Origin of the sequence: Streptomyces litmocidini, from assembly GCF_014649755.1 — a bacterium.
Classification (GTDB): domain Bacteria; phylum Actinomycetota; class Actinomycetes; order Streptomycetales; family Streptomycetaceae; genus Streptomyces; species Streptomyces litmocidini.
On sequence record NZ_BMTQ01000018.1, the window covers coordinates 109,783 to 166,540 of the forward strand.

A 56,758-nucleotide genomic window follows, 5' to 3' on the forward strand; every position below is an offset into this window, starting at 1 on the left:
TGACGCAGCAGAAGAACCTGAAGTTCCTCAACGAGTACCGGCGTCTGGACGTCGGCTTCGCCTTCAGGAAGGGCACGCCGCTCGCGCCGGCCTTCCAGGCCGCGGTGAACGGCCTGAAGGCCGACGGGACGTACGACCGGATCCTGAGGAAGTGGGGAGTGACGGGCTCGGGCATCGAGAAGTCGCAGATCTCCCCGCCGGAGATCCCCGCGCCGAAGAAGTAGCGGCGGCGCGCGGGACCCGACGGGAGTCCGGCTGGGGGCTGCGGAATTCCGACGGTACGTCAGCAGTCGCAGCCGCAGTCGCAGTCCCCGCAGCAGCAGTCCCCTTCGCAGCAGGAGGAGCAGTTGCTGCAGCAGTCACAGCAGTCGCAGCAGTCTCCACCATCGCACTGCTGGCAGAGCCCCTCGCGCCGCTGGCGGCTCCAGGGGTCCTCGAAGGTCCCGCAGCACATCTGACAGGTGCAGGCCATGCCGATCCAGAGGGCGCAGCCGGCTATCAGACCGCGCCGGTTCGGCGGCTCGGGCGGGAGCGGCCCGCCGGGGCCGCCCGGGCCGCCCGGGCCGGGGGCGTAGGGCCCGCCCGGGCCGCCGGGTCCGCCGGGGGCGTACGGATTGCCGGGCACCGGCCCGTTCGGGGTGGCGTACGGGTTCCCCGGTACCGGGCCGTGCGCCGCCCCCGGCGCTCCGTGCGAGCAACTGATCGTGCCGAAGGCGCGGTCGACCGAGGTGCGCAGCTCGTGGGCGAGCAGGACGTGGACGAGCTTGCCGTCGGCGAACTCGGCGTCCTTCAGGGCGAGGCGGATGCCGTGGAGGGCGTCGTCGGCGAGCCGACGGGCCTCCGCGCGGGAGGTGCCGGTGGCGGTGAGCGGGTTCCACGCGCCGGTCTCGGCGTCGGCCGCCTGGTCCTCGACGGCGTCGAGGAGGTGGGCGAGGCGGCCGAAGAGGCGGCCCGCCTCGGCGAGCGGCGCCGCGTTCCCCGGCCGTCCCGCGAGGACGGCGGTGTGCGCGAAGGCGGCGGCGGTCGCCGTCTCGGTCGGCTCCGTGACGGCGAGCAGGGGGGTGCCGGGCCCGGCCAGGGCCTCGATGCCGGTCTGGCGGTCGACGGCGTCGACGAGGACGGCGGTGTCGAAGCCGAGGTCCCGGCCGGTCCTGGCCCCGGCCCTGTCCCAGGAGCGGGCGACGCGACGGGCCGCGGCGGCGACGGGACGGCGGGCCAACAGGCCGTCCCCGTCGGCGACGTGGTCCCGGACCTTCGCCGAGGCGAGGACGAGCGAGACGGCGGCGGCGAGCCTGGCTCCCTCGCCGCGGGCGACGGGGGCGGTGCGCATGGCGCGCAGCGCGCAGGGCCCGGCCGTGCGGCGGCCCGCCTCGGTCACTCCGGTCTGAGCCTCCGTCAGGACGGAGACGATGAGCCCGTCGTAGTTGGTGACGATCCGGGCGAACTGCCCGTGGTCGGCGCGGAGTGCCAGGCAGAGGCCGCAGAGGTGGGCCATCCACTCGGTCTTGAGACCGTCGGTGAGGCGGTGGGTGCAGGGTCTGACGATTCCGAACAAGGACTCCCCCGTGAGTCGTGGGCTGGGGCGGGTGAAGGTCCGCCGTGCGGCCTCGCGGCATCGTAGCGAGTGGGTTCGTTCACCCGTACGCGCCCACCGTCACCCTTGTGACCCGACTTTCATATTTTCAGCTACATGGCCCTCCGTCAGACGCCTCATACCGCAATTTTCCTGACGAATCGCCAGGAAACGGCCCTCACGTTCTGCACCAGTACCGTCACGAATCCCCTGCGCGGCGCCTATCCACTTGGCGCGCGATCCGCATGATGGACGACGATAGGGAATGCGGAACCACAAGTGACCGCGCTGAAAGGAGGCGTCCATGGGATCGGTGCGCAAGGCGAGTGCCTGGCTGGGACTCGTCGAGGACAACGACGAGCGTTACTACGACGACGAGTACGCCGACGGTGCCGAGGGCGGCGACGCCTGGGTGACGGACCCCCGGGTCCGGGTGGCCACGGACACCGCCGAGGAGCGGGGCCGCCGGATCGCCACCGTCTCCCCGGACGGCTTCCGGGACGCCCGGGGCATCGGCGAGCTCTTCCGGGACGGGGTTCCCGTGATCGTGAACCTGACCGCGATGGAACCGAACGACGCCAAGCGCGTCGTCGACTTCGCCGCCGGTCTCGCCTTCGGCCTGCGCGGCTCCATCGAGCGCGTGGCGACGCGGGTCTTCCTGCTGACCCCCGCCGACACCCAGATCGTCACCGGCGAGACGGGCCGGCGCCGACAGGACGGTTTCTTCAACCAGAGCTGAGCGGGCCCGCCGGCGGGTCCCGGCACCTCCCGACGGGGTCGGGTCAGTGCGCGGGGCGCCCCGAGCCGGCGGGCTCGATCGCTTCCCGGGCCGCGGGCACCCGGGGCTCGCCCCCCTCCGGGGAACCGGCCGGCTCCGCATGGCCGGCCCGCCCCGACGCGGCGGGAACCCCCGACGACGCCACCCGCTCCGACGCGGCGGGCACTCCTGACGCCCCCGACCGCTCCGGACAGACGGTCCGCTCCGACGCGACGGGCACCCCCGGCGCACCGGTCCGCTCCGACGGGCCGGCGGACGCCGCTCCCGGTCCCCCCGCCGCCGCCCCGGCCGAGGCCCGGTCCGCATCCTCCTGGGCCGAGGGCACCCCCCGGGCCTCCCGGGCGTCGAAGGCCTCCTCCGGATCCACCGGACACTCCATGATCCGCGGCAGCCGCCGGGCCATCAGCGCCCCCACGAGCAGCAGCCCGGCGCTCACGAGGAGCGTGACGTGCAGGCCGTGCACGAAGGAGTGGCGGGCGGCCTGGTGCAGGGCCTCCCCCGCCGTGCCGCCGAGCTGGTCGGCGACCTTGTAGGCCTCCCCGAGCGAGTTTGCGGCGCTCCGGCCCGCCTCCGCGGGCACTCCGGGGACCGAGGCGAGCGCGGGGGCGTACGCGGCGTTCATCACGCTGCCGAGCAGGGCGATGCCCATGCCCGCGCCGAGCTGGTACGAGGTCTCGCCGATCGCGGCCGCACCGCCCGCGCTCCGCTGCGGCGCCTCGCTGAGCATCGACTCGTACGCCGAGAAGAGCGTGGTCTGCAGGCCGAAGCCGAGCAGCACGAACCCGACCGTGAGCAGCAGCGGCCGGTCGTGCTGTCCCATGAGCGTGAGGAGCAGCACCGCGGCGGCGGTGAGCACGAAGCCCCAGCCGACCATCCGGCGCGGCCCGACCCGGCGCAGGGTGTACGAGCCGGTGGCCCCGGCGGCCATGGCGGCGAAGGTCAGCGGGAGGAGCCGGAGCCCGGTCTCCAGGGGGCTGAGTCCGAGGACCAGCTGGAGGTACTGGACGGCGATGAGCTCCAGGCCGACCAGGGCCAGCATGCCGATGACGATGCAGCCGACCGAGGTGGTGAAGGCGGCCCGGGAGAAGAGCCGCAGGTCGATCAGCGGGTGCGGGCGCCGCTTCTGCCGCCGTACGAAGAGGACGAGGAGCGCGGCGCCGAGCAGCAGCGGCCCGGCGGTCGGCAGGGCGAGCAGCGGGTCGCCGGCCCCGGCGCGCTTGACGCCGAGGACGCAGCCGAGCACACCGGCCGCGGCCATGAGCGCGCCGAGCACGTCCCAGGGGCCGTCGGCGGCGCCCCGGGACTCGGGGAGGAGGCGGCGGCCGAGCGGGAGGACCAGCGCCATCAGCGGGATGTTGATGAGGAAGACGGAGCCCCACCAGTAGTTCTCGACGAGGAAGCCGCCGAGCACCGGTCCGGTGGCGGCCCCGATCGCGGCGGTGGCGGTCCAGACGCCGATCGCGGTGGCCCGCTCACGCCGGTCGGGGAAGACCGTCCGGAGGATGGAGAGCGTGGCGGGCATGATCATGGCGCCGCCGACGCCGAGCAGCGCGCGGGCCCCGATGAGGACCGCGGGCGCGGTGGCGAGCGCGGCGACCGCCGAGGCGACGCCGAAGAGCGCGTAGCCGAGGAGGAGCACCTTCCGTCTGCCGACCCGGTCGCCGAGGGTGCCGAAGAGGATCAGCAGCGACGCGCAGACCAGGGGGTAGGCGTCGACGATCCAGAGCAGCGCGGTGGAGCTGGGGCGCAGGTCCTCGGTGAGCGAGGGGACGGCGACGTGGAGGATGGTCGCGTCGAGGGCGACCAGGAGGAGGCTGACGCAGAGGACGACGAGGACGACCCAGCGGTTGACGCCGGAGTCGACGGCGGAACGCGATCGCCCATGGGCCGTGTTCGTCCGCGACATGTACGTACCTCCCAGTGCAGCTCTCGCGCTCGGTGGGCTGTGACCAGGGCGTATGCCCCTGGGGCGGCCCGGCATCGACGGGCGAGTGAGCCGTCAGCGTACGCGAGTCCGAGGCCCGAGCGCGTGGTGCAGCTCTCACCTCGCCGGGGCCCGGGGTGTGGCGTACACCACTCGGCGCGGCCCGCGCGTCGCATGGAATTCCGCACGGACGTCTGTTTGAGGGAATTCCCGAACGTTCAAACAGACTTCCGGAATGACCTCCGGCGGGAATAGGGCGGAAGGTCATCGGATTTCCCGACGGACGGCCGGAATGGACTGGTCGCTGAGACCTACTCCACATCACATGGTCATCACGAAGGGAGCGGAACGACCGGGTCTGCTTCTCACTCCCTGTAACGTCCATTGGGTGCGTACCGACATCTTTGCCCGGCTGGACCGGGAGCCGGAACCGCCGAAGATAGAGGTCCCGCGGATGACCCGCACGCGTCTCGCCCTCTTCGGCGGGACGTCGGCGTTCTATCTCGCCATCGTCGTGGCCGTCCTGCTGTCGACGTGGCTGGTGACCCTCGACTGGAAGATCATGCTCTTCCGGCCGTACCAGCAGTGGCCCGAGGTCCACGGCTTCCTCGACTACTACGTCGTCCTCGGCCAGCGCGGCCCCACGGCCGTCATGGTGGCCGCCTGGCTGGGCTGGCGCTCCTGGCGCCAGCACACCCTGCGTCCGCTGCTGTGCCTCGGCGCCGCCCTCCTGCTGCTCAACGTCTCGGTGGGCGCGGTCAAGCTCGGACTCGGCCGCCTCGGACCTCACTACGCGACCCAGATCGGCTCCGCCGAGCTCTTCGCCGGAGGCGACATATTCCCCTCGGGGCACACCGCCAACGCGGTCGTGACCTGGGGCATCCTCGCCTACCTGGCGACTACTCCGAGGGCCCGGCGCTACCTGTCGGCCCTCTCCGCGGTGGTCGCGCTCGGCGTCGGCCTCACCACCGTCTACCTCGGCACGCACTGGCTGAGCGACGTGCTGCTCGGCTGGGCCGCCGGGCTCCTCGTCCTGCTCGCGCTGCCCTGGTGCGAGCCGGTCCTGGCCGTGGCGGAGGCGTGGGTCCTCGCCGCGCGCGACCGGGTGCGGGAGCGGCTGCGGGAGCGTCGCCGGCTCGTGCCCTCGCTGCCCGTGGCCTCCGGCGGTCCGCGCCCCGGGTTCTTCCCGCCGCGTCCGCCCGCGCCCGAGGAGCCGGTGCGGGAGCCCGTCCGGGAGCCCGTGGGGCTGGCCGGAGGCCGGCGCGCCCCGGTGACCCGCGGTTGACCACCGGTTGATCCGCTCCCCCTCCTCCGCGTACGCGGAAGGGCCCCGGCCGCATCGGCCGGGGCCCTTCCGCGTGCGGTCCCGCCGGCTCCTCAGCCGAGCCAGCAGCGGGTGACGGTGCCGTCCTCGACCTCGAAGTTGATGCGCCCGGACAGGTACTCCATGGTGATGATCGAGCCGGGCGGCAGGGACCGGACGACGCTCCAGCCGCGGGTCCTGGCGAGCCGCTCGGCCCCTTCGGCGTCGAGGCCCACATAGGACCCGGGAGCGTCGTGGGGCGGTTCGGGAGTGCGCGAAGTGGGTGACATGAACCTCACGTTAGTACCTCGGCGGTCACGCTTGTGTCACAAGTTCTCGACATATGTTTGGCCTGTTCGCCCGTCGGGCGCGGGAGGCTTTCCGGTCGTTTCTCCAGCAATTCCGAGCGCTGCCCATCAGTTCGCACGAAGGGCGCGGAAGCACGGGCCGGGGCGGGCAATTACCCTCTTCCCGCGCGCCGCCCCGAATTGCGCCGGCGTCGCGCACGCGCAGCGCACACTCTTCCTTTACACCGTGCTTACGTCGCGGGGACGACGGCGAGGCGGAGCCGCTACGGGACGAAGGGCGAGGCCGACGCCCCCGGCGATCAGCCCTCCGACCGGTCGAGGGCCCGGGACAGCCGGTCCCTGAGCGCCCGGATCGACTCCGTCAGCTCCGGCGGCTCCACCACCTCGAACTCGAAGCCCGTGAACGCCACGTGGAACACCATCATGTCGAGGGTGTTCGCCCCCGCCCGCAGCAGACAGGCGTCCTCTCCGTCCGCCGTCAGGACCCCGTCCAACGCGCCGACGACCGCGGCCGCCTCGGCGAGCGGCACCAGCAGCCGGACCGTCGCCTCCGTCGCGTACGCGGTGCCGGACACGCCCCTCGCCACATACGCCGCCAGGTCCTCGGCGGGCGGCTCGCGGGGCGGGAAACGAGGGCCGTGCGGCGGGGTCGGCTCGATCCGGTCGGCCCGGAACGTCCGCCAGTCGCCCCGGTCCAGATCCCAGGCGACCAGGTACCAGCGCCGCTCCGTGCACACCAGGCGGTGCGGCTCGACGGTCCTGCGGGTGGCCGCGCCGCCGTGGTCGCGGTAGGCGAAGCGGAGCCGCTCGCCGTCCCGGCAGGCGTTGGCCAGTTCGGTGAGGACCGCCGGGTCGACCCGCTCCCTCGGGGTGCGCAGCAGGGGCACCGTGAAGGCGTTGAGCGCCCCGATCCGGCGCCGGAGCCGGCCCGGCAGGACCTGCTCCAGCTTCGCCAGGGCGCGTACGGAGCTCTCACCGATGCCCTCGACGCCCTGGCCGGCCGCGGACCGCAGCCCGACCGCGACGGCGACGGCCTCCTCGTCGTCGAGGAGCAGCGGCGGCAGCTCGGCACCGGCCCCCAGCCGGTACCCGCCGCCCGTGCCGGGGCTCGCGTGCACGGGGTAGCCCAGCTCCCGCAGCCGATCGACGTCCCGCCGCACGGTGCGCGAGGTCACCCCGAGCCGCTCCGCGAGATCGGCACCGGACCACTCCCGGTGGGCCTGGAGCAACGAAAGCAGACGCAGCAGCCGTGCGGAGGTCTCCCACATGCCCCGAGTCTTCCACTCCTCGCGGACAGCCACGGTCCGCAACCCCGCCCGTCCCAGCCCCGCCACGGGCGCGCGGCGTCCGCCGGGCGGTGCCCCGCGCGGGGCACCGTGCCGGGGCGCGGCCCGCACCGGGGCCGGCCGGTGCGGGGGTCGCCGGAGGGCCGGCGGGACGGGGCCCGTGAGGGGGTCAGCGGAGGCGACGGAGGAGGCGGCCCGCCCTCGCCTTCTGGGTGTAGACCGCGTCCACGACCCGCCCCACCGCCCGATGCGCCCGCACCCGCCCCGGCGGGTGCACCCGCCGCCCCGCCCCGCGCGCGACGAGTTCCGTCCACAGGGCCTCGTGCCGCGCGGCGATCCGCGACGGGTCGAAGCGTTCGGACGCGGCGAGCGCCGCCCGCCCGGCCTTGGCCCGCAGCTCCTCGTCCTCGACGTACGACCGCAGCGCCGCCGCGACGGCGGCGACGTCGTCGACCGGCACGAGCCGCCCGTCGACCCCGTCCTCGATGATCTCGCGCGGCCCGTGGGGGCAGTCGGTGGAGACCACCGGCAGTCCGCACCGCATCGCCTCGACGATCGTCATGCCGAAGGACTCGCGCTGCGAGGTCACCGCGGCGATCGAGCCCTTGGCCCACTCCGGTTCCATCGGGGTCACCGGCCCCATGAGGAAGACCTGCTCGCCGAGGCCCCGTTCCTCGATCTGCCGGGCCAGCGGGCCCTTGAGGTCCTGGACGGCGTCGCCGGAGCCGTAGATCCGCAGCTTCCAGTCGGGATGGTCGGCGGCCACGGACGCGAAGGCGTCGATCAGCACGTCGTACCGCTTGACCCGGGTCAGCCGGCCCGCGGCGACGACGGTCCTCGCCGCGGGGTCGGCGGGCGGTACGGAGGGGGCGGGCACGCTGTTGGGCACGGCCTCGACGCGTACGCCGGGCAGCCGGAGCTTCCGGTAGGTCCGGGCGTCGGCCTCGGTGACCGTGGTGACGGCGTCGAGGAGCGCGTACTCGTGGGCGATGTCCCGGCGCAGCCGGTGGCTGTGGCCGCTCAGGATCAGGTGTTCCTGGCCGACGAGGACCGGTCCGCGCCGGGCCTGCCGGGCGAGGTGCACGTTGAGCCCGGGACGGGTGGCGACGAGGACGTCGGCCTCCACTCCGCGGAGGTACTCCCCGATCCGGGCGTCGGTGAGCGCGCTGTACTGCTTCCAGCGGCCGTCGCCGCGCGGGAAGACCTCGGCGGGACGGTGGAAGTCGGGGTGGTCGCCGTCGTATCCGGGGCTGTCCTTGCGCAGGTCGACGAGGTGGCGCAGGGTCACTCCGGCCGGCAGGCCGAGGATCGGACGGTCGCGGTGGCGGAACACGGAGACGATCTCGACCTCGTGGCGTTCCGCCAGTTCCTCGGCGAGCGTGAACGTGGTCCGGATGGTGCCGCCGTAGTGGTAGCCGTTGTGGAGCAGAAAGGAGATGCGCATCTACTGCCGGTTCCCCCCGGTCAGTCGGTCAGTCGGTCGGTGCCCGACTGTACTGCCGGTGCGGGGGCGCCGTTCACGGGCGGTAGCCGAGCTGGGGGACGGTCGCACAGTTCTCGGTCATGTCGCCCTGGCTCACCCAGCCCCGTCCGTCCCGCCAACGGGCCACGGACAGACAGGTGTTCCGGGTGGCGGGCGGCCGGGCCAGGTGCTCGAACCGTACGGGGAGCAGCAGTCCGCGCGCGGTGTACGGTTCCGGACGGTTCATGAACTCCTCGACGCAGCCGCGGGTGAGCGCGCCCCGGGCGAGGCAGGAGCGGGCCGCGTCGGTGAACCACATCGCCGCCGCCCAGCCTTCCAGCTGCCATTGCGACAGGGGCCGGTCGCCCATGGCCGTGCGGAAGGCGCGGACCGCCGGGTGTCCGGTGTCCTCGTAGTTCCGGCTGGAGCCCGTCGCCCACAGCGAGGCGCGGCAGCCGGGGGCCCGGGCGTAGTCGTGGGAGACGGCCGAGGACCAGTTCTGCACGTTGGTCACCTTGGCGGCGACCTCGACCCCGAGCGCCTCCATCGCCTCGCACAGGCGCACGTTGCCGTGGGTGTCCAGCGCGTCGAAGAGGAGGTCGGCGTGCTGGGCCCGCAGGTCGGCGGCGACGGCGCGGAAGTTGGGCAGGGCGAAGTCGACCTGTTCCTCGACGACGCGGTAGCCCTCGGCGCGCAGTCCCCGTGCGACCAGGCGGGCGTAGGCGGCGGAGGCGGCCTGGTTGTAGGAGACGACGGCGGCGGTCCGCGCGCCCAGCGCCTTCCGGAACCAGTGGTAGACCTCGGTCCCGCCGTACAGCGTGCCGCCCCAGCCGGGTTCGCGGCCGGTGCGCGGGGCGGAGCTGCCGTAGATGCCGTAGAGGTGCGGATAGGTGTCGTAGGCGGGGGTGAGCGGTTGGCCGCCGATGTCGGGGACGCCGGCCCGGGCGACGAGGGGCGCGCCCGCGTAGTTCAAAGCGGTGGTGGCGACGAGGGCGAAGACCCGGCGCTCGTCGATCAGCCGGTGCACGCACGCGTTGTCGCCGACGCCGCTGCCGCCGTCGTCGCAGGTCTCGACCTCGACGCGGCGCCCGTCGAGGCCGCCGTGCGCGTTGAGGGCGTCGAACCAGGCAAGGGCGCCGTCGCGCGGGCCGGTGAAGGCCTGTCCGCCGACGGGGCTGGTGGCGCTGGTGATGATCCCGACGCGGAGCGGCTCACCGCCGGAGGGGTGGGCGGTGGGCCGCGTCTCGAAGACGCGCTCCGGGAGCCGGCTGCCGCAGGCTGTGAGGAGGGCGAGCAGCACGGCCAGGAACAGCGCCGCGACCGCCTCAGCAGCCCGGGACGGTGACACCGCTCAGCTCGACCAGGCCGCACAGGGTCTTCACGGAGACCTTCCAGGTGTCCCCCTGGAGGACGGAGGTGCCCTTCGCGTCGGGCAGGGCCGGGCTGCCGTGGACGAGCAGGTCGTAGGTCACGTTCGCCCCGTCGGGCGAGGTGAAGTCGATGTTCTTGACCTTGGCCGCCGACGCCGCCGCGTTCTTGTCCCCGGCGAAGGCCGCGAGGACGGGTGCCATCTGCTCGCCGTTCTCCAGCAGCCTGGTCTTCTCGGCCGTCGGGGTCTTCGGGTCGAAGAAGGCCGTCCAGTTCCTGGTGATCTCGGCGCGTGCCGCCGCGGGGTCGTCCGGCTGGGCGGCGCCCCCCGGGGGCTGGGCCGCCGTCCCGGACGGCGGGGCGGACGAGGCGGTGTTGCCGCTCTTCGATCCGCCGTCGTCCGAGCAGCTCGCGAGGGCGGGCCCCAGGGCGAGGACGGCGACGGCACCGAGGACCGCGAGACGGGAGCGTCCACCACGTCGTACGACGACCATCTGCCTCACCACCGGGTGTCCCGCCAGTCCGGAGCGGCTGGTGTTTCCAGGGTGGGACGGATCGGGGCATAGTGCAAGGAAGAGACGAGGGAGGGCTCCGTGCCGACATCCCGGATCCTGCTCTGGAGCGGTCTCGTGGCGGCCGCCGGGGGCGCGGTGCTCTGCGCGCTCGGCTGGTACGGGGTCTCCGGCGAGCGCTTCGCGGAGCGCCAGCTGCCCTATCTGGCCTCGTGCACGGTGCCGGGGGCCGCGCTCCTCGTGGCGGGCGCGGTCCTCGTCGGTGCGGCGGCGCTGCTTCCCGTACGCCCTCCCCGGCCGCGTCCCCCCGGCCCCGAGGAGCCTCCCCCGCCGTCCTCGGACGGCCCCCTCCTGAGGGTTCCCGGGGGGACCCTCGCGCACCGCCCGGACTGCCCGCTGGTGGCGGGCAGGACGGAGGCCGTGGAGGTGGGGGACGCGGAGCTCGCCCCCTGCCCGGTGTGTGAGCCGTGGCCTCCCTGACGTACGAGCTGACGCTCGCCGGCCTCGCGGTCGGCAGCGCCGCCGCACTCACCGGCATCGGGCTGATCGTCACCCACCGGGCGACGGGCGTGCTGAACCTCGCGCACGGGGCCGTCGCCATGGTCTGCGCGTACGTGCTCCGCCAACTGGTGGTCGACTGGGGCTGGCCGCTGCCGCTGGGCGCCCCGGTCACGCTCCTCCTGGTCGCCCCCGCCCTCGGCCTGGCCCTCGACCGGGGCGTCTTCCGCCCGCTGGCGCTGCTCGGCTCCCCTCCGGCCCGGACCCTGGTGGCGACGATCGGCGTCTTCGTCCTCCTGGTGGGCGGGGCGGTGCTGCTGTGGGGCCCGGGGGCCCGGGACGACGCGCCCGTGCTGCTCGGCGACGATCCGTGGGCGCAGCTCGCTTCGGTGGTCGCGCTGGCCTGTCTGGTGGGGGCGGTGACCCGGTGGACGCGGTTCGGCCGGGAGCTGCGGGCGGTCGTGGACAACCGTCCGCTCGCCGTCCTGGGAGGCATCCACGCGGACCGGGTGGCGGCGGCGGGCTGGGCGTTCGGCTCGTTCACGGCCGGGCTCACGGGCGTGCTGCTCGCCCCGTACGTACGGCTCGACCCGTACGGGATGCCGCTGCTCGTCGTCGAGGTGATCGCGGTCGCGGTGATCGCCCGGATGCGGTCGCTGCCGGTGGCCGTGGCGGCCGCGCTCGCCATCGGCGTCGCCCAGGCCCAGCTGACCCGGCTGCACCCGCGGGGCTGGGGCGAACCCCTCCTCCAGGCCGTCGGGGCGAACCTGTTCGTGGTGGCGCTCCTGGTGGCGGCGCTCGTCCTGCCGGGCGTCGGCGGCAAGGGCGAGGACGCCCTGCCGCCGCCGGCCCGGTCCGCCCGCGTGCCCCCGGCCCTGTGGCCGGTGGCCGGCGTCCTGTTCCTCCTCCCGCTCGGACTCGCGGGCTCCGACCTGCACACGGCGGTCCAGGTGCCCGCGCTCGCCGTGATCCTCCTGTCGCTGGTCGTGGTGGCGGGCCGCGGCGGGCAGATCGCCCTGGGCCAGGCGGCGTACGCGGGCCTGGGCGCGCTGTTCACGGCGCTCCTGGCGACGGCCGGGGTCCCGGCCCTCCTGGCCCTGGGCCTCACCGTGCCGGTGGTGGCGGTGGCGGGCCTGGTGACGGGCCGGCCGGCGATCCGGCGGCACGGTCTGGCCCTCGCCCTGGCGACGCTGGCCGTGGGGGTGGCGGTGAGCCGCTTCGTCCTCGCCCAGCCGTACGCGACGGCCGGTCTGACCCTCGGCCGCCCGGCGGGCTTCTCCGACGACCGCGCCTTCTACGCCCTGGAGCTCGTCGTCCTGGCCGGTTGCCTGGTCCTGGTGGCGGCTCTCCGCCGGGGCCGCACGGGCCGTGCGCTCGCCGCCCTGCGGGACCACGAACCGGGCGCCGAGGCGGCGGGCGTCCCGGTGCCCCGCCTCAAGCTCCTCGCGTTCGTCCTGGGCGCGGCCCTGGCGGCCCTCGGCGGCGGGCTCCTCGGCATGGGCCTGCGCGCCTTCGACCCCGAGCAGTACGACCCGGTGCGCGGCCTGCTCTGGTTCGCCGCCGTCCTGGTCCTGGGCGCCGACAGCCTCCTCGCCCCGCTGGTCGCGGCGGCCGTCCTGACGACCCTCGACGCGGGCCCCCAGGCGGGCACGGCAGCGGCCCTGACGGGTCTCCTGGCCATGCTGACGGGCCGCCTCCCACCCCTGCTGACGCTGCTCCCGGCCCGAAACGGCCCCGGATCCCCCGCCCCACGGACCGGCCCGCCCCCGAGCGGGCCCCTGCGCGCAGGTCCGGGCGGTCCTCCGGGCGCCCGCCCGGCCGGGCCCTGTGCCACCGGTCCGGGAGTCCGTCCCGGCTCCGGTACGGGCGGCCCCTTCCGCGCCGGTCCGGGCGGGCCTTCCGGGTCCGCGCCGGACGAGGTCCACGGCACCGGCCCGGCCGGGGGCCGGAGGCACCCCCACGGCCCGCCGACCGCCGACGAAGCCCGGTCCCGCCCGGCGGGCCCCGCGCCCGCCCCGCACCGCGCCGCGCCCCGCGAGGGGCTCCGCGCGCACGACCTCACCCTCGTCCACCCCGGGGGCGTCACCGCCCTCTCCCACGTCACCCTCACCCTCTCCCCCGCCCGCGTCACCGCCCTCGTCGGCCCCAACGGCGCGGGCAAGAGCACGCTGTTCGACTGTCTCGCCGGGACCCTCCGCCCCCGCCGGGGCCAGGGCAGGATCACGCTCGACGGCACCGACATCACCGCCCGGTCCGCCCATGCCCGGGCCCGTCTCGGCATCGCCCGGACCTTCCAGCGGCTCGCCGTGTTCCCGTCGCTCACCGTCGAGGAGAACGTCCGCCTGGGCCAGGAGCAGAGCGGAGGAGGCGGGGACCCGGGCGCCGTGGAGCGGAGCCTGCGGCTGCTCGGGCTCGCCGGACCCGTACGGCACCGGGCGGCGGCGGACCTGCCCACCGGGACGCTGCGCCGGGTCGAGCTGGCCCGCGCGCTGGCCGGGCGGCCGCACACGCTCCTCCTCGACGAGCCGGCCGCCGGGCTCGACGCCGCCGAGACCGCCGCGCTCGCCCGGATCCTGGCCGCGCTCGCGGCGGACGGCCTGACCGTCCTCGTCGTCGAGCACGACCCCGACCTGGTCGCCGGGATCGCGCACACGGTGCACACCATGGAGGGGGGCCGGATCCTGTCGTGAGCGTCGAGATCGCCCTGCGCGCCGCCCGGGTCCGCTACGGCCCCCTGGAGGCCCTGCACGGTCTCGACCTGCCCGTGCCGGCCGGTACGGTGACGGTCCTCCTGGGCCGCAACGGCGCGGGCCGGACGACCGCCCTGCGCGCCCTGGCCGGCACGGTGGGGCTCGCGGCGGGCCGGGTGGAGTGGCGCGGGGCCGACGTGACCCGCCTCCCGGCGCACGAACGGGCGCGCCGCGGGCTGTGCTTCGTACCGGACCTGCGGGCGGTGTACGCGGGCCTCACCGTCGCCGAGAACCTCGCGCTCGCCGCACCCGGCGCCGACGCGCCCGACGCCACCGCCCCGTACCCGGAGCTGGTCCCCCTCCTGTCCAGGACGGCCGGGACGCTGTCCGGCGGGGAGCGCCGGATGCTGGCGGTCTCCCGTGCGCTGCTCTCACGCGCGCGCGTGGTGCTGGTCGACGAGCCGTCGCTCGGCATGGCCCCGCCGGTCGCGGCCCGCACGTACCGGATGCTCGGCGAGCTCGCCGTGGAGCGCGGGGCCGCCGTGGTCCTGGCCGAGCAGCGCGTCCCGGAGGGGCTGCCGCACGGCTCGCTCGTGCACGAACTGCGGCGCGGCTCCCGCGCGTCGAGCGGGGAGCCGGCCGAGTACCGCTGAGGCCACCGGACGTCAGAGCGGGTCGATCCGCAGCATGGTGCCGACGACGATCCGGTTCGGATCGGGTCCGATCAGGCTCCGGTTCGCCGCGTACAGCGCCTGCCAGCCGCCCTTGACCGCGAAGCGGCGGGCGATCGAGCCGAGCGTGTCGCCGGCCTGGACGGTGTGGACGCGCCCGGACAGGCCGTACCGCTGGGAGCAGACGGGCCAGGCCCCCCACCCCTGGGTGCGCAGCACCTCCTCGGCGACGGTGATCTGCTGCTGCCGGGTCGCCAGGTCGGCGCGGCGGGCGTACTTCAGTCCGCCGTGCTCGACCCAGGTGGGATGCCAGAACTGGAGGCCGCCGTAGAAGCCGTTGCCGGTGTTGACGTGCCAGCGTCCGCTGCTCTCGCACTCGGCGACGCAGCCCCACGGCCACTGGTCCCCCGCGCAGGCGTACGAGGGCACGGCGGCCGGCTCCCGGAGCGCGTCCGGCACGCCCGGGAGCGCGGCGGAGGCCTCCCGTACGCCGCCCGGCTGCTCCCGCGCCCCGGTGACCACGCCCGGGACGGACCCCGGGGGCGTGGCCCGGGCGGGCGCCGGTGCCAGGGTCAGGAGCGCGGCCGCGGACGCCGCCACGAGGGAGCCCGCCGTCCAAAATCGGATCTTCGACATCGGGGAAGGCTAGGCAGCCCCCCGCCGCCCCCGGCCCGTGCCGCGCGGAACACCGTTCACACCCCACCCGGTCGGAGTCACGGCCCCGGACGGGCACGGACGCCCCCGGACGGCCCGGGACGCACACGCCACCGGCAACTTGCCCCGCTTCCGCGCGTGACCCCGGCCGAGGCTGACCCGTTGAACTCGGCATGAGACGCCCGGGAACGGCCCGGCGTCCCCCCGTACCGAGTCCAGGGAGCCCCCCGTGCCGCGCATGCTCGACGTCAGCGAGGACGTACGCGCCGAGATCGGCGACGAAGAAGCGGACCGGCTGCTGGCCGGCGACAACGCCCCGGGCAGTTACGACTGCACCTCCTGCCGCACGCCGGGAGACTCCGACCAGGAGCGCACCAGCACGGTGCTGTTCGTCGGCGAGGAGACCGCGGTCCTCGCGTTCGCCCACGCCAGCTGCATCCCGTCGCAGGTCGTCCGGGTCGCCGAGGAGCAGCTCCAGGGCGCCGTCGCCTCCATCACGGCGTCCGACGCCGCCGAAGCGCTCTCCGCCTCCCACCCCGAGCAGGCCGTGCTCGGGGTCACCAGCGGTCTCGTCCTGATCGAGGGCGAGCTGCACCCGGCGCTCGTCGTGGAGCCGACCGCCCCGGTGGCCCGTCCCGGTTCGGACGGCCTCGCCGACGAGTTCCTCCCGCTCCTGGCCGAGCAGGGCTTCCAGCCGGTCATGGACCTGAACGCGAAGCCGACGATGCTGCCGGGCTGGTCGGTCCTGGTCGCCATGGGCCAGCTGCACTCCGTGCTCCAGCCGGGGCCGGGCGGCGCCGGCCAGGCCGCCTGGTGGCAGGCGCACCAGCCGCTCCAGGTCACCGAGGGCTGGCGCGCGGCGGCCAACAAGTCGCACACGGTCCTGGTCTTCGCCGCCCCGGTGGGCTCGATCGGCCAGCAGCCGCGCGAGGACCTGCTGCGCGACGCCCTGGAGAAGGCGGCCGCGAACGGCCGTCTGGTGGCCGCCGCCATGCCGCTGGCCGGCACCTGATGGAGGACGGCCGGCCGGGCATACGGCGGGCACGGCAGCTCCCGGGGGCCGGACCGGACGCTCCGGGGGCGGGTGTGCCGGCCGTGCCGCGTCCCCGGAGCGCTCCCCTTTCGGAGAGCCGCCCGCATCCGACGGACGGCGGGGTCGTTGGCACCTATGTGCACCCATACGACCCCTTCACCCAGCCGTATCCGAGCCCGATCCCCGCGATGCGTCCCGCGCGGGACGTCACGGCAGGCTCGTCGCCGACGCCGATCTACGACGCCCTGTACTCGGAGTACCGCAGGTCGTTCCGTACGCTGCCGGGCGACCGCAGCGGCGAGGAGGAGCTGAGCTTCCGGGCCTTCGGCACGGTCCTGAGCACGGGCGTGCGCGGGCGCCGGCACGCGAGCGGGTATCCGACGCCCTGGTCGGGGCAGCAGCACCCCCCCACCCAGGCGGCACTGCCACCGGGCCCCCGCAAGGGTCTCTAGTACCGAAGCGGACAGGCGGAGTGAGGTACGGCGGAGGGCCGGTACTCGATCGAGTACCGGCCCTCCGCCGTACCTCACTCCGCGGGTGTCACCCCGCGGGCGTCACTTCTTGCGGCCGCGCTTCTCGCGCACCCGGACCGAGATGTGGATCGGGGTGCCCTCGAAACCGAACTCCTCGCGCAGCCGGCGCTCGATGAAGCGGCGGTAGCCGGCCTCCAGGAAGCCGGAGGCGAAGAGGACGAAGCGGGGCGGCTTGGTGCCGGCCTGCGTGCCGAAGAGGATGCGGGGCTGCTTGCCGCCGCGGACCGGGTGCGGGTGGGCGGCGACGATCTCGCCCAGGAACGCGTTGAGCCGGCCGGTGGGGACACGGGTCTCCCAGCCGGCGAGGGCGGTCTCGATGGCCGGGACCAGCTTCTCCATGTGACGGCCGGTCTTGGCGGAGACGTTCACCCGGGGCGCCCAGGCGACCTGCTGCATCTCGGTCTCGATCTCGCGCTCGAGGTAGTAGCGGCGCTCCTCGTCGAGCTCGTCCCACTTGTTGTAGGCGATGACGATGGCGCGGCCGGACTCGACCGCCATCGTGATGATGCGCTGGTCCTGGACCGAGATGTTGTCGGTGGTGTCGATGAGGATGACGGCCACCTCCGCCTTCTCGACGGCGGCCGCGGTCCGCAGGGAGGCGTAGTAGTCCGCGCCCTCCTGGAGGTGGACCTTCTTGCGGATGCCGGCGGTGTCGACGAACTTCCACGTCACGCCGCCGAGCTCGATGAGCTCGTCGACCGGGTCGCGGGTGGTGCCGGCCAGCTCGTTGACGACGACCCGGTCCTCGCCCGCCACCTTGTTGAGCAGGGAGGACTTCCCGACGTTCGGGCGGCCGATGAGGGCGATGCGGCGGGGGCCCCCGACCGCGTTGCCGAAGCGCTGCGCGGGGGCCTCGGGCAGCTTCTTCAGGACCTCGTCCAGGAGGTCGCCGGTGCCGCGGCCGTGCAGCGAGGAGACGGGGAACGGCTCGCCGAGGCCCAGGGACCAGAGCATGGCCGCGTCGGCCTCTCCGGACTGGCCGTCGACCTTGTTCGCGGCGAGGACGACCGGCTTCCCGGCGCGGCGGAGCAGCTTGACGACGGCCTCGTCGGTGTCGGTGGCGCCGACGGTGGCGTCCACGACGAAGAGGCAGGCGTCGGCGGCCTCGATGGCGTACTCGGCCTGGGCGGCGACGGAGGCGTCGATGCCGAGGACGTCCTGCTCCCAGCCGCCGGTGTCGACGACCTTGAAGCGGCGGCCGGCCCACTCGGCCTCGTACGTGACGCGGTCGCGGGTGACGCCCGGCTTGTCCTCGACGACGGCCTCGCGGCGGCCGATGATGCGGTTCACCAGGGTCGACTTGCCGACGTTCGGGCGGCCGACGACGGCGAGGACGGGGAGCGGGCCGTGGCCGGCCTCCTCGATCGCGCCCTCGACGTCCTCGACGTCGAAGCCCTCTTCCGCGGCGAGCTCCATGAACTCCGCGTACTCGGCGTCGCCAAGTGCCCCGTGGTCGTGCTGGTCGTTCATGAAGTCCGTTCCTTGATCATTCGTGGTCGGTGGTCCCGGACGGCCGGAGCCGTGGAGCCACTACTGAGAGTGTCGCTCAGCGCCCGGTGAGGCGCCTGGCGTTTTCCAGGTGGGCGGTGAGCTTCCCCTGGATCCGTACGGTGGCCTCGTCGAGCGCCTTGCGGGTGCGGCGGCCGGATCCGTCCCCCGCCTCGAAGGCGTCGCCGAAGACGACGTCGACGCGGCCGCGCAGCGGAGGCAGTGCCTTGACCAACCGTCCGCGGCGCTCGGTGCTTCCCAGCACGGCGACCGGGACGATCGGCGCGCCGCTGCGGACGGCGAAGTACGCCAGGCCCGCGCGCAGCGAGGCGAAGTCGCCGTCGCCGCGGGTGCCCTCGGGGAAGATCCCGAGGACGCCGCCCTGCTCCAGGACGCCCAGGGCGTCGCCGATCGCCTTGCGGTCGGTCGAGTCCCGGTCGACCTTGAGCTGCCCGATGCCCTCCAGGAAGTCGCCGAGCGGGCCGACGAACGCCTCCTTCTTGATGAGGAAGTGCACGGGACGCGGGGCGGTGCCCATGAGCATGGGGCCGTCGATGTTGTGCGCGTGGTTGACGGCGAATATGACGGGGCCGGAGGACGGCACCCGCCAGGCGCCGAGGACGCGCGGCCTCCAGAGGCCGTACATCAGCCCGATGCCGATGCGACGGCCGACGGCGGCGCCCTTCGCGGAGGGCAGGGTCACTTGACGGCCGCCCTCTTCTCCTCGACGAGGGTGACGACGCACTCGATGACCTGGTCCAGGCTGAGCTCGGTGGTGTCGACCTCGACGGCGTCGTCGGCCTTGGCGAGCGGGGAGGTCTTACGGCTGGAGTCCGCCGCGTCCCGCTTGATCAGGGCCTCCTTCGTCGCGTGCACGTCGACGCCCTTGAGCTCGCCGGAGCGGCGGGCGGCACGGGCCTCGGGCGAGGCGGTGAGGAAGATCTTCAGGTCGGCGTCGGGCAGGACGGTGGTGCCGATGTCCCGGCCCTCGACGACGATGCCGGTCCCGGCGCCGCGGGCGATGGACCGCTGGAGCTCCGTGATCAGGCGCCGCACCTCGGGGACGGCGCTGACGGCGCTGACCTTGGAGGTGACCTCCTCGGTCCGGATCGGGCCCGAGGCGTCGGCGCCGTCGACGGTGATGGTGGGCCGGGCCGGGTCCGTGCCGGAGACGATGACCGGCTTGGAGGCGGCGTTGGCGACGGCCTCGGCGTCGGTGACGTCGACTCCGTTGCTGATCATCCACCAGGTGATCGCCCGGTACTGGGCACCGGTGTCGAGGTAGCTCAGCCCCAGCTCGGCGGCGACCGCCTTCGAGGTGCTGGACTTGCCCGTGCCGGAGGGCCCGTCGATGGCGACGATCACGGATTCCACGGTGGGAACACCTTCCTGGGGTGAACTGTAGGGCCCGGCGGGATGCGGGGGACCCCCACAAGGTTACCGACTCCCGGCCCCCCACCGGCCCCGGGCCGGTGGCCCGCCCCACCCACCACGCGGCCCCGGCCCGCCGAGCCGACACCCCCGCGTGCGGAGGTCCGCGCCCGGCGGGGCGACTCCCGGCGCGGACCGCACCGCCCGCGCACCGCCCGCGGGGCACCCACCTGGCGGGGCGGTGCCCCTCGCCCGTGCGTGCCCGCACTCCGCTGGACGTTGCCCCTCCCGCCCCCCCCGTGTGGGCAATCGTCCCGCTGGGGCGGGACGGGTGGGCACACGGGACGGCGCCATCAGCGGCGCCTCCGCGTTCCGGGCCCGGACCCGCACCCCGTGTGCGCCGTGCACGGGGTGCGGGTTCAGGCGCGGGAGCCTCGGGCGCCGGCAGGGGCGCCGTCCGTTGTGCCCACCCTCCCCCAAGCTCTCGGCTCCGCTCGAGCAGGGCCCCCTCGCCCCAGCGGAACGACCGCTCCCAACGGGGGCGAGCGCAGCCCGCAACGGGGGCACGGGGGGCGCCGCCTCAGCGGGCGCAGCCCACAACGGGGCGCGGGGCGGGCACCGCCCCGACGGGCGCAACCCACGACGGCGGGCGCGAGGGGTGGGCACCGCCCCTCGGCGGAGCCGCTCAGCCCGTGCGCAGGGCCCAGCCGCGTTCCTGGAGCGCCGCCCCCAGCACCGGCGCCGCCGAGGGTTCGACCATCAGCTGCACCAGACCCGCCTGCTGCCCGGTCGCGTGCTCGATGCGGACGTCCTCGATGTTGACGCCCGCGCGCCCCGCGTCGGCGAAGATGCGGGCGAGCTCGCCCGGCTGGTCGCTGATGAGGACGGCGACGGTCTCGTAGGCGGTCGGGGCGGCACCGTGCTTGCCGGGGACGCGGGCGCGCCCGGCGTTGCCGCGGCGCAGGACGTCCTCGACGCCCGACGCCCCGTCCTGCCGCTTGGACTCGTCGGCGGACTGCAGGGCCCGCAGGGCGCGGACGGTCTCGTCGAGGTCGGCGGCGACGCCGGAGAGGACGTCGGCGACGGGCCCGGGGTTGGCGGAGAGGATCTCGACCCACATGCGCGGGTCGGAGGCGGCGATGCGGGTGACGTCGCGGATGCCCTGCCCGCAGAGGCGTACGGCGGACTCGTCGGCCTCCTCCAGGCGCGCGGCGACCATGGAGGACACCAGCTGCGGGGTGTGGGAGACGAGGGCGACGGCCCGGTCGTGGGCGTCGGCGTCCATGACGACGGGGACGGCCCGGCAGAGGGCGACGAGCTCCAGGGCGAGGTTGAGGACCTCGGTGTCGGTGTCCCGGGTGGGGGTGAGGACCCAGGGCCGGCCTTCGAAGAGGTCGGCGGTGGCGGCGAGCGGCCCCGAGCGTTCCTTGCCGGACATGGGGTGGCTGCCGATGTAGGCGGTGAGGTCGAGGCCCAGGGCCTCCAGTTCCCGCTTCGGTCCGCCCTTGACGCTGGCCACGTCGAGGTAGCCGCGGGCCAGGCCGGCCGTCATGGCCTCGGCGAGGGTGGTGGCCACGTGGGCGGGGGGCACGGCGACGATGGCGAGGTCCACGGGGCCTTCGGGCGCCTCGTCGGTGCCCGCGCCGAGCGCGGCGGCCGTGCTGGCGCGTGCCGGGTCGTGGTCCCGCAGGTGGACCGTGACGCCCCGGGCCGCGAGGGCGATGGCGGCGGAGGTGCCGATCAGGCCGGTACCGATGACGAGCGCTGTTCTCACTGGGCGATGTCCTTGCGCAGGGCGGCCGCGGCGCCGAGGTAGACGTGCGCGATCCGGGACTTGGGCAGTTCGGTCTCGACGTGGGCGAGGAGCCGGACGACCCTCGGCATCGCCCCTTCGATGTCGAGTTCCTGTGCGCAGAGCAGGGGTACGTCAGCCATGCCGATCCCGAGGTGCCGGGCCGCGGCGGCGGGGAAGTCGCTGTGCAGATCGGGCGTGGCGGTGAACCAGATGCTGATGAGGTCGTCGGCGGTGAGGTGGTTGCGCTCGAGGACGGCGGTGAGCAGTTCCTCGACCTGCTCGCGCATGTGTCCGGCCTCGTCCCGTTCCAGCTGGACGGCGCCTCGGACCGCTCGTACCGCCACGTCGTGCTCCTTCGCCTGCGTCAGTGCTCTGTTCAGCCTAGTCAGCGGCGGGGCGGGTGCGCCGCCGCGCCCGCCCTCCGAGACGGAGGAGGGGCGTCGGCACCGTCACCGACCGGCCGACTGCTCCGAGGGGGCTCCCGGGGGGGCGCCGGGATCGCCGCCCGCCACGGCCCCGTCCTCCGTCCGGTCGTCCGGCCGCCGGTCCGGAACGGGCCCCCCGGACCGGACGCTCCGCCACCGGGGGCGCGCGGCGGGCGGGACGCCCGTGCGGGGGAGCCGGACGCGGGGCACAGGCGTGTCGCGGCTCCCGGGGCGGGGCGCCCGACCAGGCTGGGGGCATGACCCCACGCCCCGCTCCCCGCCGCACCGTCCTGTTCGCCACAGCGGCTCTGACGATGACGACGGGCTGCGGCTCGGGCGGCGGGGGCGGGGGCGGTGCGAACACGAGCGCGCCGACCGCCACCGGAGGGTCCCCGACCGCCACGGCCGCTCCGAGCGGTGGAGCCCCGCTGGCCAGGACCTCTCAGATCCCGGTCGGCGGCGGCATGGTCTTCCCGAAGGAGAAGGTGGTCGTGACCCAGCCCTCGGCGGGCGAGTTCAAGGCGTTCTCCGCGATCTGCACGCATCAGGGCTGCACGGTGAACAAGGTGGAGGACGGCACGATCGACTGTCCCTGCCACGGCTCCAGGTACCGCGTCGCGGACGGCTCGGTGGCGGCGGGGCCGGCTCCCCGGCCGCTGCCGGCCGAGCGGATCACCGTCTCGGGGGAAACGATCTCCCTGGCGTAATCTGCCCCGCATGACTCCGGACGAGCTGGTGCGCGAGCACTCGATCTACACCTGCGTGATGGGCTCGCGCGCCTTCGGTCTGGCGACCGAGGACAGCGACACGGACGTGCGGGGCGTGTACCTCGCCCCGACGCCCCTCTTCTGGCGCTTCGACAAGCCCCCGGCGCATGTGGAGGGGCCCGGCGAGGACCGGTTCAGCTGGGAGCTGGAACGCTTCTGCGAACTCGCCCTGCGCAACAACCCCAACGTCCTGGAGTGCCTCCACTCCCCCGTGGTCGAGCACGTCGACGACCGGGGCCGCGAGCTCCTCGACCTCCGCGGGGCGTTCCTGTCCCGCCGGGCCCACCAGACCTTCGTCCGGTACGCCGCCGGCCAGCGCCGCAAGCTCGACGCGGACGTCCGCCAGTACGGCGAGCCGCGCTGGAAGCACGCCATGCACCTGCTGCGGCTCCTGACCAGCTGCCGCGACCTGCTGCGCACGGGCGAGCTCCGCATCGACGTCGGCGAGGACCGCGACCGCTTCCTCGCGGTCAAGCGCGGCGAGGTGTCCTGGTCCGGGGTCGAGTCCTGGATGAACCGCCTCCAGGAGGAGGCCGACCGGGCCCACGACACGACCCCGCTCCCCGCCGCTCCGGACGAGCCCCGCATCCAGGACTTCCTGATCCGCGCCCGCCGCGCCTCAGCGCTGAGCGAGCTCTAGCCGGGCCCGTACGACGAGGTCGTGCAGCGCGTCGTGGGCGCCCGTCGTGTCCGGGAGCTCCGAAGCCTCCTGCCCCTCGTCCAGGAGGCCGTGCAGAGCCTCCGTCTCGCCCCGTACGGCTTCGAGGTCGACCTCGGCACGTCCGTGCTCGGCCGCCGCCTTCGCCGCGACGAGCTCGGGCAGCCGCGCGGGAGCCTCGGCCACCTCCCCCACCAGGGTCGGCAGGTGGGCCTGCACCTCGCCGGAGCGCATCAGGTGGATGCCGGTGAGCAGCGCCCGGTAGGCGTAGAGCAGGGGCTTGAGTTCGCCGCTGCGCTCGAAGAGCCGCCACTGCGTCCCGGCGAAGCCGCGGTAGTGGTGGGCGTGGTGGCGGGTGAGCAGCCGCGGCACGAGCGAGACCAGCTCGGCGTGGGTCTCCGTCGTGTGCGCCACGAGCGGGGAGGTGAGCTGCTCCAGGACGTAGCCGTTGCGGCGCAGCATCAGGCGGGCGAACTTCCTCAGGTCGTGGGTGACGAGGTCCATCTCGACGCCGTCCCGGTCCCACATCCGGCTGCGGGTCTCCTCCGGCTCGTGGAGGCCTATGAGGGCGTCCACGGGCAGCAGGTGCGCGCCGCGCAGGTCCACGTCCGAGTCGCGGGACGGGAAGCCGTACAGGTGGGCGCCGGAGACGGTCGCGAAGAGCAGGGGGTCGGGCTGTTCCGCCACGACGGCGGAGAGGTCCCCGTCCAGGTCCAGGGTGAGGGTCATGGCTCAAACGTCCCAGAGCGCGCCGAAGGTCAGCAGGTCGCTGCGGTACTCGACGCGCTCCGCCCACTCCTTCGGCCAGGCGTCCGCGCCGAGGTGGGCGCCGGCGAAGGCGCCCGTGAGGGCGGCGATCGAGTCGGAGTCGCCGCGGGTGCAGGCGGCGCGGCGCAGGGCGGTGAGGGGCTCGTCGGGGAAGAGCAGGAAGCAGAGGAGTCCGGTCGCGAGGGCCTCCTCGGCGATCCAGCCGTCGCCGGTGTACCCGCAGGGGTCGAGCTCCGGGTCGGCCGTGCGCTGGACGGCGTCCAGGCGCTCCAGGACGGCCAGGCACTCGTCCCAGCCGCGCTGGACGAAGTGGAGGGCGCTGGGGTCCTGGGACCGGGTCCACAGGTCGCCGAGCCAGTGCTCGTGGTAGCGGGAGCGGTTCTCGTAGGCGTACGAGCGCAGCTGTCCGACGAGCCCGGTCGGGTCCACGCCCTGTGCGAGCAGGTACACGGCGCGGGCGGTGAGGTCGGAGGCGGCGAGCGCGGTGGGGTGGCCGTGGGTCAGGCCCGCCTGGAGCTGTGCGGCGCCCGCGCGCTGCTCCTCGCTCAGCCCGGGGACGAGCCCGATGGGCGCGACCCGCATGTTGGCGCCGCAGCCCTTGGAGTGGATCTGGCCGGCGTCCTGCCAGGGCACGTCGGTCGTCAGGAGCCGGCAGGCGGCCAGGCAGGTGTTGCCGGGCGCCCGGTTGTTCTCCGGCGAGCGGAACCAGTCGACGTACTCCTCCCGCAGGGGCCGGGCGAGCCGCAGCGGGGCGAGCACCCCGCGGTCCATGGCCGTGCGGATGCCGCGGGCGAAGGCGAGGGTCATCTGGGTGTCGTCGGTGACGCGGCCGTTCTCGGGAAGGGCCATCTGCCGCCAGGGGCCGTACCAGCTGATGATGAGCGGCACGTCGCTGAACTCCGTGGGCCGGCCCAGCGCGTCCCCGAGCGCCAGCCCGATCAGGGAGCCGGTCGCGGCCTGCTTGGTGGCGGTGCGGGTGAGGTTCATGCGGGGCGTCCTTCCGGTCGCAGGAGGGGCGGGTGGAGGGCCGTGGCCCCGCCCGCCCGGTAGAGGGCGGCCGGCTTCCCCCGTCCGCCGGTGAGGCGCGGCGGTCCTTCCACGGCTTGGACGAAGCCGGGCGTGGTGAGGACCTTGCGCCGGAAGTTGGGGCGGTCGAGTTCGACGCCCCAGACGGTCTCGTAGACCTGCCGCAGCTCGCCGAGGGTGAACTCGGGCGGGCAGAAGGCGGTCGCGAGGCAGGTGTACTCGAGCTTGGCGCCGACGCGTTCGTGGGCGTCGGCGAGGATCCGGTCGTGGTCGAAGGCGAGCCGGCCGTGGGTCCCGTACGGGATCCAGCGGGCCTGCGCCGCGTCGCCGCCGCCGCGCGGTTCGGGGGGGTCGGGGACGAGCGCGGTGAAGGCGACGGAGACGACCCGCATCCTCGGGTCGCGGTCGGGTTCGGTGTAGGTGCGGAGCTGTTCGAGGTGGAGGCCGGCGACGGTGGTCCCGGAGAGGCCGGTCTCCTCGGCGAGTTCGCGGCGGGCGGCCCGCTCGGCGGACTCCTGGGGCAGGACGAATCCGCCGGGCAGGGCCCAGGATCCGGCGTACGGCTCCTGGCCGCGCTCGACGAGCAGGACGTGGAGGCGTTCCTCGCGGACGGTGAGGACGGCGAGGTCGACGGTGACGGCGAACGGCACGAAGGCGTACGGGTCGTAGCCCTCGGGGGCCCGGTGGGAGGTCATCGGCGCTCCGGCAGGGGGTCGGCGAGGTGCCAGCCCTCGGCGAGCAGCGCGTCGACGGCGGCGACGGCGGCCGCGAGCCGCTCCTCGTGGGGGCCGGTGAGGACGGCGGTGCGGCGGCCGGTGTGGGCGAGCTGGGTGAGGAAGCGGGCGGTCATCCAGGGCCGCAGGTGTTCCCCGTCGCGCAGGCCGTCGTCCTCGAAGTCGACGCCGCGGTGGTCGGTGAGCAGCCAGAGGTGCTGTCGGCCGAGGGCGGCGATCTCGCCGGTGGCGCGACTGGTGGTGCCCATGTAGCGCTCGTGCCAGATGGTGGTGGCGAAGGCGTCGGTGTCGCAGAAGAGGACGGGCGAGCCGTCCCGGGCGGCCTCTTCCTCCCTTTCGGCCTGGCGCTGGGCGATGACGGGGAAGTCGGAGGAGCGGAAGGTGACCTCGGACCAGTCGGCGCCGGGGCGTTCGGCGCGGAGTTCGGCGAGTTTGAGTTCGCTGTACTCGCGCCCGTACTCCGGTACGTACCGGGTGCGGGCCCAGACGCCGCCGCGCCGCCGGTAGTGGTCGGCGAGGGCGAGGGCCATGGTGGTGGTGCCGGTGGACTCGGCGCCGAGGACGACGATCCGGCGGGTGAGCGCGGCCCGCACGGGTGCTTCCAGGAAGTCCCAGCAGCCGGCGGGGTCCGCGCGGACGGCGGTGCCGGAGACGGGGTGGCGGACGCGCTCCTGGTCGACGAGGACGGAGTCGGCGCCGAAGCGGCGGCCGAGTTCCTCCCCGTACGGCTCCGAGGTGAAGACGGCGTCGACGCGTTCGGGCACGGCGGCCCGGAAGACGGCCATGTGGGCGGCCCACACGTCGGGGTCCCGGAGGTCGACGGGGATGTCGTCGACGGCGCCGACGACGAGGGCGTCGGGGTGGATCTCGCGCATCCAGGCGACCCGGTCGTCCAGGGGGATGCTCTCCACGGAGGAGGCGCAGACGAGGACGGTGAGGCGCTCGCACCGGTCGCGGGCGGTGCGGACGAGGTGGTGGTGGCCGGCGTGCGGCGGATAGAACTTGCCGAGGACGAGGCCGTGGCCGTAGCGCTTCACGCGGTCGCTCCCGCCGGCCGGGGGGCGCCCGTGAGGTCCTTGGTCCAGCCGCGCAGGCCGAGGACGCAGAGCGTCATGAAGCCGACGTACAGCAGGGAGGTCAGGTAGAGCCCCTTGTAGGCGTAGAGCGGTACGTAGACGACGTCGGCGGCGATCCAGAGCCACCAGGACTCCAGCCGCTTGCGGCACTGGCCGTAGGTGGCCGTCAGGGAGAGCGCGGTCGTGAGGGCGTCCCAGAAGGGGACGGTCGAGTCGGTGGCGCGGTCGAGGAGCAGGGTGAGGGCGAGGGTCCCCACCGCCCCCGCCGTGAGCAGCCACGTCCATTCGGTGCGCGTGGTGCGGCGCACCGGAAGGTCGTCGGAGCCTGGTCCACCCCCGTGGGTCCAGGTCCACCAGCCGTACGCGGCGAGGGCGATGAAGACGATCTGGAGGCCGGCGTCGGCGTAGAGCCCGGCCTGGGTGAAGAGGAGCACGAAGAAGAGGTTGTTGGCGATGCCGATGGGCCAGTTGGCCAGGTGCTGGCGGGCGACGAGCCAGACGCAGAGGGCTCCGCTGCCGAATCCCAGGACCTCGGTCCAGCTGACCGGGGTGTCCAGGAGGGTGAAGAGCGGCTGCTGCAAGGGTTCGAGTACGTCTGCGAGGCTCACGCCCGCCTCCTTAAGAGTCATCCTGACTATAAAGGTCGGCGGACCGCCGCCACAAGCCCCGTCACGGACGCGACGAAGCCCGTGACCGCGGGGCGGTCACGGGCTTCGTCGGTACGGCCGGTGCGACGGGCCTTACATGCCGACTTCCTTCATCAGCATGCCGACCTCCGTGTTGGTCAGGCGGCGCAGCCAGCCCGACTTCTGGTCGCCCAGGGCGATCGGGCCGAAGGCGGTGCGGACCAGCTTCTCGACCGGGAAGCCCGCCTCGGCGAGCATCCGGCGCACGATGTGCTTGCGGCCCTCGTGCAGGGTGACCTCGACCAGGTAGTTCTTGCCGGTCTGCTCGACCACGCGGAAGTGGTCGGCGCGGGCGTAGCCGTCCTCCAGCTGAATGCCGTCCTTCAGGCGCCGGCCGACCTCGCGGGGCAGCGGGCCGGTGATGGCGGCCAGGTAGGTCTTCTTCACGCCGTACTTCGGGTGCGTGAGGCGGTGGGCCAGCTCGCCGTGGTTGGTGAGCAGGATGATGCCCTCGGTCTCCGTGTCGAGCCGGCCGACGTGGAACAGCCGGGTCTCGCGGTTGGTGACGTAGTCGCCGAGGCACTGGCGGCCGTCGGGGTCCTCCATGGTGGAGACGACGCCGGCCGGCTTGTTCAGCGCGAAGAAGAGGTGCGACTGGGTGGCGACGGTCAGGCCGTCCACCTTGATCTCGTCCTTCTCCGGGTCGACGCGCATGCCCTGCTCGACGACGATCTCGCCGTTGACCTCGACGCGGGCCTGCTCGATGAGCTCCTCGCAGGCGCGCCGCGAGCCCATGCCGGCGCGGGCGAGGACCTTCTGCAGCCGCTCGCCCTCCTGCTCGGCGCCGGGGAAGGTCTTGGGGGTCTTGATCTCGGGCTTGCCGGCGTACCGCTCCCGGTTGCGCTCCTCCGTACGGGCGTCGTACTCGCGCGAGCGGGCGGGCGCCGTACGGCCGCCGCCGCGCTGCGGGGACTGCCGGGGGCCGCCCTTGGCACCGCCGCGCGCGGCGGTGCCCCGGCCGCGCTTGGGGCCCTCGGAGGAGCCGCCGGGGCTGTAGCGCTCGTCGTAGGTGCGCTCCTCGGGGCGCGCCTTGCGCGAGTCGGCGCCGGTCGGCCGGCCACCGCCCTGGCCGGGACGGCCGCCGCCCTGCCCCGGACGCCCGCCGCCCTGGCCGGGACGGCCGCCGCCCTGGCCCTGCCGGTCGTCGCGGCCGTTGCCGGCGCCGCGGTAGTTCCCGCGCCCGCCGCCACCGCCGCCGTTGCCGCGGCCGCCGCCGCTGCCGCCGCGGCCGCCGCTGTTGCCACCACGGCTCCCGCCGTTGTTTCCGCTGCTGTTCCTGCCGCTGCTGCTTCGCATCAAAGTTCCGTCTTGTCGTCTACGTCTGCGTCCGGGTCGAACGACGGGACGCCTTCCAGGGAGTCCGCCTCGACCGCCTCCGCCTCGGGGAGGAAGGGGGCGAGCTCGGGGAGTTCGTCCAGGCCGCGCAGGCCCATCCGCTCCAGGAAGTAGTTCGTCGTCCTGTACAGGATCGCACCTGTTTCGGGTTCCGTGCCCGCCTCCTCCACCAGACCCCGCTGGAGGAGGGTCCGCATCACGCCGTCGCAGTTGACCCCGCGGACCGCGGAGACCCGGGAACGGCTGACCGGCTGGCGGTAGGCGACGACCGCGAGGGTCTCCAGTGCCGCCCGGGTGAGCCGGGCCTGCTGCCCCTCCAGGACGAAGGCCTCGACGGCCGGGGCGAAGGCGGCGCGCGTGTAGTAGCGCCAGCCGCCGGCGACCCGCCGCAGCTCGAAGCCGCGGCCCTGGGCGGTGTACTCCTCGGCCAGCTCGTGCAGGGCGTCGGCCACCTCGGCGGGGGTGCGCTCCAGGACCTTGGCGAGGTGGTCCTCGGTGGCGGGCTCGTCGACGACCATCAGGACGGCTTCGAGGGCGGGCTTGAGGTCGCTCACGCGGTGGCCTCCTGGTCGAATTCGTCGGTCACGGCCGCGGACGGGTCCGCCTCCCCGCCGGTCCAGGAGACCGTGAGGTCCCCGAGGGCGGTCTCCTGGTCGAGGGCGACGGCCTTCTCCCGGTAGAGCTCCAGGAGGGCGAGGAAGCGGGCGACGACGGTGAGGGTGTCGCCGGCGTCCTCGATCAGCTCCCTGAAGACGGCCGAGCCGCGCTCCCGGAGCAGGGCGACGACCACCGCGGCCTGGTCCCGGACGCTGACGAGCGGGGCGTGGATGTGGTCGACGTACACCTCGGGCTCGGGCTTGGGCTGCATGGCCTCGGCGGCGAGCCGGGCGAAGCCCTCGACGCCGAGGGAGATGACGACCTCGGGAAGCAGCTCGGCGTGGTGCGGTTCGAGTCCGACGGTGCGGGGGTGGCGGTGCCCCTCGGCCTCCCAGCGCTCCTCGAGGATCTCGGCGATCCGCTTGTACGCGCGGTACTGGAGGAGCCGGGCGAAGAGCAGGTCGCGGGCCTCCAGGAGGGCGAGGTCGGCCTCGTCCTCCACCTCGGCGGCGGGGAGCAGCCGGGCGGCCTTCAGGTCGAGGAGGGTGGCGGCGACGACGAGGAACTCGGTGGTCTGGTCGAGGTCCCCGTCGGGTCCGAGGGCCCGCAGGTGCGCCATGAACTCGTCGGTCACCCGGGAGAGGGCGACCTCGGTGACGTCGAGCTTGTGCTTGGCGATCAGCTGGAGGAGCAGGTCGAAGGGCCCCTCGAAGTTCGAGAGCCGCACGGTGAACCGCCCGTCCCCGCCCTCGGGCGCCTCGGGCCGCCCCGGAACTTCCGGAGCCTCGGACGCCTCCGGGCCCACCAGGACCTCGGGCGCCTCCGGGACCTCGGGCATCTCCGGGGTCTCGGGCGCCTTCGGAGTCTCGGGCATCTCCAGGCCCTCGGGCGCCTCCGGCGCCTCCGGTGCCCCCGCCGGAGCGGCGGGCGTCGTCCCCGGTGTCCCGCCCGGGCCGCGGCCCAGGGGGCGGCGGCCCGGCGGGCGGGACGTTTCGTCAGAGGCGTGGCGCATGGGGGTCCAGGGGGAACGAGGAGGGCGGCAGGCCGCAGGCTACCGTCAGCGGCCGCGCAGACGGCGGACGAGGATGCTCGCGTCGCCGCGGGACTCCAGGTCCGCCAGGACGACCGCGACGGCCTCCCGGACGATCCGGCCCCGGTCGACGGCGAGACCGTGCTCACCGCGCAGGACGAGCCGGGCGTGCTCCAGGTCCATCAGCTCCTCGGCGGAGACGTAGACCGTGATCTTCTCGTCGTGGCGCTCGCGACCGCTGGGGCGCCGGTTGGTGGTGCGGCCGCCGCGCCGCCGGGCCGCCGCGGGGGCGGGCACCTGGGCGCCGGGCGCGGCCTTGGGGGCCGGTCCCTCGGGCTCGGCCGTCCGGACCCGCGGTTCCGCGGCCTCGGAGTCCGCCGGGGCGTGCTCCGCGGATCCCCCGGCCGCCGCCGTGTCGCTCTCGGCGGCCGGCGCCGGGACGGCCCGGCGGGGTGCCGACGCCTGGAGCGCCGTCCCCCCGGTCGTACGGAAGAGTTCGTCGGCTCCGGGCAGACTCACTCGGCGTGACACCGGGCGAGCACCTCCCTGGCGAGCTGGCGGTAGGCGGCGGCCCCCACGGAGTTGGAGGCGTACGTGGTGATGGGCTCGCCGGCGACCGTGGTCTCCGGGAAGCGCACGGTCCGCCCGATGACCGTGTGGTACACGTGGTCGTCGAAGGCCTCGACGACGCGCGCGAGGACCTCACGGCTGTGCACGGTCCGGGAGTCGTACATCGTGGCGAGGATGCCGTCGAGCTCCAGCTCGGGGTTGAGCCGCTCCTGGACCTTCTCGATGGTCTCGGTGAGCAGTGCGACGCCGCGCAGCGCGAAGAACTCGCATTCCAGCGGCACGATGACCTTGTGAGCCGCCGTCAGGGCGTTCACCGTCAGCAGGCCGAGCGAGGGCTGACAGTCGATCACGATGTAGTCGTAGTCGTTCATCAGCGGCTTCAGGGCGCGCTGGAGCGTGGACTCGCGCGCGACCTCGCTGACCAGCTGGACTTCGGCGGCCGAGAGGTCGATGTTGCTCGGCAGCAGGTCCATGTTGGGCACGGCGGTCTTGAGGAGCACCTCGTCCGCCGACATGCCCCGCTCCATGAGCAGGTTGTAGACGGTGAGGTCGAGCTCCATCGGGTTCACGCCGAGGCCGACCGACAGGGCTCCCTGCGGGTCGAAGTCGACGAGCAGCACCCGTCGTCCGTACTCGGCGAGCGCGGCGCCCAGGTTGATGGTCGACGTGGTCTTGCCGACGCCGCCCTTCTGGTTGCACATCGCGATGATCTTCGCGGGTCCGTGGTCGGTCAGGGGACCCGGGATCGGGAAGTACGGCAGGGGCCGTCCGGTGGGGCCGATCCGCTCGCGGCGCTGGCGGGCAGCGTCGGGTGCGAGGGTGGCCGCGTACTCCGGATCGGGCTCGTACTCGGCGTCGGGGTCGTAGAAGTGCCCCTCGGGCACCTCGTCGTAGGCGGCGAAGTGGGTGGACTCTCGGCCCATCTCGTTGCCGGCCGTGGCGTTCACGTGTAGGCCGTCCATCGTCTTCATCGTGTGGGCACTCGTCATGGGCTGGTGCGTCGCGAAGGTCCGCACCGCGACGGAGCCGATCGGGGCACCTGGCGCACCGCTCCCGGGAGTAAATGTCGACTCATTCACAAGTCGTCTTACCTCCTTGGATGTGACCAGGAACATTTATCGATAGGTCAGCGTGGCACCATGCCGACGGTTGGCGACTCTATGGCGTGTCACCGGTCCGCAGCAACACAATCCGCCGGACCCGGCCCGATGTGTCGGCAACCGAACACGTCTCTGTCAAGGGTGCGCAGGCATGCATCCACACGTTTCAGGGGTGTGCGAAACGGTTAAAGGGTTACGTTCGAGGCGAGTTGCCCGAACGTTTTGGCAACCCCGGAGACACGGCCGGCCGGACCTTGTCGAACAAGGTCCGGCCGGGTGCGTGATATTGACGGCACGCGTTGACGGAGCCTCCGTCGGGGAGCCTTCGGGGCTCAGGCCAGGAGGCCGGCCAGCTCGATGTGCTCGAGGCCGTGCGCCTCGGCGACCTCCTTGTAAACCACCTTGCCGTCATGGGTGTTGAGGCCCAGGGCGAGGGCGGAGTCGCGGCGCAGCGCCTCGACCCAGCCGTTGTTCGCCAGCGACACGATGTAGGGCAGCGTGGCGTTGGTGAGGGCGTAGGTGGAGGTGTTCGGGACCGCGCCCGGCATGTTCGCGACGCAGTAGAAGACCGAGTTGTGGACCTGGAAGGTCGGCTCGGCGTGGGTGGTCGGGTGCGAGTCCTCGAAGCAGCCGCCCTGGTCGATCGCAATGTCGACAAGGACACTTCCGGGCTTCATCTTGGCGACGAGCTCGTTGGTGACCAGCTTCGGGGCCTTGGCGCCCGGGATGAGGACGGCGCCGATGACGAGGTCGGCCTCGACGACGGCCTTCTCCAGCTCGTAGGCGTTGGAGACGATCGTCTTCACCTTGGTGCCGAAGATCTTGTCGGCCTCGCGGAGCTTGTTGATGTCGCGGTCGAGCAGGGTCACGTGGAAGCCCATGCCGACGGCGATCTGGGTGGCGTTCCAGCCGGAGACGCCGCCGCCGATGACGACGGCCTCGCCGGCGTGGGTGCCGGGGACGCCGCCGGGGAGGACGCCGCGGCCGCCGACCGAGCGCATCAGGTGGTAGGCGCCGACCTGCGGGGCCAGACGGCCCGCGACCTCGGACATCGGGGCGAGCAGGGGGAGCGCGCGGTTCGCGGTCTCGACCGTCTCGTACGCGATGGCGGTGGTGCCGGACTCCAGGAGCGCGTCCGTGCACTCACGGGAGGCGGCGAGGTGCAGGTAGGTGAAGAGCGTCTGGTCCTTGCGGAGGCGGTGGTACTCCTCCGCGATCGGCTCCTTGACCTTGAGGAGCAGGTCGGCGGTGGCCCAGACCTCGTCGGCGGTGGCGAGGATCTCGGCGCCGGCGGAGACGTACTCCTCGTCCGTGATCGAGGAGCCGACACCGGCGTTCTGCTCGATGAAGACCTGGTGGCCGTGGCGGACGAGCTCGTGGACACCGGCAGGGGTGATGGCCACGCGGAACTCGTTGTTCTTGACCTCGCGGGGGATGCCGACCTTCATCGTCGATCACGGTCCTTGAATCAGGGGGATAACTGGGGCACTGCGATACATACCCGGATGCACTACGGCACATCGGGACAGACCACGTTCGAACGCGGCTCACCCAGTCTAATGAAGGACTTCCCGCTGTCTAGCCTTTCAAAGTACTAATCTTCGACGGACCCACTGCGGATTTCGTAGGCAGTCGGTTCCGTTTCCAGAAGTCTCTCGGCCGCCGACCGGTGCAGACCCGCCGCCGCGGGGTCGCCGAGCCGGTCGAGGGTGTCGGCCAGCCGCAGCTGGAGGGCGGCCTGGAGCCGGGTGTCCTGGGCCCGACGGGCCCACTCCACCGCCTCCTCGCAGGTCCGCAGGGATTCCTCAGGCCGTCCGGCGTACTCCTGGACCCGGGCCGCCTCGCTCAACGCCCGTGCGTAGCCCGGGAGATCGGAGAGCCTCCGGTAGCCGGACGCCGCGGCCCGCCAGCTCCGCAGCGCCTCCCCGTACCGCCCCGCATAGGTCTGCACGGCTCCGAGGCGGGCGTACAGCCGGGCCTGGTCGGCGCGCTCGTCCCGGGCGAGGCGCTGGGCGAGCGCCCGCCCGTACCAGTCGGCGGCCCGCTGCCAGTCCCCCAGTTCCTGATACGAGCCACCTACGGATTCCATTGCGCGACCGGTCGCGTACGGGTCATTTGCTGCGCGTCCAGCCTCCAAAGCCAACCGATATCGCAGCAGAGCGTCCTTCGTCCTGCCGGTCCCGGCGTCCAGATCGGCCAGGTTCAGCAGGGCGGCGGCCCGCTCCCGGTGCAGCCCGTGCCGCTCGGCCACGTCCAGGACCAGCCGGTGCAGGCCGTACAGCTCGGGAGCGGCGGCCTCCGCGCCCCGATGCGCCGCGAGCGCCCTCACGAGGGAGGCGACCAGGCGCCGGGCGAGGGTGTCGAGCTCCCCGTCCGCCACGGCGAGGCGGGCGGAGGCGAGGAGCACGGACTGCCGGGAGTCCAGCCAGGCGGCGCCCGCGGCCGCGTTCGGGAAACGCAGCGCGCGCGGGAGCCCGGCCAGCTTCCGGCGGGCCGGCGAGCCCTCGGGTTCGGTGACCGCGCGGCAGGACTGGAGGAGCCGCACGGTCCGCTCCAGCATCCGGGCCCGGGCGAGCTGCACCTCGGCGGGCCGGTCGCGCTCCTCCAGCTGGGCGCGAAGGAGGGGGACGAGGTGCGCGCGCACCTCGTACTGCCCGTCCTCCCCGCCCGAGACCAGCCCCAGGGCGGCGAAGTCGGCGAGGGTCGTCGCGGCCGCCGAGACCGAGCAGCCCGCCAGGGCGGAGGCGGTGTGGGCGTCGGCCCGGCCCAGCGGGGCCAGGGCGAGGAAGCGCAGTATCCGGGCGGCCGTGGCGGGCAGCGCCTCGTGCGCGAGGAGGAAGGCCCGGGTGAGGGGGTCGCCGCTGAGCCCGCGCAGCCGCTTGGCGAGATCGGCGACGGAGGCCTTGGTCTGGGTGGAAAGCCAGCCACCGGCGAGGACGACGGCACCGGGCAGCCCTCCGCACTCCTCGACGAGCGCCTCGGCGGCCTGCGGATCGACGGTGATGCGGACGGAACCGGTGAAGGACGTCAGCAGTTCGATGGCCGACTTGGGGTCGAGCCCGCCGAGGGTGCAGGGCCGCACGTCGGGGATGCCGGTGAGCGGACCGCGGGCGACCCCGATGACCAGGCTGTCGGGGTTGTCCGGGATCAGCGGGTCGGCCTGCTCGGCGTCGACGGCGTCGTCGAGGATGAGCACGGCCCGGCGGTCGGCGAGCGCGCCCCTGACGAGCTCGGCCAACTCGTCCTCCCCCGCCCCCGGGGGTTCGGCGACCCCGAGCGCGGCGAGGAGTTCCTGGGCGGCCCGCCCGGCGGGGACGGGCTCGCCGCCGGGCTCGGTGAGCCTGGCCCGGAAGACGCCGTCCGGGTAGCGGTCGGCGAGCCCGGCGGCCAGCTCCTCGGCGAGGGCCGTCCGCCCCGAACCGGGCTTGCCGGCGATGAGCAGGACCCGGGCGCGGGGGGCCTTGCGGCCGGTGAGGGTGTCGAGGCCGGTCCGCTCGATGTCGGCGCGCAGGGCCTTCAACTCCCGCTGCCGCCCGAAGAACTGACGGCTGCCGGCCGCCGCCACCGCCTGATCCGTCACGGGCCACGCTCCCGTCCACCTGCGTACGAGCCGATCCCGCGGGGGGCTCCGCACGGGCGATTCCGAGCGTAGTTCAGGGCGGGAGGGGGACTTGGCGGAGCAGGGCGGAGGAATCCCCTGATCGGATCAACAGATCGTCACACCGATAGCCCTCTCCGCCGATCATCCGCTCCACCCCGGGCACGCACCGGCGGGGCGGCACCCACTCCCGCGCCCGCCGTGGTGAGCACTCGTTCCACCGGGCGGCACCCCTCCCCGCTCCCGCCGCCCCGTTACGGGCAGCCGTCCCACCGGGGCGGTGCCCACCCCTCGCGCCCCCCTTATGGGCTGCGCCCGCCGGGTGGTGCCCATCCCCGCACCCCCGTTGTGGGCGGTCGTTCCGCTGGGGCGAGGGGGGGTCCCCCTGCTCGAGCGAAGCCGAGAGCTCGGGGGAGGGTGGGCACAACGGACGGCGCCCTTGTCGGCGCCCGAGGCTGCTGCGCCCGGACCCGCACCGACGGGCACGGCGCACGCGTGGTGCGGGTCCGGGCCCGGAACGCGAAGGCGCCGCTGAGGGGCGCCGTCCCGTGTGCCCACCCGTCCCGCCCAGCGGGACGATTGCCCACACGGCGGGTGGGCGGAGGCGCCGCCCAGGCAGGGCGTGGGCCGCACAGGCCGGCACCGGGGCAACGCCCCACGGGCGCGGGCCCCACACGGACGAGGCACCGCCCCGCCGGGCGCGGGCACCGCACCGGCGCGGGCCCGGAAGACGCGGGCCCGGAAGACGCGGGCGCCGCACCGGGGCGGGCCCGGAAGGCGCGGGCCCGGAAGACGCGGGCGCCGTGTCGGTGCAGGACCGGAAGGGCTACGCCTCGAAAGGGCGGGCCGGCCAGGGCGCGGTGGCCGGCCGGAGCGCGTCGAGCCCGTCGCCCACGCGGGCCGCGGCCAGCGAGAGCACGCCCACCGCCAGGCAGGTGTTGTGCAGCTCCCCCGCCAGCACCCCCCGCACCAGCTCGGGCAGCGGCACCCGCGCCAGCTCCATGTCGGCCTCCTCCTCGGCGACCTCGAAGCGCTCGCCCTCCGCCTCCGCGAGGTCCCGCGCCAGGAAGATCCGTACGGCCTCGTCGCAGCCGCCGGGCGTCGTGTAGACGTCAGCGAGGACCCGCCAGTCCTCGGCCTTGGCGTGCGCCTCCTCGTACAGCTCGCGCTGGGCGGCGTGCAGCGGGTTCTCGCCGGGCACGTCGAGGAGCCCGGCGGGGATCTCCCAGAGCCTCTGCCGCACGGGGTGCCGGTACTGCCGGAGGACGAGCACGCGGTCCTCCTCGTCCAGGGCGAGGACGGCCACGGAGCCGGGGTGGACCTGGTAGTCACGGCGGTGGACCGAGCCGTCCGGCATGACCACGTCGTCCGTGCGGACACTCGTCTTGTTGCCCTTGAAGGGGGTGGCGGTGGCGACGACCTGCCACTCCTCCGGGGTGTCCTGCACCTGCATCGCGGTAGTCCTCTCGTACGAAAACCGGGGTACGGATCCCGGAAGGGAACCCGTACCCCGGCTACGTTAACGCGCCGTACTACTTGCCCGTCTTGCGCTCCACGGCCGCCTTCACCAGGCCCGCGAAGAGCGGGTGCGGGCGGGTCGGGCGGGACTTCAGCTCCGGGTGCGCCTGGGTGGCGACCAGGTAGGGGTGGATCTCCTTCGGGTACTCGACGAACTCGACGAGCTTGTTGTCCGGGGAGGTGCCGGAGAAGACCAGGCCGGCCTTCTTCTCCAGCTCCGCGCGGTAGGCGTTGTTCACCTCGTAGCGGTGGCGGTGGCGCTCCTCGACGTACGGCTCGTCGGCGTAGGTCTCGCGGACGACCGAGCCCTCGGCGAGCTTCGCCGGGTAGAGGCCCAGGCGCATCGTCCCGCCCAGGTCGCCGGCGCCCTCGACGTACGCCAGCTGCTCCTCCATCGTGGAGACGACGGGGTGCGCGGTGGCCGGGTCGAACTCGGTGGAGTTGGCCTCGGGGATGTCGGCCAGGTTCCGGGCGGCCTCGATCACGATGCACTGCAGGCCGAGGCAGATGCCGAGCAGCGGCACCTTGTTCTCGCGGGCGTACTGGATCGCGCCGACCTTGCCGGACACGCCGCGGTCGCCGAAGCCGCCGGGGATGAGGATGCCGTCGACGTCGCCGAGCTGCTTGGCGGCGCCCGCCGGGGTCTTGCAGTCGTCGGAGGTGACCCACTTGACCTTGACCCGGGCGCGGTTGGCGAAGCCGCCGGCGCGCATGGCCTCGGTGACCGACAGGTAGGCGTCGGGCAGGTCGATGTACTTGCCGACGAGCGCGACCGTGACCTCGTGCTCCGGGTTGTGGACGCGGTCCAGGAGGTCCTCCCAGACGGTCCAGTCCACGTCGCGGAAGGGCAGGTCGAGCTTGCGGACGACGTAGGCGTCCAGGCCCTCGGTGTGCAGGACCTTCGGGATGTCGTAGATCGACGGGGCGTCGATGGCGGCGACGACCGCGGCCTCGTCGACGTCGCACATCAGCGAGATCTTGCGCTTGATGGCGGTGGGGACCTCGCGGTCGGCGCGCAGCACGATCGCGTCGGGCTGGATGCCGATGTTGCGCAGGGCGGCGACGGAGTGCTGGGTCGGCTTGGTCTTCAGCTCGCCGGAGGGGCCGATGTAGGGCAGCAGCGAGATGTGGACGACGAAGACGTTGTCGCGGCCGACCTCGTGGCGGACCTGGCGGACGGTCTCCAGGAAGGGCAGCGACTCGATGTCGCCGACCGTGCCGCCGACCTCGGTGATGACGACGTCGACGTCGTCCGTCGCCATGCGGCGGATGCGGCCCTTGATCTCGTTGGTGATGTGCGGGATGACCTGCACGGTGTCGCCGAGGTACTCGCCGCGCCGCTCCTTGGCGATGACCTGGGAGTAGACCTGGCCGGTGGTGACGTTGGCCGAGCCGTCGAGGTCGACGTCGAGGAAGCGCTCGTAGTGGCCGATGTCCAGGTCGGTCTCGGCGCCGTCGTTGGTGACGAACACCTCGCCGTGCTGGAAGGGGTTCATCGTGCCCGGGTCGACGTTCAGGTACGGGTCGAGCTTCTGCATCGTGACCCGCAGGCCGCGGGCCTTGAGGAGCGCACCCAGGCTGGAGGCGGTGAGGCCCTTGCCGAGGGAGGAGGCGACACCCCCGGTGACGAAGATGTGCTTGGTCGTCGTGGTGTTGGGCGGCATCGCCAAGAGGGGGCTCCCGTGGTCGCGTTCTGGAAGTGCGTACCGGCCGCCCCTCCGGAAGAATCGGGGGGTGCCGTCGCTGCGGTTTCGGGGTCCTCGGCTGTCGCCGTTTCCCACCGGTCCACGGGGTACCAGGGTATCAGCGACATCGGGAGACCGCTTCCGGCCACACGCGGCAGTCGGGTGTTCACAGACGGCTACGGAGCCGTCGGGGAGGGGGAAAGCCGCAGCTCACCCGTGTGGAGCAGTGCGTCGTCCGTGTGATCACCAAGGTCACCGGGCCGCCACGTATTCTGCTCGCACACCGCCCGCGCCCAGCAGGTCGCCGCATCCCGCACACTGGCCTGGTTGACCCATCGCGCGCATCAAGCGCATCCGTAGCAAGCGCCCCACGGGGCGGACGTGGCCGTTCGACTGGAGTGAAGCACGTGGCCGGGCGTATCGAGGATTACGCACTCATCGGAGACATGCAGACGGCTGCCCTGGTGTGCCGGGACGGCAGCGTCGACTGGCTCTGTCTCCCCCGCTTCGACTCGCACGCGATCTTCGCCGGTCTCCTCGGCACGGAGGAGCACGGTTTCTGGCGGGTGGGCCCGGCGGGCCCCGCGGACGCGGAGCCCGCTCCCGCCGACCGGCGCCGCTACCGGGGCGACTCGCTGATCCTGGAGTCCGAGTGGGACACCCCGCGCGGCACGGTCCGGGTGACCGACTTCATGCCGCCGCGTGACGGCGCGCCGCAGCTGATCCGGATCGTCGAGGGCGTCTCGGGGCGGGTGCGGATGCGTTCCTCGCTGCGGATGCGGTTCAGCTACGGCCGGGTCGTGCCGTGGGTGCACAAGGTCGGGGACCGCACCGTCGCGGTCGCCGGGCCGGACTCGGTGTGGCTGGACACCGCCGTGGAGACCCACGGCAAGGACCTGACGACGTACTCCGACTTCACGGTCACGCCCGGCGAGCGGATCACCTTCACGCTCTCCTGGCAGCCCTCCCACAAGGAGCCGCCGGCGCTGCCGGACCCGGAGGGCTCGCTGGAGGCGACCGCCGACTTCTGGCGCGAGTGGGTCGAGCACTGCACGTACCACGGCCCCTACCGGGAGGCCGTCGTCCGCTCGCTGATCACCCTGAAGGCGCTGACGTACGCGCCGACCGGCGGGATCGTCGCCGCGCCGACGACCTCGCTGCCGGAGGAGATCGGCGGCGTCCGCAACTGGGACTACCGCTACACCTGGCTGCGGGACGCGGCGATCACCCTCTCCTCGATGCTCCGCACCGGCTACCGCGAGGAGGCCCGCGCCTGGCGGGACTGGCTGCTCCGCGCCGTCGCGGGCGACCCGGAGAACCTGCAGATCATGTACGGCATCGCGGGCGAGCGGGAGCTCGGCGAGGCGGAGCTCGACTGGCTGCCGGGGTACGAGAACTCCAGCCCGGTCCGGGTCGGCAACGGCGCCGCGAACCAGCTCCAGCTGGACGTCTACGGCGAGGTCACCGAGGCCCTCCACCTCGCGCACATGACGGGCCTGTCCCGCAACGACTACGCCTCCCTGCTCCAGATCAAGCTGATCAACTACCTGGAGACCCACTGGGACCAGCCCGACGAGGGCATCTGGGAGGTGCGCGGCCCGCGTCGGCACTTCGTGCACTCCAAGGTGATGGCCTGGGTGGCGGTGGACCGCACGATCAAGCTGATCGAGTCCGGCGACGCGGACGGCCCGCTGGAGCGCTGGAGGGACCTGCGCGACGAGATCCACCGGGACGTCTGCGAGAAGGGCTACGACAAGGAGCGCAACACCTTCACCCAGTCGTACGGCTCCCAGGAGCTGGACGCCTCGCTGCTGCTGATCCCGCAGATGGGCTTCCTGCCCCCGGACGACAAGCGGGTCATCGGCACGATCGAGGCGATCCAGCGCGAGCTGTCCACGGAGGACGGTTTCGTGCTGCGCTACCCGACGGCCGGTGAGGAGGCCGGGGTGGACGGCCTGGAGGGCGACGAGGGCGCGTTCCTCGCCTGCTCCTTCTGGCTGGCGGACGACCTGGCGATGATCGGCCGGGTCGACGAGGCGCGCACGCTCTTCGAGAAGCTCCTCGCGCTCCGCAACGACCTCGGGCTGCTCGCCGAGGAGTGGGACCCGCGGCTCCAGCGGCAGGTGGGCAACTTCCCGCAGGCCTTCAGCCACGTCCCGCTCATCGACACGGCGCTGCGGCTCACGGCGAGCGGCGCGTACGGGGGCTGAGGGGCGCCCCAGGGGGGCCGGACCTACGATGAGAAGGTCCTGTCCCCCCGTACGGAAGGGGGGCTCCCATGGCTCCCCACATCTCGGAAAGCGCCCTGGCCGGACTGGTCGACGACCTGGCGGGCGACGTGATCACCCCCGGTCGTCCGGGCTACGACGAGGCGCGCGCCCTGCACAACGGCATGATCGACCGGCGTCCGTCGGTGATCGCCCAGTGCGCCACCCAGGCCGACGTGTCGAACGCGATCCTGTTCGGCCGGGAGGCCGAGCTGCCGATCGCGGTGCGCGGCGGCGGCCACAGCGTCGCCGGCACCTCCATGATCGACGGGGCGCTGGTCGTCGACCTCCGCCGGATGCACGGGGTCGTCGTGGACCCGGAGGAGATGACGGTACGGATCGAGGGCGGGGCGACCATGGCCCACCTGGACCACGCGTGTCAGCCGTTCCGCGTGGCGACGACCGGCGGGCGGGTGTCCACGACCGGGGTCGGCGGCTTCACGCTGGGCGGCGGATCGGGCTGGCTGGAGCGGAAGTTCGGCCTCGCCAGCGACAACCTGCTGGCCGCCGATCTGATCACCGCCGAGGGGAAGCACGTCCACACGGACGCGGAGGAGAACCCGGAGCTGTTCTGGGCGCTGCACGGCGGTGGCGGCAACTTCGGGGTGGCGACCTCGCTGACGATGCGGCTGCACCCGCTGCCCCGGACGAGCGTCGCGATGCTGTTCTTCCTGCTGGACAACGCGCCCGAGGTGGTGCGCACCTTCCGCGACCTCGGCCTCGGCGCGCCCGACGAGGTGGGTGGGGGCGCCATCTGTCTGCCCGCGCCCCCGGAGCCGTTCATGCCCGAGGACCTGGTCGGCGAGCTGGTGTGCGGGACGCTGTTCACGTACGCGGGGCCGGTCTCCGAACTGCGGGAGTTCGCGGCGCCGCTGTTCGCGCTGGGGCCGGTGGTGGAGGTCGTCACGGACATCCCGTACGTGGACCTGCAGACGATGCTCGACGACCCGCCGGGGCTGCGGAACTACTGGTCGGCGGAGTACCTGCGGGAGTTCCCCGACGAGGCCGTGGACGTCTTCTGCGAGCGCGGCGCGGGGATCCCCGCCGGGACCGCCACCCAGCAGGTGCTGTTCCTGATGGGCGGGGCCGTGGCCGCGGGGCCCTCCGGGTATCCGCAGCCGTGGCGCACCGCGCCCTGGGCGGTGCACCCGTTCGCGACCTGGGAGGACCCCGCGCTGGACGGGCCGGCGATGCAGTGGGTGCGCGACGTGCGGGCCGACGCACGGCCGTGGGCGCTCGACGCGACGTACCTGAACTTCGTCGGCGCCGAGGGCGAGCAGCGGATCGTCTCCTCCTTCGGGGAGGAGAACTACCTCCGGCTCGCCGCCGTGAAGGCCGCGTACGACCCGGACAACGTGTTCCGCTTCAACCACAACATCGTGCCGGCCGGCTGAGCCCGCTCATCGCAGCGCGGCGATCACCTCCTGGGCGGCGCGCTCGCCCTCGGTCGCGCCGCCTTCCATGAAGCCCTGGAAGTCGTACGAGCAGTGCTCGCCGCCGATGTGGACGTTGCCCTGGGCGGTGCCCTCGTACCCGGCGTACCGGTGGAGGTAGCCGACGGGCCAGCAGGAGTACGCGCCGAGGGAGTACGGGTTCTTGTGCCAGGCGGAGAGCTGGGCGCGGCCGGTGTACGCCCGGGAGGTGCCGGGGAAGAAGGCGTCGATCCCGGCGAGGTAGCGGGTGACCAGGTTCCGTACGTACGGGTCGGACTCGGTGGAGAACGGTCCGGCCGGGTTCAGGTTCCGGGCCAGGCTGCCGCCGCCGTACTGGAGGAGGATGCCGCCGGTGCCGCCCTGGACCTTGGTGGTGTCCCAGGTCTGCTGGACCTCGGTGTCGGTGAAGCAGTCGCCCGAGGAGACGCCGGGCCAGGGGCCGGTGCCGCGCCAGGGCCGGGTGCCGAACTGCATGTTGAGCTTGGTGCAGTAGCCCATGCGGGCGTCCCGCAGGAGGTTGCGCATGAGCGGGTCGAACCCGGCCTGGGAGAGGTCGAGTTGCTGGAGGATGGGCAGCGGGACGCAGAGGATCGTGTGGTCGGCGGTGACGGTGCGGGTGGCGCCCGCCTCGGTGAAGGTGAGCGTCTGGGTGCCGTCGGCGTTGGCGCGCACGGCGGTCAGCGACCAGCCCATGCGCAGGGTGCCGGGGGCGAGCGCCGCGGCGACGGCGTTGGGGAGCCGGTCGTTGCCGCCGACGACGTGGTAGCGCTCGTTGGAGAGGCCCCAGATGTTGAAGTTGCCCGGGTTGGTCTGGTAGCCCATGAGCAGGACGAGGGCGAGCGAGGACTGTTCGGTGGTGTCGGCGCCGTACTCGACGTTGTAGGCGACGTCGATGAACTTCCCGAGCGGCGAGGAGTGTCCGCCGGGGACCCGGGTCTCGATCCACTCGTACAGCGACATGTTGTCGAGGGCGGTGCCGGTGGGGGTGGTCTGGTTCCACTTCACCTCGCCGGCGTCCAGCAGGTCGCGGTGGAGCGCCTGGTAGACGGCGTTGAAGTCCTCGTCGGCCTGTTCGCGCGGGTAGTAGGCGCCGCCGAACCACAGCACCTCCTCGGCGCCGTTGGGGCCGCCGCCGAGGAAGTCCTCGGTGGCGAGGCCGAACCTGCGGCAGAGTTCCAGGATCTTCTTGTGGCTGGTGTCGATCAGCTCGCCGCCGATCTCGGAGGTCTGGCCGTACGCCCAGTGGTCCCGCTGGGTCCACATGCGGCCGCCGACCCTGGACGGGTTCGCCTCGTACAGCACGGGGCCGAGGCCGGCGTCCTGGAGGGTGAGGGCGGCGGTGAGGCCGGATATCCCGGCGCCGACGACGGCGACCCGGGCGGTGCCCTTGACCGGCGGGGCGGGGGTGGCGGCCGCGGCGGGGACGGCCGAGCCGACGCCGGCGGCGATGCCCGCGGCGGTGGCGTACTTGAGCAGGGACCGGCGTCCGAGGGCGTCGGTTCTCATGCCGCGCAGCTCGTCGACCGGGAGGTTCAGCCGTCGGGCGGCGGCGTGCTCGGCGGCGAGGTTCTTCAGGAGGTGCATCGGGTTGGTGCGTGCCATGGGGCGCTCCTGGAGGGTGAGGTGGGATCAGCTCTGGGGGACGGAGGCGGGGACGGGGGTTTCCTCGGCGGGGCGTTCGGCGGCGTCCTCCAGGACGATCCGGCCGATGATCTCGTAGCGTTCGGGCCGCTTGGCCTTGAGGTGGAGGCCGAGGCCGAGGCCGCCGAAGAAGACGGCGCCGACGATCCAGGGGATCGCCTTGAAGAAGGGGGAGTCGGCGGCGAGACCGGCCGCGGTCTCCATGTTCATGATCAGCAGTACGACGACGGCGATCATGCCGATGCCGCCGAGGAGCGGGGCCGTGAGGGTCCTGAACCAGTGCCGGTCCTCGGGGTGGTTCTTCCGGAAGTAGCCGATGACGGCGAAGGAGCAGAGGGTCTGGACGATGAGGATCGCCATCGTGCCGAGGATCGCGAGCAGCGTGTAGAGGTGGATGTACGGGTCCTGGCCGGTGAGCCAGAAGGCGGCGACGAGGGCGACGGCGATCGCGCTCTGCACGTACGAGGCGATGTACGGCGAGCCGTGCCGGGCGTGGGTGCGGCCGAGCGCCGGGTGGAGGAAGCCCTCCCGGCCGATGGCGTACAGATAGCGGGAGGCGCACTGGTGGAAGGCCATGCCGCAGGCGAAGGAGCCGGTGAGCAGCAGCCACTGGAAGGCGTCGACGGCCCAGGCGCCGATGAAGGTCTGGGTGGGCGCGAAGAACAGGTCGAGCGGGCTCGCGGACGAGGACAGCTTCACGGAACCGGCGAGCCCGTTCCCGGCGATGGTCATCCACGAGACGTAGATGTAGAACAGGCCGACGCCGATGACGGAGACCAGGGTGGCGCGCGGGATGACCCGCTTGGGGTCGCGGGACTCCTCGCCGTACATCGCGGTCGACTCGAAGCCGACCCAGGACCAGAAGGCGAAGAAGAGACCGAGGCCGGCGGAGGTGCCGGTGAAGGCGTTCTTCGGGTTGATCGGCTCGACCGGGATGCCGTCGGGACCGCCGCCGGCGATCAGGACGGCGGTGGCGACCGCGAAGAGGACGGCGATCTCCGCGACCAGCATCACTCCGAGCGCCTTGGCGGTCAGGTTGATGTCGAAGTACGACAGGACGGCGGTGACGGCCAGCATGACCGCCGCGTACAGCACCCACGGCAGGTCGACGCCGAGCTGGTCGGCGACCGTGGTCTTGGCGAAGTACGAGAAGACGCCGACGATCGAGGCCTCGAAGACGATGTACGCGAGGACGGCGAGCATGCCGGAGGCCATGCCGGCGATCCGGCCCAGGCCGTGCGAGATGTAACCGTAGAAGGCGCCGGCGGCCGTGATCCGCTTGGCCATGGCGACGTAGCCGACCGAGAAGACGGTCAGGACGAGCGTCGCGAAGAGGTACCCGGCGGGAGCGCCGGTGCCGTTGCCGAAGCCGACGGCGATGGGGAGGTTTCCGGTCATCGCCGTGATCGGGGCGGCGGTGGCGACGGCCATGAAGACGACGCCGACGAGTCCGACCGAGTTCGCCTTGAGCCGGTGGATCTCTGGGGTGGGGTTCTCTGCCATGGGCCGAGAGGATCCTCGCGAGTGACGTAGGCCACAATCGGCATGCGGTCGCACAATTCCCGCCACGGGGCGACGAGTTGTCGCCCTGGTGTACGAAGTGTCCGGTCCCGTGACCGTGCGGTGATGTCGCCGGAACACGGACGCGGGTAGCGTCCGGCTCCATGGACAATCAGGGCGGGATCACCGTGCAGCGGGCGCTCGAACTCCCCGGGCTGCGCAGCGGGCTCCCGGAGGTCGTGGCCGGCGCGGACCGGCTCCACCGCACGGTGCGCTGGGTGCACGCGGGCGAGGTGCCGAACATCGCCTCGCTCCTCAAGGGCGGCGAACTGCTCCTCACGACGGGCCTCGGCCTGGGCACCCGCCCGGCCGAACAGCGCGCCTTCGTCCGCCGGCTCGCCGACCGGGGCATCGCGGCGCTCGTCGTCGAACTGGGCCCGCGCTTCGCCCGCCTCCCGGCGACGATAGTGGAGACGGCCAGGGCGGCCGGGCTCCCCCTCGTCCAGCTCCACCGCGAGGTCCCCTTCGTCGCCGTCACGGAGGAGATCCACACCGAGATCGTCAACGGCCACTACGCCCTCCAGCGGCAGGCCGAGGAGGTCCACCGGCAGTGCACGGAGGCGCTCCTCGGCGGCGGCGGGGTCCCCCAGGTGCTCCGCATCCTCTCCGACTTCGCCGCGAACCCGGTCTTCCTGGAGACCGCCGACGGGCAGCTGCTGTACGCGGCGGGCACCGAGTCCGCCCCCGCCGACCCCCTCCAGGTGTGGGACGGGCTGCGCGGCCAGCGGGCGGCCCGCGAGTCCGGCCCGCCCTCCGGCACCGTCCTCGTCGACGTGCCCGGCGGCGGCCCCGGTACGGGTTCGGTACGGGCCCGTCTGGTCCTCCTGGCGGTCTCGGGACCGCTCTCCCCCGTGCACCGCATGGCGGCCGAGCGGGCGGCGGGCCTCCTCGCGGTCGTCCTCATGCAGGCGCGCCAGGAGGAGGAGCTGGCCGCACGCGGCCGGGGCGACTTCCTGACGGACCTCGCGGAGGGCCGCATCACGGCCGAGGACGCCCCCGCCCAGGCGAGGGTCCTCGGCTTCAAGCCCGGCGACGGCCCTCTCCTCCCGGTCGTGATGCGCCTGGCCCCGGAACTCTCCCCCTCGGGCAACTGGGCGCTCCTGGCCCGCGCGGTCCTGGAGGAACTGTCCGCGGTCGGCGTCCCGGCCCTCCTGGGCGTCCGTCCGGTGGAAGGCCGAGTCCCCCTCCTGCTCGGCCTCCGCTCGGAATCGGAACGGACGGCGGTCGCCGACCGGGTCGCGGCGGCGCTGCGCGCGGGCGTGGAGCGGGCCGGCCTGGAACGGGCCGGGGCGCACCCGCCGATCGTCGTGGTCGGCGTCGCGGGCAGCTGGGCGGCGGCCTCGGCGGGCCTGCGACACGCGGCGGAGACGGCGACGGCGGCGCAGGGCCTCTCGGACCTCCCCTGGTACGACGCGCGCCGCCTCGACATCGACCTGCTCCTGTGGCGGCTGCGCGACCATCCGGACCTGGCGGCCTTCGTGGACCGCGCGATCGGTCCGCTGCGGGACCACGACGCCACGTCCCGTCCCCCGCTCCTCCCCACCCTCCAGACCTATCTGGCCCACGCGGGCCGCAAGGCGGAGACGGCCCGCGAGCTCCACCTCAACCGCCAGACCCTCTACAACCGCCTGGCCCGCATCTCCGAACTCCTCGGCACGGACCTGGACGACCCCCAAACGGTCCTGGCCCTCTCCTTGGCCCTCAGAGCCCGCCGCCACACCCCGTGACTCCGGGCCCGAGGACGGCCACGCCCCCCGCCCGTGCGGGGCCCGCGCCCGGCGGGCGATGCCCCCGTGTGGCCCGCGCCTTGCGGGGCGGCGCCCTGCGGGGCGGCGCCCGCCCCTGCCCGTGTGGGCAATCGTCCCGCAGGGCGAAGGGGGTCCCCCTGCCCGAGCGAAGCCGAGAGCCCGGGGGAGGGTGGGCACACGGGACGGCGCCCTTCAGCGGCGCCTCCGCGTCCCGCGCCTGAACCCGCACCACGTCGTGCGGTGTGCCTGCCGGTGCGGGTCCGGGGAAGGTCAGCGTCCCGTCAACTCGTCGTACACCGCCAGCACATGCGCCACCGTCTCGTCCTCCGTGGGCCAGGACCCCGCCTGCACCCTCCCCGCCGCCGCCAGGTCCATCCGCCGCTCCGCGTCCTCCAACAGCCCCCGCACCGCCTCCGCCAGCGCCCCCGCGTCCCCGTACGGCACCAGTTCCGCCGCGTTCCCGACGAGTTCCGGCACACCGCCGACCGCCGTCGCGACGAGCGGCACCCCGAGCCGGAGCGCCTCCTGCGCGAGCAGGGAGCGGGCCTCCCACCGCGACGGCAGGACGGCGACGTCGGCGGCGGCGAGCAGCTCGGCGACGTCGTCCCGGCGTCCGATGAGCCGCACGGCGAGCCGTTCCTCGAAGATCCGCCGTTGCAGGAAGGCCCGTTCGCGCCCCTCCCCGGCGATCACGAGCAGCGGCTGCGGATCGAGCCCCCGCCACAACCGCGCCGCGTCGAGCAGCGTCCGGTGGCCCCGACCGCGTTCGAGCGCCCCGACGGTCATGAGCAGGGGCCGGTCGACGGCGCCGAGTTCGGCGCGGGCCTTGCCGTCGTGGAGGCAGACGGGCCCGCGCGCGGGGGGCACGGTGACGGGGGCGAGGCGGGCGTCCCGGGCTCCGCGCCGCCGGGCGCGGTCGACGAGTTCGGAGGAGGTGCCGAGGACGACGGTCGAGGCCCGCGCGGCCTTCCGTTCGAGGAGCCGCAGCACGCCGCCCCGTGCGCCGTCCCTGTGGTTCCGGCTGTGCCAGGTGGTCACCAGCGGCACGCGGGAGCCGCCGGGCAGCGCGAGCGCGGCCCGTACGGAGGCCTGGAGACCGTGCGCGTGGACCACGTCCGCGCCGATGCAGGCGTTGCGGAGGGCTGCGACGGCCGCGGGGTCGCCGAGGCGGGGCAGGGGCACGAAGTGCGCGCCGGTGCCCGGGTAGTCGTATGCGCGGTCGAGTTCGGCCGGGGCGCACACGGTCACCCGCACGCCCCTCGCCACCAGCCCCGAGGCGAGTGATCGGACGTGAGCGCTGCTGCCCGCGCCGCCGCCGCCCAGCACTTGGACCGTACGGAGCTGTGTCACGCGCCCAAGGATGCCAGTCCGTGCCCTGGACCGTACGCACGTTCCGGCACCGAAGTGGCGTCGTTCCGGTGTGCGGAAGGCGTACGGGCCGGGCGCACACCCCCGGGTTCACCCACACGGGTGGGCGCGCAGGCTTCCCGCCCGCTCCCCCCGCACCGTGCTCACGCCCCTCAGGCGGAGGACGCCCGTTCGCCCCAGACGGCGGCGGCGACGAGACCGGCCGCGTGCGCGGCGAGTCCGAGCCGCCCGTGGGAGGCGGCGACGGCGCTGCCGACGGCGGCGCCGAGCGCGTGCGCGCCCATGTCGCCGAGCATGCTCACCTCGCCGAGGTCGTCGGCGAGGAGCGCCGCGGCGGCCCCCATCGGAGCGGCGGCGAGCGTCCCTCGCAGCAGCCCCGGCGCGCCGAGCCCGAGCACGAGGAGGCCCGCGCGCCCCGGCCGTACGTCCACGAGGTTCACCAGGTGCGCGGCACCGGCGATGACGACCCCGGCGAGGACCTTGTCGACGTGCTTCTCCTGGAGGAGGGCACCGGCCACGAGCGAGGCCCCACCGATCCCGAACAGCTTCACCGCGCCGCTGGTGACCTCGCCGCCCCGAAGCGCCGTCAGATGCGCCCGGAATCCGCGCCGGTGGTCACCGCGCAGGTCGTCGTGGCGCCCGCACACGGCCGCCGCCGCGACGGCCAGGGCGGCGGCGGGTGCCGAGGGCAGGGCGGCGGCCGCCGAGCCGAGGGCGGCGGCCGGACCGGCCTGGAGGAGGACCGGCCGGCCGGCGTGGTTGGTCCGCTGCCAGTCGCCCGGGTTCCCCGGCGGCCGCCGCCTCAACTGCCCGTACGCGAGGCGGGTCGCCCCGAAGGCGGCCACGAACGTACCGAGCCGCGTCGCACCGAAGGCCCCGGCGACCGTACCGAGCCGCGTCGCACCGAAGGCCCCGGCGACCGTACCGAGCCGCGTCGCACCGAAGGCCCCGGCGACCGCACCGCTCCGCCCTCGTCCCGGGGCCCGGGTCACGCGTCCGCCCGTGCCGTGGCGAGCAGCTCCTCCGCGTGGGCCCTGGCCGTCTCGGAGTCCTCCTGGCCGGCGAGCATCCGGGACAGCTCCCGGACCCGCTCCTCGCCCTCCAGGACGGTGACGCCGGAACGGGTCACGGAGCCGTCGTTCGTCTTCTCGACGAGCAGCTGCCGGTCGGCGAAGGCCGCGACCTGCGGGAGGTGGGTGACGACCACGACCTGGGCGGACTTGGCGAGCTTGGCGAGCCGGCGGCCGATCTCGACGGCCGCCTTGCCGCCGACGCCCGCGTCGACCTCGTCGAAGAGGTACGTCGGCACCGGGTCGACCCCGGCGAAGACGACCTCCACGGCGAGCATCACCCGGGACAGCTCACCGCCGGACGCGCCCTTGGCGATGGGCCGGGGCGGGGCGCCGGGGTGCGGGGCGAGCAGCAGCTCGACCTCGTCGGCGCCGGACGGCCCGTAGGCGACGCGCCGGCCTCCGACCTCCACGCCCTCGGGGTCCTCGGTCTGGGCGAGGGAGAAGGACACGCGCGCGTGGGGCATGGCCAGCGAGGCGAGTTCGGCGGTGACCGCGTCGGCGAACCGGGCGGCCGTCTCCGTGCGCGCGTCGGTGAGCCGCTGGGCGAGCACCGACAGTTCGTCGCGCAGCCGGTCCCGTTCGGCGGTGAGCTCCTCGATCCGGTCGTCGTCGTTGTCGAGTTCGCCGAGCCGGGTCGCGCTCTCCTCCGCCCAGGCGAGGACGGCGGCGATGTCCTCGCCGTACTTCCTCGTCAGCTGGGTGAGCAGTGCCCGCCGCTCCTCGACGGCGGCGAGCCGCAGCGGGTCGGCGTCCAGGTCGTCGGCGTATCCGGCCAGTTCCTGCGCCACGTCCGAGAGCAGGATGGAGATCTCGCCCATCCGGTCGGCGAGCCCGGCGAGCGCCGGGTCGTGCGACCGTACGGCCTCCAGGGCCCGGCCCGCACCGGCGACCAGGGTGGTCGCGTCGACGGCCTCGGGGTCCTCCGGGTTGCCCGCGAGCGCGCTGTGCGCGAGCGCGGCGGCGGAGGCGAGGGCTTCGGCGTGCCCGAGCCGCTCGGCCTCGGCGGCGAGTTCGGCGTCCTCACCGGGCAGCGGGGCGACGGCCTCGATCTCGCCGAGCCCGAAGCGCAGCAGATCGGCCTCCTGGGCGCGTTCCCTGGCCCGGGTGGTGATCTCGTCCAGCTCGGCGGTGACGGCGCGCAGCCGCCGGTACGCCTCGCCGTAGGCGGCGAGCGGCACGGAGACGGCCTCGCCCGCGTACCGGTCGAGCGCGCCGCGCTGCCGGGCCGGCTTGAGCAGGCCCTGCTGGTCGGTCTGGCCGTGGACGGCGACGAGCTCGTCGGCGAGTTCGGCGAGCAGCCCGACGGGCACGGAGCGCCCGCCGAGGTGGGCCCGCGAGCGTCCCTCGGCGGAGACGGTACGGCTGACGAGGAGCACGCCCTCGTCGAGCTCGGCACCGGCCTCCTCGGCGCGGGCGGCGACGGACGAGCCCGGGGGCACGCTGATCCGCCCCTCGACGACGGCCGAGGCCGCGCCGATCCGCACCAGGGCCGGGTCGGCACGTCCGCCGAGCAGCAGCCCCAGGCTGGTCACGACCATGGTCTTGCCCGCACCGGTCTCACCGGTCACCGCGGTGAAGCCGGGCGACAGCTCGACCACCGCGTCGTCGATGACCCCGAGCGACCGTATCCGCATCTCCTCCAGCACGCCCCAGACCATACGAGGTTTACCGGGTCCGATGCGACATCACCCCCGGCCGTGACCCTCGGACGCGCCGTTCGTTACGGACCCGCCGGGGTACCGGCGCGGTGTGCCGCACCGCGTCGGCACGGACTCACCGGGGTGTCAGTGCGGTGCGCCCCGCCATCCCGAGACGGGCAGGGCGAACTTGGCGACGAGCCGGTCCGTGAAGGAGGCGTGGTGCAGCCGGGCGAGCCGGACCGGCACGGCGCCCCGCCGCACCTCGACGCGGGCTCCCGCCGGAAGCTCCACCGTCCGCCGCCCGTCGCACCACAGCACCCCGTGCGGGGTGTGCGGCTCGACCTCGACGGCGAGCACCGACTGGGGGGTGGTGATCAACGGCTTGGCGAAGAGGGCGTGGGCCCCGATCGGAACCATGAGCAGCGCCTCGACCTCGGGCCAGACGACCGGGCCGCCCGCCGAGAAGGCGTACGCGGTGGAGCCGGTGGGTGTCGCGCAGATCACCCCGTCGCAGCCGAAGCCGGTCACCGGGCGTCCGTCGATCGCGAGCACGACCTCCAGCATCCGCTCCGGCGAGACCTTCTGCACGGCGGCCTCGTTGAGCGCCCAGTCGCGGTGCAGGACGTCGCCGTTCTCGTACACGACGACGTCGAGGGTCATCCGCTCCTCGACCTCGTACGCCTTGGTGACGACCCGGTCCACGACCTTGTCGAGGTCGTCGCGCTCGGCCTCGGCGAGGAAGCCGACGCGCCCCAGGTTGACGCCGAGCATGGGCACGCCGGAGGCGCGGGAGAACTCCGCGCCGCGCAGCAGGGTGCCGTCGCCTCCGAGGACGACGAGGAGTTCACAGCCGTCGAGGGCGTCGGGGCAGCCTTCCGGCACCCTCTCGACGGACGGCGGCAGCGGCAGGTCCGCCGCCTCGGCCTCCAGGACGCGGACGCCGATGCCGCAGCGCAGCAGCCCCAGGACGACCAGTTCGGCGCTGCGCACGGCGGCCGGCCGGCCGGTGTGCGCGAGCAGGAAGACGGTGCGTGTTGTTCCCGATGGTGCTGCTGCAGTTGAGCTCAACGAGGTCCCTCCGCCACGGCGCGGTCGACGTCCGCCGGATCCAGCGCGGGCGCGCCTGCCCGCAGCCACAGAAAGTACTCGACGTTGCCGGAGGGGCCGGGCAGCGGGCTGGCGGTGACGCCGAGGACTCCGAGGCCGAGCTCGCCGGCCTGCCGGGCCACGTTCTTCACGGCGTCCGCGCGGAGCTCGGTGGAGCGTACGACTCCGCCGGTGCCGAGCCGCTCCTTGCCCACCTCGAACTGCGGCTTGACCATGAGCACGAGGTCGGCGCCGGGCGCCGTGCAGGCCGCGAGGGCGGGCAGGACGAGGCCGAGCGGGATGAAGGACAGGTCGCCGACGACGAGGTCGACCGGGACGCCGTCGATGGCGTCGAGCGTCAACTCGCGTACGTTCGTGCGGTCCTTCACGGTGACGCGCTCGTCGCTCTGCAGCGACCAGGCGAGCTGACCGTAGCCGACGTCCACGGCGACGACGTGGGCGGCGCCCGCGCGCAGCAGGACGTCCGTGAAGCCGCCGGTGGAGGCTCCGGCGTCCAGGGCGCGCCGGCCCTCGACCTTCAGCCCCTCGGGCACGAAGGCGGCGAAGGCCCCGGCGAGCTTGTGGCCGCCGCGCGAGACGTAGTCGGGGTCGGAGTCGTCCTGGACGACGACGATGGCCGCGGCGGTCTCGACCTGGGTGGCGGGCTTGGTGGCGACGGTCTTGCCGACGGTCACCCGGCCCGCGGCGATCAGCTGGCTGGCGTGCTCGCGCGAGCGCGCGAGCTTGCGCCGGACCAGCTCGGCGTCGAGACGGCGGCGTGCCACTCCTGCCACGTTCGGTTCAGCTCCTGTGGTCGTGCGGACGGGGGGCGGGGTGCGTGTCGAGCGAGGTCAGCTCGGCGCGCAGTCCACGGTGTACATCCTCGTACACCTCCAGGTGTCCGTCCGCCGGGAGGTGGTCGAGCTCGGCGAGACGTGCGAGGTGGGCGTCGACGGCGGGATGGCCGGTGGGCTCCGGGGCGACGCCGAGCGGCGAGGGTCCCGCGGGCTCGTGCGTCTCGGCCGGGTCCCGCTCCTGCGGGGCTTCGGGGGTGGCGGCGCTCATGCCTCGACGCTACCGCGAAGCCCTGGGGTACCGTCGACGGCGATGGCGACGATCACGGAGTGCCGCGGCGCACTGGACAGACTCTCGGACAATCTCGCGCGGGCGGACGAGGGCGTGCGCGGTGCGGCCGCGCTCGACCGCAGCCTGAGCTGCCACGTCACCGACCTCGACACGACGTTCACGGGCCGTCTCGCGGACGGCCGGATCCGGGTCGACGCCACGGTGGCGGGCCCGCCGCCGGCCAAGGCGGACATCCGGCTCGCGATGACCGGCGACGACCTGGTGGCGATGGTGGACGGCAGGCTGAACTTCGCGAAGGCCTGGGCCTCGGGCCGGGTCAGACTGGAGGCCGGCTTCCGGGACCTCCTGCGGCTGAGGTCTCTTCTGTAGCGCGGCCCCTGCGTCCGGGGCCGCTCCCGCGGCACGGCCCCGCCCCTCGGGTCACTCCCCCGTGCCTCGGGCCGCTCCCGCGGCACGGCACCCGGCGTCTCGGGTCGTCACTTCCGCAGCGCGGGCTCCTGGGCCGCCGCGGTCGCCCGGGCGCGCGCCTTCCGCCCGGCCGGCACGACCAGCGGCGTCCCCGTCTCCGGGTCGTCGATGACCTGGCAGCGCAGCCCGAAGACCCGCTCGACCAGTTCGGCGGTCACCACCTCCGACGGCGGCCCCTCGGCGACGACCTCGCCGTCGCGGACGGCGATGAGGTGGGTGGCGTACCGGGCCGCGTGGTTGAGGTCGTGGAGGACGGCGACGAGCGTCCGCCCCTGCGTCTCGTGCAGCTCGGCACACAGGTCGAGGACGTCGATCTGGTGCTGGACGTCGAGGTACGTGGTGGGCTCGTCGAGCAGCAGCAGCGGCGTCTGCTGGGCGAGCGCCATGGCGATCCAGACGCGCTGGCGCTGACCGCCCGAGAGCTCGTCCACGTACCGGTCGGCCAGCTCGGCGACGCCGGTCGCCGCCATGGACTCGCGCGTGATCCGCTCGTCCTCCGGGGACCACTGGCGCAGCAGCCCCTGGTGCGGGTGGCGGCCGCGCGCGACGAGGTCGGCGACGGTGATGCCGTCGGGGGCCACGGAGGTCTGGGGCAGCAGACCCAGGGTCTTGGCGACCTTCTTGGCGGGCAGCGCGTGGATCGACCGCCCGTCGAGCAGGACGCGCCCCTCGCTGGGCCTCAGCATCCGGGAGAGGGCGCGCAGGAGGGTGGACTTGCCGCAGGCGTTGGGCCCGACGATGACGGTGAACGAGTTGTCGGGGATCACGACGGACAGGTCGCGGGCGATGACCCGCTGCTCGTACGCCAGGGTGACCGATTCCGCGCTCAGGCGCTGCTGCTGCCGACCGTCCATACCCGCACTCCCGCTGTCTCGTCCGTGGCCGTGTGCGGCGGTGACGACCACGACCCACGCGAAGTTAGGTTAGCCTACCCAACTTCGCCCGTCGTCCGGGATGCCGGGGACTCACACCCCCAGAAGCGCCAGCACCTTCCCCGCGTCCGGCACGTCCGCACCCGGCCGGTCCGCCTCCGACCAGGCCGCACCGCACAGCGCCCGCACCGCGTCCAGCACGTCCGCCCCCTCGCCCGGCGCACCGTCGAGGACGAGCTCACCGCCGCTCACGGAGGCCCGCCACCCCCCGCACCCGAAACCCCCGTCCTCGTCCGCGACGACCTCGGGCTGCCCCACGAGCAGCCCCCGCAGATCGGCCGCCACGTACGTGGGCCGGTGCTCGGGCACGGCCGCGAGCAGCTGCGCCACGTCCGTCACCCCGGTCAGCACGAGCAGCGAGTCCACCCCGCCGTTGAACGCCCCCTCGATGTCCGTGTCCAGCCGGTCCCCCACCACCAGCGGCCGCTCCGCCCCCGTCCGCAGCACCGTCTCCCGGTGCATCGGCGGCAGCGGCTTCCCCGCGACCTTCGGCTCGAACCGCCCCCCGGTGGCGATGCGCACGACCTCCACGGCCGCCCCGTTCCCCGGCCCGATCCCCCGCGCCCCGGGAATGGTCAGATCGGTGTTCGAGGCGTACCACGGCACGCCCCGCGCCACCGCGTAGGCCGCCTCCGCGAACCTCCCCCACGGCAGCTCCGGGCCGCCGTACCCCTGCACGACCGCAGCCGGGTCGTGGTCCGCCGACTCCACCGGTACGAGCCCCCGCTCGCGCAGCGCCACCCGCAGCCCCTCGCCGCCGATGACCAGCACCCTGGACCCCGCAGGCACCTCGTCCGCGATCAGCCGGGCCACCGCCTGCGCCGAGGTGACCACGTCCCCTGCCTCCGCCGGCACGCCCAGCTCCGTCAGGTGCTCCGCCACCTCACCCGGCGTCCGCAGCGCGTTGTTGGTGACGTACGCCAGGTGCATCCCGCCGGCCCGGGCCGTCCCGAGCGCCTCCACGGCGTGCGGTACGGGCTCCCCGCCCGCGTACACGACGCCGTCCAGGTCCAGGAGCGCCGTGTCGTACGCCTCGCTCAGCGCGGCCGCGCTGCCCGCCGGGCACTTCCTGCCGCCGTCCCGCCGTTCCCGACCGTTCCGCACCGTCACCGCGCACTCCTCAGATCACCGGGTGAATTCCCCCACTCCTCCGATCATCGCTCATGCCCGCCCCCATACGATGACGGGATGAACACATCAGGTCACGCGGCCGACGACGTCCGCGACGACGCCACAGGTCTGCGCCTGGCCCCGTTCCGCGGACTCCGGTACGTCCCCGAGCGGGTCGGCAGCCTCGCCGCCGTGACGTCCCCTCCCTACGACGTCGTCGTACGACCTGACGGACTGCTCCATCTGGAGTCCGCCGACCCCCACAACATCGTCCGGCTGATCCTCCCGCAGGCGATCACCGCCGGCACCCGCCATCGCAAGGCCGCCGTCACCCTCGACCGCTGGCTCGCGGACGGCGTCCTCGCCCCGGACCCGGAGCCCGCCCTCTACGTGTACGAGCAGCAGGGCGACGGCATCCTCCAGCGCGGCGTCATCGGCGCCCTGGAGCTCTCCACGCCGGCGGAGGGCGTCGTCCTGCCCCACGAGGACGTCATGCCGCACGTCGTCGAGGACCGCGCCGCCCTGA

General features: G+C 73.9%; 52 protein-coding genes (2 of these 52 running past the window's edge). 15 read left to right on the forward strand and 37 right to left on the reverse strand.

All coding sequences use genetic code 11. The annotated features are described in order from the left end of the window. Positions 1-224 carry the 3' portion of an ABC transporter substrate-binding protein gene (locus tag IE180_RS30215; protein WP_190160138.1) on the forward strand. It extends 754 nt beyond the left edge of the window, so only the last 224 of its 978 coding nucleotides appear in the window; its start codon lies beyond the left edge, outside the window; the stop codon is at positions 222-224. Positions 225-283: 59 nt separating this feature from the next. On the opposite strand, the gene IE180_RS30220 is transcribed toward IE180_RS30215, so the two are convergent. Further along, positions 284-1,555 (reverse strand): DUF5685 family protein, encoded by a 1,272-nt coding sequence (locus IE180_RS30220; RefSeq protein WP_190160139.1) that lies wholly within the window; start codon positions 1,553-1,555, stop codon positions 284-286. Positions 1,556-1,877: 322 nt separating this feature from the next. Here IE180_RS30220 and IE180_RS30225 point away from each other — a divergent pair, with 322 nt between their 5' ends. Continuing rightward, positions 1,878-2,312: a cell division protein SepF gene (locus IE180_RS30225; RefSeq protein ID WP_123450830.1), complete on the forward strand. Its 435-nt coding sequence runs from the start codon at positions 1,878-1,880 to the stop codon at positions 2,310-2,312. Positions 2,313-2,355: 43 nt separating this feature from the next. Here IE180_RS30225 and IE180_RS30230 read toward each other — a convergent pair whose 3' ends face one another. Then, positions 2,356-4,257, reverse strand: a complete 1,902-nt coding sequence (locus tag IE180_RS30230; protein ID WP_190160140.1) for an MFS transporter — start codon at positions 4,255-4,257, stop codon at positions 2,356-2,358. Between the two features lie 406 nt (positions 4,258-4,663). On the opposite strand from IE180_RS30230, the gene IE180_RS30235 reads away from it, so the two are divergent. Then, positions 4,664-5,560: a phosphatase PAP2 family protein gene (locus IE180_RS30235; protein WP_190160141.1), complete on the forward strand. Its 897-nt coding sequence runs from the start codon at positions 4,664-4,666 to the stop codon at positions 5,558-5,560. A gap of 92 nt (positions 5,561-5,652) precedes the next feature. Here the strand turns inward: IE180_RS30235 and IE180_RS30240 are convergent, their stop codons facing one another. The 5 genes from IE180_RS30240 to IE180_RS30260 all read right to left on the reverse strand — a co-directional run bounded on the left by IE180_RS30240 (position 5,653) and on the right by IE180_RS30260 (position 10,496). After that, positions 5,653-5,868, reverse strand: coding sequence for an I78 family peptidase inhibitor (locus IE180_RS30240; protein WP_190160142.1), 216 nt, complete (start codon positions 5,866-5,868; stop codon positions 5,653-5,655). A 317-nt stretch (positions 5,869-6,185) separates the two neighbouring features. Beyond that, positions 6,186-7,154 (reverse strand): helix-turn-helix transcriptional regulator, encoded by a 969-nt coding sequence (locus IE180_RS30245; RefSeq protein ID WP_190160143.1) that lies wholly within the window; start codon positions 7,152-7,154, stop codon positions 6,186-6,188. Between the two features lie 187 nt (positions 7,155-7,341). Continuing rightward, complete coding sequence (locus tag IE180_RS30250) at positions 7,342-8,616, reverse strand: glycosyltransferase (protein WP_190160144.1); 1,275 nt, start codon at positions 8,614-8,616, stop codon at positions 7,342-7,344. A gap of 73 nt (positions 8,617-8,689) precedes the next feature. Continuing rightward, positions 8,690-9,982, reverse strand: a complete 1,293-nt coding sequence (locus IE180_RS30255) for an ABC transporter substrate-binding protein (protein WP_190160145.1) — start codon at positions 9,980-9,982, stop codon at positions 8,690-8,692. Beyond that, the gene (locus IE180_RS30260; RefSeq protein WP_229861039.1) at positions 9,960-10,496 is read right to left on the reverse strand and encodes an MTB12 C-terminal domain-containing protein; all 537 of its coding nucleotides are present in this window, start codon (positions 10,494-10,496) and stop codon (positions 9,960-9,962) included. Before IE180_RS30260 ends, IE180_RS30255 begins: the two co-directional genes overlap by 23 nt. A 99-nt stretch (positions 10,497-10,595) precedes the next feature. Between IE180_RS30260 and IE180_RS30265 the strand changes: the two genes are divergently transcribed. The 3 genes from IE180_RS30265 to IE180_RS30275 are packed head-to-tail and all read left to right on the forward strand — an operon-like array spanning position 10,596 to position 14,355. Next, positions 10,596-10,994 (forward strand): hypothetical protein, encoded by a 399-nt coding sequence (locus IE180_RS30265; protein ID WP_190160147.1) that lies wholly within the window; start codon positions 10,596-10,598, stop codon positions 10,992-10,994. Continuing rightward, complete coding sequence (locus tag IE180_RS30270; protein ID WP_190160148.1) at positions 10,982-13,702, forward strand: ABC transporter permease subunit; 2,721 nt, start codon at positions 10,982-10,984, stop codon at positions 13,700-13,702. Before IE180_RS30265 ends, IE180_RS30270 begins: the two co-directional genes overlap by 13 nt. Next, a complete protein-coding gene (locus IE180_RS30275; protein WP_190160149.1) occupies positions 13,699-14,355 on the forward strand; it encodes an ABC transporter ATP-binding protein in 657 nt (218 codons plus the stop codon). The genes IE180_RS30270 and IE180_RS30275 overlap by 4 nt, the downstream gene beginning before the upstream one ends. Positions 14,356-14,367: 12 nt before the next feature. On the opposite strand, the gene IE180_RS30280 is transcribed toward IE180_RS30275, so the two are convergent. Further along, a complete protein-coding gene (locus IE180_RS30280; protein ID WP_229861041.1) occupies positions 14,368-15,009 on the reverse strand; it encodes a LysM peptidoglycan-binding domain-containing protein in 642 nt (213 codons plus the stop codon). A 247-nt stretch (positions 15,010-15,256) separates the two neighbouring features. On the opposite strand from IE180_RS30280, the gene IE180_RS30285 reads away from it, so the two are divergent. Both IE180_RS30285 and IE180_RS30290 read left to right on the forward strand, forming a co-directional pair. Continuing rightward, positions 15,257-16,039, forward strand: a complete 783-nt coding sequence (locus IE180_RS30285; RefSeq protein ID WP_190160150.1) for a DUF8842 C-terminal domain-containing protein — start codon at positions 15,257-15,259, stop codon at positions 16,037-16,039. A gap of 209 nt (positions 16,040-16,248) precedes the next feature. Continuing rightward, positions 16,249-16,512: a hypothetical protein gene (locus IE180_RS30290; protein WP_308434454.1), complete on the forward strand. Its 264-nt coding sequence runs from the start codon at positions 16,249-16,251 to the stop codon at positions 16,510-16,512. A 102-nt stretch (positions 16,513-16,614) separates the two neighbouring features. Here the strand turns inward: IE180_RS30290 and der are convergent, their stop codons facing one another. The 5 genes from der to aroH all read right to left on the reverse strand — a co-directional run bounded on the left by der (position 16,615) and on the right by aroH (position 21,591). Next, positions 16,615-18,063 (reverse strand): ribosome biogenesis GTPase Der, encoded by a 1,449-nt coding sequence (der, locus tag IE180_RS30295; protein WP_190160152.1) that lies wholly within the window; start codon positions 18,061-18,063, stop codon positions 16,615-16,617. Between the two features lie 76 nt (positions 18,064-18,139). Continuing rightward, positions 18,140-18,727 carry a lysophospholipid acyltransferase family protein gene (locus IE180_RS30300; RefSeq protein ID WP_229861047.1) on the reverse strand — a complete coding sequence of 196 codons (588 nt, stop codon included), beginning with the start codon at positions 18,725-18,727 and terminating at the stop codon, positions 18,140-18,142. 53 nt (positions 18,728-18,780) lie between these two features. Then, entirely contained in the window at positions 18,781-19,446 is a 666-nt protein-coding gene (gene cmk, locus IE180_RS30305) for a (d)CMP kinase (RefSeq protein WP_190160190.1), read from the reverse strand. A 691-nt stretch (positions 19,447-20,137) separates the two neighbouring features. After that, a complete protein-coding gene (locus IE180_RS30310; RefSeq protein ID WP_190160154.1) occupies positions 20,138-21,226 on the reverse strand; it encodes a prephenate dehydrogenase in 1,089 nt (362 codons plus the stop codon). Beyond that, on the reverse strand, positions 21,223-21,591 hold the full coding sequence (gene aroH / locus IE180_RS30315; protein WP_190160155.1) for a chorismate mutase: 369 nt from the start codon (positions 21,589-21,591) through the stop codon (positions 21,223-21,225). Before aroH ends, IE180_RS30310 begins: the two co-directional genes overlap by 4 nt. A gap of 338 nt (positions 21,592-21,929) precedes the next feature. Here aroH and IE180_RS30320 point away from each other — a divergent pair, with 338 nt between their 5' ends. Continuing rightward, positions 21,930-22,379: a Rieske (2Fe-2S) protein gene (locus tag IE180_RS30320; protein WP_190160156.1), complete on the forward strand. Its 450-nt coding sequence runs from the start codon at positions 21,930-21,932 to the stop codon at positions 22,377-22,379. A gap of 10 nt (positions 22,380-22,389) precedes the next feature. Continuing rightward, positions 22,390-23,079: a nucleotidyltransferase domain-containing protein gene (locus IE180_RS30325; RefSeq protein WP_190160157.1), complete on the forward strand. Its 690-nt coding sequence runs from the start codon at positions 22,390-22,392 to the stop codon at positions 23,077-23,079. Here the strand turns inward: IE180_RS30325 and IE180_RS30330 are convergent. The 14 genes from IE180_RS30330 to pyrG all read right to left on the reverse strand — a co-directional run bounded on the left by IE180_RS30330 (position 23,059) and on the right by pyrG (position 38,799). After that, the gene (locus IE180_RS30330; protein ID WP_190160158.1) at positions 23,059-23,826 is read right to left on the reverse strand and encodes a nucleotidyltransferase domain-containing protein; all 768 of its coding nucleotides are present in this window, start codon (positions 23,824-23,826) and stop codon (positions 23,059-23,061) included. The genes IE180_RS30325 and IE180_RS30330 overlap by 21 nt on opposite strands. A 3-nt stretch (positions 23,827-23,829) precedes the next feature. Then, entirely contained in the window at positions 23,830-24,852 is a 1,023-nt protein-coding gene (locus IE180_RS30335) for an ADP-ribosylglycohydrolase family protein (protein ID WP_190160159.1), read from the reverse strand. Continuing rightward, on the reverse strand, positions 24,849-25,586 hold the full coding sequence (locus tag IE180_RS30340) for an NUDIX hydrolase (RefSeq protein WP_190160160.1): 738 nt from the start codon (positions 25,584-25,586) through the stop codon (positions 24,849-24,851). The genes IE180_RS30335 and IE180_RS30340 overlap by 4 nt, the downstream gene beginning before the upstream one ends. Continuing rightward, complete coding sequence (locus tag IE180_RS30345) at positions 25,583-26,662, reverse strand: AAA family ATPase (protein WP_190160161.1); 1,080 nt, start codon at positions 26,660-26,662, stop codon at positions 25,583-25,585. Before IE180_RS30345 ends, IE180_RS30340 begins: the two co-directional genes overlap by 4 nt. Next, the gene (pnuC, locus tag IE180_RS30350) at positions 26,659-27,309 is read right to left on the reverse strand and encodes a nicotinamide riboside transporter PnuC (RefSeq protein ID WP_190160162.1); all 651 of its coding nucleotides are present in this window, start codon (positions 27,307-27,309) and stop codon (positions 26,659-26,661) included. The genes IE180_RS30345 and pnuC overlap by 4 nt, the downstream gene beginning before the upstream one ends. A gap of 132 nt (positions 27,310-27,441) precedes the next feature. After that, positions 27,442-28,683, reverse strand: a complete 1,242-nt coding sequence (locus IE180_RS30355; RefSeq protein ID WP_190160163.1) for a pseudouridine synthase — start codon at positions 28,681-28,683, stop codon at positions 27,442-27,444. Beyond that, complete coding sequence (gene scpB / locus IE180_RS30360; RefSeq protein WP_190160164.1) at positions 28,683-29,276, reverse strand: SMC-Scp complex subunit ScpB; 594 nt, start codon at positions 29,274-29,276, stop codon at positions 28,683-28,685. Before scpB ends, IE180_RS30355 begins: the two co-directional genes overlap by 1 nt. Beyond that, complete coding sequence (locus IE180_RS30365; RefSeq protein ID WP_190160165.1) at positions 29,273-30,331, reverse strand: segregation and condensation protein A; 1,059 nt, start codon at positions 30,329-30,331, stop codon at positions 29,273-29,275. The genes scpB and IE180_RS30365 overlap by 4 nt, the downstream gene beginning before the upstream one ends. Positions 30,332-30,376: 45 nt before the next feature. Beyond that, a complete protein-coding gene (locus IE180_RS30370; RefSeq protein WP_229861043.1) occupies positions 30,377-30,868 on the reverse strand; it encodes a hypothetical protein in 492 nt (163 codons plus the stop codon). After that, a complete protein-coding gene (locus IE180_RS30375) occupies positions 30,865-31,890 on the reverse strand; it encodes a ParA family protein (RefSeq protein ID WP_030212665.1) in 1,026 nt (341 codons plus the stop codon). The genes IE180_RS30370 and IE180_RS30375 overlap by 4 nt, the downstream gene beginning before the upstream one ends. A 461-nt stretch (positions 31,891-32,351) precedes the next feature. After that, positions 32,352-33,467 (reverse strand): alanine dehydrogenase, encoded by a 1,116-nt coding sequence (gene ald / locus IE180_RS30380; RefSeq protein WP_190160167.1) that lies wholly within the window; start codon positions 33,465-33,467, stop codon positions 32,352-32,354. Positions 33,468-33,613: 146 nt separating this feature from the next. Continuing rightward, positions 33,614-35,599, reverse strand: coding sequence for an AAA family ATPase (locus IE180_RS30385; protein WP_190160168.1), 1,986 nt, complete (start codon positions 35,597-35,599; stop codon positions 33,614-33,616). Between the two features lie 844 nt (positions 35,600-36,443). Beyond that, positions 36,444-37,070: an NUDIX domain-containing protein gene (locus tag IE180_RS30390; protein WP_190160169.1), complete on the reverse strand. Its 627-nt coding sequence runs from the start codon at positions 37,068-37,070 to the stop codon at positions 36,444-36,446. A 79-nt stretch (positions 37,071-37,149) separates the two neighbouring features. Then, entirely contained in the window at positions 37,150-38,799 is a 1,650-nt protein-coding gene (pyrG, locus tag IE180_RS30395; RefSeq protein WP_190160191.1) for a CTP synthase, read from the reverse strand. 428 nt (positions 38,800-39,227) lie between these two features. On the opposite strand from pyrG, the gene IE180_RS30400 reads away from it, so the two are divergent. Then, the gene (locus IE180_RS30400) at positions 39,228-41,030 is read left to right on the forward strand and encodes a glycoside hydrolase family 15 protein (protein WP_190160170.1); all 1,803 of its coding nucleotides are present in this window, start codon (positions 39,228-39,230) and stop codon (positions 41,028-41,030) included. 68 nt (positions 41,031-41,098) lie between these two features. Continuing rightward, positions 41,099-42,481, forward strand: a complete 1,383-nt coding sequence (locus IE180_RS30405; protein ID WP_190160171.1) for an FAD-binding oxidoreductase — start codon at positions 41,099-41,101, stop codon at positions 42,479-42,481. 6 nt (positions 42,482-42,487) lie between these two features. On the opposite strand, the gene IE180_RS30410 is transcribed toward IE180_RS30405, so the two are convergent. Both IE180_RS30410 and IE180_RS30415 read right to left on the reverse strand, forming a co-directional pair. Continuing rightward, on the reverse strand, positions 42,488-44,122 hold the full coding sequence (locus IE180_RS30410; RefSeq protein ID WP_190160172.1) for a flavin monoamine oxidase family protein: 1,635 nt from the start codon (positions 44,120-44,122) through the stop codon (positions 42,488-42,490). 27 nt (positions 44,123-44,149) lie between these two features. Further along, complete coding sequence (locus tag IE180_RS30415; protein ID WP_190160173.1) at positions 44,150-45,664, reverse strand: APC family permease; 1,515 nt, start codon at positions 45,662-45,664, stop codon at positions 44,150-44,152. A gap of 161 nt (positions 45,665-45,825) precedes the next feature. Between IE180_RS30415 and IE180_RS30420 the strand changes: the two genes are divergently transcribed. Then, positions 45,826-47,448, forward strand: coding sequence for a PucR family transcriptional regulator (locus IE180_RS30420; RefSeq protein ID WP_190160174.1), 1,623 nt, complete (start codon positions 45,826-45,828; stop codon positions 47,446-47,448). A gap of 291 nt (positions 47,449-47,739) precedes the next feature. Here IE180_RS30420 and IE180_RS30425 read toward each other — a convergent pair whose 3' ends face one another. The 6 genes from IE180_RS30425 to IE180_RS30450 all read right to left on the reverse strand — a co-directional run bounded on the left by IE180_RS30425 (position 47,740) and on the right by IE180_RS30450 (position 53,701). Next, a complete protein-coding gene (locus IE180_RS30425; protein WP_190160175.1) occupies positions 47,740-48,819 on the reverse strand; it encodes a glycosyltransferase family 4 protein in 1,080 nt (359 codons plus the stop codon). Positions 48,820-48,989: 170 nt separating this feature from the next. Beyond that, positions 48,990-49,682, reverse strand: a complete 693-nt coding sequence (locus tag IE180_RS30430; protein WP_190160192.1) for a hypothetical protein — start codon at positions 49,680-49,682, stop codon at positions 48,990-48,992. Between the two features lie 143 nt (positions 49,683-49,825). Next, positions 49,826-51,568 carry a DNA repair protein RecN gene (recN, locus tag IE180_RS30435; protein WP_190160176.1) on the reverse strand — a complete coding sequence of 581 codons (1,743 nt, stop codon included), beginning with the start codon at positions 51,566-51,568 and terminating at the stop codon, positions 49,826-49,828. Positions 51,569-51,694: 126 nt separating this feature from the next. Then, complete coding sequence (locus IE180_RS30440; protein WP_190160177.1) at positions 51,695-52,618, reverse strand: NAD kinase; 924 nt, start codon at positions 52,616-52,618, stop codon at positions 51,695-51,697. Next, complete coding sequence (locus IE180_RS30445) at positions 52,615-53,430, reverse strand: TlyA family RNA methyltransferase (RefSeq protein WP_190160178.1); 816 nt, start codon at positions 53,428-53,430, stop codon at positions 52,615-52,617. Before IE180_RS30445 ends, IE180_RS30440 begins: the two co-directional genes overlap by 4 nt. A gap of 7 nt (positions 53,431-53,437) precedes the next feature. Beyond that, a complete protein-coding gene (locus tag IE180_RS30450) occupies positions 53,438-53,701 on the reverse strand; it encodes a hypothetical protein (protein ID WP_190160179.1) in 264 nt (87 codons plus the stop codon). 42 nt (positions 53,702-53,743) lie between these two features. Here IE180_RS30450 and IE180_RS30455 point away from each other — a divergent pair, with 42 nt between their 5' ends. Then, positions 53,744-54,091, forward strand: coding sequence for an SCP2 sterol-binding domain-containing protein (locus IE180_RS30455; RefSeq protein ID WP_123450910.1), 348 nt, complete (start codon positions 53,744-53,746; stop codon positions 54,089-54,091). Positions 54,092-54,198: 107 nt separating this feature from the next. On the opposite strand, the gene IE180_RS30460 is transcribed toward IE180_RS30455, so the two are convergent. Both IE180_RS30460 and IE180_RS30465 read right to left on the reverse strand, forming a co-directional pair. Further along, the gene (locus IE180_RS30460; protein ID WP_190160180.1) at positions 54,199-55,044 is read right to left on the reverse strand and encodes an ABC transporter ATP-binding protein; all 846 of its coding nucleotides are present in this window, start codon (positions 55,042-55,044) and stop codon (positions 54,199-54,201) included. Positions 55,045-55,155: 111 nt separating this feature from the next. Beyond that, positions 55,156-56,232 (reverse strand): HAD-IIA family hydrolase, encoded by a 1,077-nt coding sequence (locus tag IE180_RS30465; protein ID WP_190160181.1) that lies wholly within the window; start codon positions 56,230-56,232, stop codon positions 55,156-55,158. Positions 56,233-56,310: 78 nt separating this feature from the next. Between IE180_RS30465 and IE180_RS30470 the strand changes: the two genes are divergently transcribed. Continuing rightward, positions 56,311-56,758: the 5' end (the start) of a DUF1015 domain-containing protein gene (locus tag IE180_RS30470; RefSeq protein WP_190160182.1), read on the forward strand. Its footprint extends 848 nt past the window's final position; the window shows 448 of its 1,296 coding nt (coding positions 1-448); its start codon is at positions 56,311-56,313; its stop codon lies beyond the right edge, outside the window.

Excerpts from the sequence above, each read along its gene's own strand:
- IE180_RS30420 (WP_190160174.1), top strand. The coding sequence starts at position 45,826 with ATGGACAATCAGGGCGGGATCACCGTGCAGCGGGCGCTCGAACTCCCC.
- IE180_RS30450 (WP_190160179.1), bottom strand. The coding sequence starts at position 53,701 with ATGAGCGCCGCCACCCCCGAAGCCCCGCAGGAGCGGGACCCGGCCGAG.
- IE180_RS30325 (WP_190160157.1), top strand. The coding sequence starts at position 22,390 with ATGACTCCGGACGAGCTGGTGCGCGAGCACTCGATCTACACCTGCGTG.
- IE180_RS30365 (WP_190160165.1), bottom strand. The coding sequence starts at position 30,331 with ATGCGCCACGCCTCTGACGAAACGTCCCGCCCGCCGGGCCGCCGCCCC.
- IE180_RS30240 (WP_190160142.1), bottom strand. The coding sequence starts at position 5,868 with ATGTCACCCACTTCGCGCACTCCCGAACCGCCCCACGACGCTCCCGGG.
- IE180_RS30290 (WP_308434454.1), top strand. The coding sequence starts at position 16,249 with ATGCGTCCCGCGCGGGACGTCACGGCAGGCTCGTCGCCGACGCCGATC.
- IE180_RS30410 (WP_190160172.1), bottom strand. The coding sequence starts at position 44,122 with ATGGCACGCACCAACCCGATGCACCTCCTGAAGAACCTCGCCGCCGAG.
- IE180_RS30405 (WP_190160171.1), top strand. The coding sequence starts at position 41,099 with ATGGCTCCCCACATCTCGGAAAGCGCCCTGGCCGGACTGGTCGACGAC.
- IE180_RS30250 (WP_190160144.1), bottom strand. The coding sequence starts at position 8,616 with ATGCGCATCTCCTTTCTGCTCCACAACGGCTACCACTACGGCGGCACC.
- IE180_RS30390 (WP_190160169.1), bottom strand. The coding sequence starts at position 37,070 with ATGCAGGTGCAGGACACCCCGGAGGAGTGGCAGGTCGTCGCCACCGCC.
- IE180_RS30300 (WP_229861047.1), bottom strand. The coding sequence starts at position 18,727 with ATGTACGGCCTCTGGAGGCCGCGCGTCCTCGGCGCCTGGCGGGTGCCG.
- IE180_RS30225 (WP_123450830.1), top strand. The coding sequence starts at position 1,878 with ATGGGATCGGTGCGCAAGGCGAGTGCCTGGCTGGGACTCGTCGAGGAC.
- IE180_RS30335 (WP_190160159.1), bottom strand. The coding sequence starts at position 24,852 with ATGAACCTCACCCGCACCGCCACCAAGCAGGCCGCGACCGGCTCCCTG.
- IE180_RS30330 (WP_190160158.1), bottom strand. The coding sequence starts at position 23,826 with ATGACCCTCACCCTGGACCTGGACGGGGACCTCTCCGCCGTCGTGGCG.
- IE180_RS30455 (WP_123450910.1), top strand. The coding sequence starts at position 53,744 with ATGGCGACGATCACGGAGTGCCGCGGCGCACTGGACAGACTCTCGGAC.
- IE180_RS30415 (WP_190160173.1), bottom strand. The coding sequence starts at position 45,664 with ATGGCAGAGAACCCCACCCCAGAGATCCACCGGCTCAAGGCGAACTCG.
- IE180_RS30460 (WP_190160180.1), bottom strand. The coding sequence starts at position 55,044 with ATGGACGGTCGGCAGCAGCAGCGCCTGAGCGCGGAATCGGTCACCCTG.
- IE180_RS30320 (WP_190160156.1), top strand. The coding sequence starts at position 21,930 with ATGACCCCACGCCCCGCTCCCCGCCGCACCGTCCTGTTCGCCACAGCG.
- IE180_RS30230 (WP_190160140.1), bottom strand. The coding sequence starts at position 4,257 with ATGTCGCGGACGAACACGGCCCATGGGCGATCGCGTTCCGCCGTCGAC.
- IE180_RS30260 (WP_229861039.1), bottom strand. The coding sequence starts at position 10,496 with ATGGTCGTCGTACGACGTGGTGGACGCTCCCGTCTCGCGGTCCTCGGT.
- IE180_RS30375 (WP_030212665.1), bottom strand. The coding sequence starts at position 31,890 with ATGAAGACGATGGACGGCCTACACGTGAACGCCACGGCCGGCAACGAG.
- IE180_RS30355 (WP_190160163.1), bottom strand. The coding sequence starts at position 28,683 with ATGCGAAGCAGCAGCGGCAGGAACAGCAGCGGAAACAACGGCGGGAGC.
- IE180_RS30280 (WP_229861041.1), bottom strand. The coding sequence starts at position 15,009 with ATGTCGAAGATCCGATTTTGGACGGCGGGCTCCCTCGTGGCGGCGTCC.
- recN (WP_190160176.1), bottom strand. The coding sequence starts at position 51,568 with ATGGTCTGGGGCGTGCTGGAGGAGATGCGGATACGGTCGCTCGGGGTC.
- der (WP_190160152.1), bottom strand. The coding sequence starts at position 18,063 with ATGAACGACCAGCACGACCACGGGGCACTTGGCGACGCCGAGTACGCG.
- pyrG (WP_190160191.1), bottom strand. The coding sequence starts at position 38,799 with ATGCCGCCCAACACCACGACGACCAAGCACATCTTCGTCACCGGGGGT.
- ald (WP_190160167.1), bottom strand. The coding sequence starts at position 33,467 with ATGAAGGTCGGCATCCCCCGCGAGGTCAAGAACAACGAGTTCCGCGTG.
- IE180_RS30340 (WP_190160160.1), bottom strand. The coding sequence starts at position 25,586 with ATGACCTCCCACCGGGCCCCCGAGGGCTACGACCCGTACGCCTTCGTG.
- IE180_RS30245 (WP_190160143.1), bottom strand. The coding sequence starts at position 7,154 with ATGTGGGAGACCTCCGCACGGCTGCTGCGTCTGCTTTCGTTGCTCCAG.